This window comes from Klebsiella sp. ME-303 (genome assembly GCF_007910085.1).
Classification (GTDB): Bacteria; Pseudomonadota; Gammaproteobacteria; order Enterobacterales; family Enterobacteriaceae; genus Klebsiella; species Klebsiella michiganensis.
In genome coordinates this window covers 77,441-135,111 of the sequence record NZ_VOJB01000088.1, presented here as the reverse complement: position 1 = coordinate 135,111, position 57,671 = coordinate 77,441, and the positions used below count along the sequence as shown (strand labels likewise).

The 57,671-nt window shown below is 54.6% G+C and carries 52 protein-coding genes (1 of these 52 cut by a window edge); 35 read left to right on the top strand and 17 right to left on the bottom strand.

What is annotated here, in order from left to right; genetic code table 11:
- Both malF and malE read right to left on the bottom strand, forming a co-directional pair.
- A protein-coding gene (gene malF / locus FQK12_RS19645) for a maltose ABC transporter permease MalF (protein ID WP_014227533.1) crosses the window boundary here: on the bottom strand, positions 1–243 show its beginning. The gene continues 1,302 nt to the left of window position 1, outside the view; 243 of the gene's 1,545 nt are visible here — the first part of the coding sequence; it begins with the start codon at positions 241–243; the stop codon falls past the left edge of the window.
- Positions 244–429: 186 nt separating this feature from the next.
- On the bottom strand, positions 430–1,620 hold the full coding sequence (gene malE, locus FQK12_RS19640; protein WP_014227534.1) for a maltose/maltodextrin ABC transporter substrate-binding protein MalE: 1,191 nt from the start codon (positions 1,618–1,620) through the stop codon (positions 430–432).
- Between the two features lie 370 nt (positions 1,621–1,990).
- Here malE and malK point away from each other — a divergent pair, with 370 nt between their 5' ends.
- From malK to ubiA, 5 genes are all read left to right on the top strand, one after another.
- On the top strand, positions 1,991–3,100 hold the full coding sequence (gene malK, locus FQK12_RS19635; RefSeq protein ID WP_004097762.1) for a maltose/maltodextrin ABC transporter ATP-binding protein MalK: 1,110 nt from the start codon (positions 1,991–1,993) through the stop codon (positions 3,098–3,100).
- 171 nt (positions 3,101–3,271) lie between these two features.
- Positions 3,272–4,561 carry a maltoporin gene (locus FQK12_RS19630; protein WP_014227535.1) on the top strand — a complete coding sequence of 430 codons (1,290 nt, stop codon included), beginning with the start codon at positions 3,272–3,274 and terminating at the stop codon, positions 4,559–4,561.
- A gap of 111 nt (positions 4,562–4,672) precedes the next feature.
- Positions 4,673–5,590 (top strand): maltose operon protein MalM, encoded by a 918-nt coding sequence (malM, locus tag FQK12_RS19625; RefSeq protein ID WP_014227536.1) that lies wholly within the window; start codon positions 4,673–4,675, stop codon positions 5,588–5,590.
- Between the two features lie 188 nt (positions 5,591–5,778).
- Positions 5,779–6,276: a chorismate lyase gene (ubiC, locus tag FQK12_RS19620; RefSeq protein ID WP_014227537.1), complete on the top strand. Its 498-nt coding sequence runs from the start codon at positions 5,779–5,781 to the stop codon at positions 6,274–6,276.
- Positions 6,277–6,288: 12 nt separating this feature from the next.
- Positions 6,289–7,158, top strand: a complete 870-nt coding sequence (gene ubiA / locus FQK12_RS19615; RefSeq protein WP_014227538.1) for a 4-hydroxybenzoate octaprenyltransferase — start codon at positions 6,289–6,291, stop codon at positions 7,156–7,158.
- Positions 7,159–7,256: 98 nt separating this feature from the next.
- Here ubiA and plsB read toward each other — a convergent pair whose 3' ends face one another.
- A complete protein-coding gene (gene plsB / locus FQK12_RS19610) occupies positions 7,257–9,680 on the bottom strand; it encodes a glycerol-3-phosphate 1-O-acyltransferase PlsB (RefSeq protein ID WP_004097770.1) in 2,424 nt (807 codons plus the stop codon).
- Positions 9,681–9,809: 129 nt separating this feature from the next.
- On the opposite strand from plsB, the gene FQK12_RS19605 reads away from it, so the two are divergent.
- The 4 genes from FQK12_RS19605 to FQK12_RS19590 all read left to right on the top strand — a co-directional run bounded on the left by FQK12_RS19605 (position 9,810) and on the right by FQK12_RS19590 (position 12,644).
- The gene (locus FQK12_RS19605) at positions 9,810–10,178 is read left to right on the top strand and encodes a diacylglycerol kinase (RefSeq protein ID WP_014227539.1); all 369 of its coding nucleotides are present in this window, start codon (positions 9,810–9,812) and stop codon (positions 10,176–10,178) included.
- A gap of 122 nt (positions 10,179–10,300) precedes the next feature.
- Positions 10,301–10,909, top strand: coding sequence for a transcriptional repressor LexA (gene lexA / locus FQK12_RS19600; RefSeq protein WP_004097774.1), 609 nt, complete (start codon positions 10,301–10,303; stop codon positions 10,907–10,909).
- Positions 10,910–10,981: 72 nt separating this feature from the next.
- A complete protein-coding gene (dinF, locus tag FQK12_RS19595) occupies positions 10,982–12,298 on the top strand; it encodes an MATE family efflux transporter DinF (protein ID WP_038422903.1) in 1,317 nt (438 codons plus the stop codon).
- A gap of 136 nt (positions 12,299–12,434) precedes the next feature.
- Positions 12,435–12,644, top strand: coding sequence for a CsbD family protein (locus FQK12_RS19590; protein ID WP_004137568.1), 210 nt, complete (start codon positions 12,435–12,437; stop codon positions 12,642–12,644).
- A 65-nt stretch (positions 12,645–12,709) separates the two neighbouring features.
- Here the strand turns inward: FQK12_RS19590 and zur are convergent, their stop codons facing one another.
- Positions 12,710–13,225: a zinc uptake transcriptional repressor Zur gene (zur, locus tag FQK12_RS19585; RefSeq protein ID WP_004097781.1), complete on the bottom strand. Its 516-nt coding sequence runs from the start codon at positions 13,223–13,225 to the stop codon at positions 12,710–12,712.
- Between the two features lie 201 nt (positions 13,226–13,426).
- On the opposite strand from zur, the gene FQK12_RS19580 reads away from it, so the two are divergent.
- From FQK12_RS19580 to pspG, 3 genes are all read left to right on the top strand, one after another.
- The gene (locus FQK12_RS19580; RefSeq protein ID WP_014227541.1) at positions 13,427–13,915 is read left to right on the top strand and encodes a cupin domain-containing protein; all 489 of its coding nucleotides are present in this window, start codon (positions 13,427–13,429) and stop codon (positions 13,913–13,915) included.
- A gap of 107 nt (positions 13,916–14,022) precedes the next feature.
- On the top strand, positions 14,023–15,018 hold the full coding sequence (gene dusA / locus FQK12_RS19575; protein ID WP_032695095.1) for a tRNA dihydrouridine(20/20a) synthase DusA: 996 nt from the start codon (positions 14,023–14,025) through the stop codon (positions 15,016–15,018).
- A 140-nt stretch (positions 15,019–15,158) separates the two neighbouring features.
- Entirely contained in the window at positions 15,159–15,401 is a 243-nt protein-coding gene (gene pspG / locus FQK12_RS19570) for an envelope stress response protein PspG (protein ID WP_014227543.1), read from the top strand.
- A 303-nt stretch (positions 15,402–15,704) separates the two neighbouring features.
- On the opposite strand, the gene FQK12_RS19565 is transcribed toward pspG, so the two are convergent.
- Positions 15,705–16,688 (bottom strand): quinone oxidoreductase, encoded by a 984-nt coding sequence (locus tag FQK12_RS19565; RefSeq protein WP_014227544.1) that lies wholly within the window; start codon positions 16,686–16,688, stop codon positions 15,705–15,707.
- Positions 16,689–16,749: 61 nt separating this feature from the next.
- Between FQK12_RS19565 and dnaB the strand changes: the two genes are divergently transcribed.
- The 4 genes from dnaB (at position 16,750) to aphA (ending at position 21,712) form a co-directional block, all read left to right on the top strand.
- On the top strand, positions 16,750–18,165 hold the full coding sequence (gene dnaB, locus FQK12_RS19560) for a replicative DNA helicase (protein WP_004097788.1): 1,416 nt from the start codon (positions 16,750–16,752) through the stop codon (positions 18,163–18,165).
- Between the two features lie 145 nt (positions 18,166–18,310).
- Positions 18,311–19,390: an alanine racemase gene (alr, locus tag FQK12_RS19555; RefSeq protein ID WP_014227545.1), complete on the top strand. Its 1,080-nt coding sequence runs from the start codon at positions 18,311–18,313 to the stop codon at positions 19,388–19,390.
- Positions 19,391–19,610: 220 nt separating this feature from the next.
- Entirely contained in the window at positions 19,611–20,804 is a 1,194-nt protein-coding gene (gene tyrB, locus FQK12_RS19550) for an aromatic amino acid transaminase (protein ID WP_014227546.1), read from the top strand.
- A gap of 194 nt (positions 20,805–20,998) precedes the next feature.
- A complete protein-coding gene (gene aphA / locus FQK12_RS19545) occupies positions 20,999–21,712 on the top strand; it encodes an acid phosphatase AphA (RefSeq protein ID WP_004097791.1) in 714 nt (237 codons plus the stop codon).
- A 13-nt stretch (positions 21,713–21,725) separates the two neighbouring features.
- Here the strand turns inward: aphA and FQK12_RS27330 are convergent, their stop codons facing one another.
- Positions 21,726–21,863, bottom strand: a complete 138-nt coding sequence (locus tag FQK12_RS27330; RefSeq protein ID WP_157214916.1) for a hypothetical protein — start codon at positions 21,861–21,863, stop codon at positions 21,726–21,728.
- Here FQK12_RS27330 and FQK12_RS19540 point away from each other — a divergent pair.
- The gene (locus FQK12_RS19540; RefSeq protein ID WP_014227547.1) at positions 21,855–22,271 is read left to right on the top strand and encodes a secondary thiamine-phosphate synthase enzyme YjbQ; all 417 of its coding nucleotides are present in this window, start codon (positions 21,855–21,857) and stop codon (positions 22,269–22,271) included. The genes FQK12_RS27330 and FQK12_RS19540 overlap by 9 nt on opposite strands.
- Positions 22,272–22,274: 3 nt before the next feature.
- On the top strand, positions 22,275–22,628 hold the full coding sequence (locus tag FQK12_RS19535) for an MmcQ/YjbR family DNA-binding protein (RefSeq protein WP_004097793.1): 354 nt from the start codon (positions 22,275–22,277) through the stop codon (positions 22,626–22,628).
- Between the two features lie 2 nt (positions 22,629–22,630).
- Here FQK12_RS19535 and FQK12_RS19530 read toward each other — a convergent pair whose 3' ends face one another.
- The 3 genes from FQK12_RS19530 to uvrA all read right to left on the bottom strand — a co-directional run bounded on the left by FQK12_RS19530 (position 22,631) and on the right by uvrA (position 26,319).
- The gene (locus tag FQK12_RS19530) at positions 22,631–22,948 is read right to left on the bottom strand and encodes a hypothetical protein (protein ID WP_004097794.1); all 318 of its coding nucleotides are present in this window, start codon (positions 22,946–22,948) and stop codon (positions 22,631–22,633) included.
- Between the two features lie 2 nt (positions 22,949–22,950).
- Positions 22,951–23,361, bottom strand: coding sequence for a hypothetical protein (locus tag FQK12_RS19525; RefSeq protein ID WP_014227548.1), 411 nt, complete (start codon positions 23,359–23,361; stop codon positions 22,951–22,953).
- Between the two features lie 132 nt (positions 23,362–23,493).
- Positions 23,494–26,319, bottom strand: coding sequence for an excinuclease ABC subunit UvrA (gene uvrA, locus FQK12_RS19520; protein ID WP_004097797.1), 2,826 nt, complete (start codon positions 26,317–26,319; stop codon positions 23,494–23,496).
- A 246-nt stretch (positions 26,320–26,565) separates the two neighbouring features.
- Between uvrA and ssb1 the strand changes: the two genes are divergently transcribed.
- Positions 26,566–27,093 carry a single-stranded DNA-binding protein SSB1 gene (gene ssb1 / locus FQK12_RS19515; RefSeq protein ID WP_004097799.1) on the top strand — a complete coding sequence of 176 codons (528 nt, stop codon included), beginning with the start codon at positions 26,566–26,568 and terminating at the stop codon, positions 27,091–27,093.
- An 86-nt stretch (positions 27,094–27,179) separates the two neighbouring features.
- Here the strand turns inward: ssb1 and FQK12_RS19510 are convergent, their stop codons facing one another.
- Positions 27,180–28,829, bottom strand: a complete 1,650-nt coding sequence (locus tag FQK12_RS19510; protein ID WP_014227549.1) for a lytic transglycosylase F — start codon at positions 28,827–28,829, stop codon at positions 27,180–27,182.
- Between the two features lie 595 nt (positions 28,830–29,424).
- Here FQK12_RS19510 and FQK12_RS19505 point away from each other — a divergent pair.
- On the top strand, positions 29,425–31,686 hold the full coding sequence (locus FQK12_RS19505) for a TonB-dependent siderophore receptor (RefSeq protein ID WP_014227550.1): 2,262 nt from the start codon (positions 29,425–29,427) through the stop codon (positions 31,684–31,686).
- Positions 31,687–31,955: 269 nt separating this feature from the next.
- Here FQK12_RS19505 and FQK12_RS19500 read toward each other — a convergent pair whose 3' ends face one another.
- A complete protein-coding gene (locus FQK12_RS19500) occupies positions 31,956–32,306 on the bottom strand; it encodes a helix-turn-helix transcriptional regulator (protein WP_014227551.1) in 351 nt (116 codons plus the stop codon).
- Positions 32,307–32,751: 445 nt separating this feature from the next.
- Between FQK12_RS19500 and bamA the strand changes: the two genes are divergently transcribed.
- Positions 32,752–35,175, top strand: coding sequence for an outer membrane protein assembly factor BamA (gene bamA / locus FQK12_RS19495; protein WP_014227552.1), 2,424 nt, complete (start codon positions 32,752–32,754; stop codon positions 35,173–35,175).
- Positions 35,176–35,494: 319 nt separating this feature from the next.
- Positions 35,495–35,884 (top strand): anti-adapter protein IraM, encoded by a 390-nt coding sequence (iraM, locus tag FQK12_RS19490; protein ID WP_004097807.1) that lies wholly within the window; start codon positions 35,495–35,497, stop codon positions 35,882–35,884.
- Between the two features lie 156 nt (positions 35,885–36,040).
- Here the strand turns inward: iraM and FQK12_RS19485 are convergent, their stop codons facing one another.
- Entirely contained in the window at positions 36,041–36,322 is a 282-nt protein-coding gene (locus FQK12_RS19485) for a YjcB family protein (protein WP_004097808.1), read from the bottom strand.
- Between the two features lie 543 nt (positions 36,323–36,865).
- Between FQK12_RS19485 and FQK12_RS19480 the strand changes: the two genes are divergently transcribed.
- Positions 36,866–38,470, top strand: coding sequence for an EAL domain-containing protein (locus FQK12_RS19480; protein ID WP_014227553.1), 1,605 nt, complete (start codon positions 36,866–36,868; stop codon positions 38,468–38,470).
- Here the strand turns inward: FQK12_RS19480 and soxS are convergent.
- Positions 38,455–38,784 carry a superoxide response transcriptional regulator SoxS gene (soxS, locus tag FQK12_RS19475; protein WP_004097813.1) on the bottom strand — a complete coding sequence of 110 codons (330 nt, stop codon included), beginning with the start codon at positions 38,782–38,784 and terminating at the stop codon, positions 38,455–38,457. The genes FQK12_RS19480 and soxS overlap by 16 nt on opposite strands.
- 84 nt (positions 38,785–38,868) lie before the next feature.
- Between soxS and soxR the strand changes: the two genes are divergently transcribed.
- The 4 genes from soxR to FQK12_RS19450 all read left to right on the top strand — a co-directional run bounded on the left by soxR (position 38,869) and on the right by FQK12_RS19450 (position 43,785).
- Positions 38,869–39,327 (top strand): redox-sensitive transcriptional activator SoxR, encoded by a 459-nt coding sequence (gene soxR / locus FQK12_RS19470; RefSeq protein WP_004097815.1) that lies wholly within the window; start codon positions 38,869–38,871, stop codon positions 39,325–39,327.
- A 257-nt stretch (positions 39,328–39,584) separates the two neighbouring features.
- Entirely contained in the window at positions 39,585–40,253 is a 669-nt protein-coding gene (locus FQK12_RS19465) for a glutathione S-transferase family protein (protein WP_014227554.1), read from the top strand.
- 388 nt (positions 40,254–40,641) lie between these two features.
- Positions 40,642–41,991 carry an NCS2 family permease gene (locus FQK12_RS19455; protein WP_014227555.1) on the top strand — a complete coding sequence of 450 codons (1,350 nt, stop codon included), beginning with the start codon at positions 40,642–40,644 and terminating at the stop codon, positions 41,989–41,991.
- A gap of 147 nt (positions 41,992–42,138) precedes the next feature.
- On the top strand, positions 42,139–43,785 hold the full coding sequence (locus FQK12_RS19450; protein WP_032695080.1) for a Na+/H+ antiporter: 1,647 nt from the start codon (positions 42,139–42,141) through the stop codon (positions 43,783–43,785).
- A 48-nt stretch (positions 43,786–43,833) separates the two neighbouring features.
- On the opposite strand, the gene FQK12_RS19445 is transcribed toward FQK12_RS19450, so the two are convergent.
- Positions 43,834–44,715: a LysR family transcriptional regulator gene (locus FQK12_RS19445; RefSeq protein ID WP_014227557.1), complete on the bottom strand. Its 882-nt coding sequence runs from the start codon at positions 44,713–44,715 to the stop codon at positions 43,834–43,836.
- Positions 44,716–44,818: 103 nt separating this feature from the next.
- On the opposite strand from FQK12_RS19445, the gene FQK12_RS19440 reads away from it, so the two are divergent.
- The 8 genes from FQK12_RS19440 (at position 44,819) to FQK12_RS19405 (ending at position 53,431) form a co-directional block, all read left to right on the top strand.
- Positions 44,819–45,229 (top strand): CidA/LrgA family protein, encoded by a 411-nt coding sequence (locus FQK12_RS19440; RefSeq protein ID WP_004097823.1) that lies wholly within the window; start codon positions 44,819–44,821, stop codon positions 45,227–45,229.
- Positions 45,222–45,911 carry an LrgB family protein gene (locus FQK12_RS19435; RefSeq protein ID WP_014227558.1) on the top strand — a complete coding sequence of 230 codons (690 nt, stop codon included), beginning with the start codon at positions 45,222–45,224 and terminating at the stop codon, positions 45,909–45,911. The genes FQK12_RS19440 and FQK12_RS19435 overlap by 8 nt, the downstream gene beginning before the upstream one ends.
- A 598-nt stretch (positions 45,912–46,509) precedes the next feature.
- A complete protein-coding gene (locus FQK12_RS19430) occupies positions 46,510–47,049 on the top strand; it encodes a fimbrial protein (RefSeq protein WP_014227559.1) in 540 nt (179 codons plus the stop codon).
- A 52-nt stretch (positions 47,050–47,101) separates the two neighbouring features.
- Positions 47,102–47,788, top strand: coding sequence for a fimbrial assembly chaperone (locus FQK12_RS19425; protein ID WP_014227560.1), 687 nt, complete (start codon positions 47,102–47,104; stop codon positions 47,786–47,788).
- Positions 47,742–50,330 (top strand): fimbria/pilus outer membrane usher protein, encoded by a 2,589-nt coding sequence (locus tag FQK12_RS19420; protein ID WP_041165257.1) that lies wholly within the window; start codon positions 47,742–47,744, stop codon positions 50,328–50,330. The genes FQK12_RS19425 and FQK12_RS19420 overlap by 47 nt, the downstream gene beginning before the upstream one ends.
- A 47-nt stretch (positions 50,331–50,377) precedes the next feature.
- On the top strand, positions 50,378–50,941 hold the full coding sequence (locus FQK12_RS19415) for a fimbrial protein (RefSeq protein WP_014227562.1): 564 nt from the start codon (positions 50,378–50,380) through the stop codon (positions 50,939–50,941).
- Positions 50,942–50,963: 22 nt separating this feature from the next.
- Positions 50,964–52,067, top strand: a complete 1,104-nt coding sequence (locus FQK12_RS19410; RefSeq protein WP_038422899.1) for a type 1 fimbrial protein — start codon at positions 50,964–50,966, stop codon at positions 52,065–52,067.
- A gap of 263 nt (positions 52,068–52,330) precedes the next feature.
- Positions 52,331–53,431 carry a type 1 fimbrial protein gene (locus tag FQK12_RS19405; protein WP_041165258.1) on the top strand — a complete coding sequence of 367 codons (1,101 nt, stop codon included), beginning with the start codon at positions 52,331–52,333 and terminating at the stop codon, positions 53,429–53,431.
- Positions 53,432–53,476: 45 nt separating this feature from the next.
- On the opposite strand, the gene actP is transcribed toward FQK12_RS19405, so the two are convergent.
- From actP to acs, 3 genes are all read right to left on the bottom strand, one after another.
- Positions 53,477–55,126: a cation/acetate symporter ActP gene (gene actP / locus FQK12_RS19400; protein WP_014227565.1), complete on the bottom strand. Its 1,650-nt coding sequence runs from the start codon at positions 55,124–55,126 to the stop codon at positions 53,477–53,479.
- Positions 55,123–55,437, bottom strand: a complete 315-nt coding sequence (locus FQK12_RS19395; RefSeq protein WP_014227566.1) for a DUF485 domain-containing protein — start codon at positions 55,435–55,437, stop codon at positions 55,123–55,125. The genes actP and FQK12_RS19395 overlap by 4 nt, the downstream gene beginning before the upstream one ends.
- Before the next feature lie 180 nt (positions 55,438–55,617).
- A complete protein-coding gene (gene acs, locus FQK12_RS19390; protein WP_014227567.1) occupies positions 55,618–57,576 on the bottom strand; it encodes an acetate--CoA ligase in 1,959 nt (652 codons plus the stop codon).
- Positions 57,577–57,671 lie beyond the last annotated feature (95 nt).

Here is a 57,671-nt window from a genome sequence, read left to right as displayed (position 1 = left end):
GAACAGGACGAACAGCCCCATCCCGGCGAGACCCGGATAAACATAGCGCCAGGCGTAGGCCTTGCGATTGGAAAAAATATACAGGCCAACCGAGCTCAAAATCAGCGTCATGATGGCAAACAGGTACTCCCCCTGGGCGTACATCAAAACAACAAGGTAACCCACCAGCAGGCACAGCAAGCCGATCACAGACCATGTGAGCTGCGGGCTTTGCCACCAGTGCTTCTTTTTCACGACATCCATGGGGATCATCCTCTTTACACTTTATCCTTCGCGCTACCTCTTTGTTGGCTGCAGATGCGTACCCCAGTCACTTACTGATGTAAGCGCCTGGGGATTTGCATCCTTGCCGCCTCGATGTAGCGCGAATGATTTCGCGTAACAACGTATTCAACAAACCTTATTCCCTAAGAAATAAGGGAAACCGTATTACTTGGTGATACGAGCCTGTGCGTCTTTCAGCGCCGCATCGACGGTCTGGCGACCGCTAGCTGCGTTGATCACTGCGGTACGAACGGCATACCAGAAGGCGGACATCTGCGGAATATTCGGCATGATTTCACCTTTCTGGGCGTTAGCCATGGTGGCGGCGATACGCGGATCTTTTTCCAGTTTTTCCTGGAAGGATTTCAGCGCGACCGCGCCCAGCGGTTTGTCCTTGTTCACTTCATCCAGACCCTGATCGGTCATCAGGTAGTTTTCGAGGAACTCTTTCGCCAGTTCTTTGTTCGGGCTGGCGGCGTTAATACCGGCGCTCAGTACGCCAACGAACGGTTTAGACGGGTTGCCTTTGAAGGTCGGCAGCAGGGTAACGCCGTAGTTAACCTTGCTCTTATCGATGTTAGACCACGCCCACGGACCGTTGATGGTCATCGCGGTTTCGCCTTTGTTGAATGCCGCTTCCGCGATGGAGTAGTCGGTGTCGGCGTTCATATGTTTGTTCTTGATAAGGTCGACCAGGAAGGTCAGGCCCGCTTTCGCGCCAGCGCTATCCACGCCTACGTCTTTCACGTCGTACTTGCCGTTTTCAAACTTGAACGCATAACCGCCGTCGGCGGCGATCAGCGGCCAGGTGAAGTACGGTTCTTGCAGGTTGAACATCAGCGCGCTCTTACCTTTCGCTTTCAGTTCTTTATCCAGCGCCGGGATCTCTTCCCAGGTTTTCGGCGGGTTTGGCACCAGGTCTTTGTTATAGATCAGCGACAGCGCTTCAACGGCAACCGGGTAGGCAATCAGCTTGCCGTTATAGCGAACCGCATCCCAGGTGAACGGATAGAGTTTGTCCTGGAACGCTTTATCCGGGGTGATTTCCGCCAGCAGGCCGGACTGCGCGTAGCCGCCAAAACGGTCGTGAGCCCAGAAGATGATGTCAGGGCCGTCGCCGGTCGCGGCAACCTGCGGGAATTTCTCTTCCAGCTTATCCGGATGCTCTACGGAGACTTTAATGCCGGTGTCTTTTTCAAACTTTTTACCCACTTCAGCGAGGCCGTTGTAGCCTTTGTCGCCGTTAATCCAGATAACCAGCTTACCTTCTTCGATTTTTGCGAGGGCAGAGGCGGAAAACATCATCGTGGTCAATGCAGACAGCGCGAGGATGCGAGCGCCAGTTTTGATTTTCATATACCCGTCCTATTTGGTGATGTGCTCGTGGATACACTTGAGTGGCTTAACGGTGATGAGTTTCCTTTTTTAACAACCTCTTTCCATCCTCCCCATGTCTACGCCCCATCCCCCGATAGTGTGATCTCCATTACAGAAATGCCGGTTATGAGTCCTGGAGCACATAAAAAGGCGGCCAATTTTGCAGGCTACATCACGAAATCGACGTCCGTCCGTCCCCCCCGGCGGCGAGACGCAATCTCTCATCCTCCCGCCTCCTCCCCCATAAAAAAGCCGGGGGGTGGAGGATTTACCCTATTTATGAATGCCGCATAGTCAGCCCATCTTGAATGTGTCGTTAAGTGACAGGTTGTAACGAAGGGAGAAGGGCATGGCGAGCGTACAGCTGCGAAATGTAACGAAAGCCTGGGGTGACGTAGTGGTATCGAAAGATATCAATCTCGAGATCCAGGATGGGGAGTTCGTCGTGTTTGTTGGGCCATCAGGCTGCGGCAAATCCACCCTGCTGCGTATGATTGCCGGGCTGGAAACGGTGACCAGCGGCGATCTGCTGATTGGCGATACCCGAATGAATGATGTCCCGCCCGCCGAGCGCGGTATCGGGATGGTGTTTCAGTCTTATGCGCTTTACCCCCACCTTTCCGTCGCGGAAAACATGTCTTTTGGCCTGAAGCTGGCCGGCGCCAAAAAAGAGCTGATTAACCAGCGCGTGACTCAGGTGGCGGAAGTTCTTCAGCTGGCCCATCTGCTGGAGCGCAAACCGAAAGCGCTTTCCGGCGGTCAGCGTCAGCGCGTGGCGATTGGCCGTACTCTGGTGGCTGAACCGCGCGTGTTCCTGCTGGATGAACCGCTCTCTAACCTCGATGCCGCGCTGCGCGTGCAGATGCGCATTGAGATTTCCCGTCTGCATAAGCGTCTTGGCCGCACGATGATTTACGTGACCCACGACCAGGTCGAAGCGATGACCCTGGCCGACAAGATTGTGGTGCTGGACGCCGGTCGCGTCGCGCAGGTCGGGAAGCCTCTCGAACTCTATCACTACCCGGCGGATCGTTTCGTCGCGGGCTTTATTGGCTCGCCGAAGATGAATTTCCTGCCGGTGAAAGTCACCGCTACCGCCATTGAGCAGGTGCAGGTGGAGCTGCCAAACCGTCAGCAGGTCTGGCTGCCGGTGGACAGCGCCCGCGTTCAGGTCGGCGCCAACATGTCCTTAGGGATTCGCCCGGAACATTTGCTGCCCAGCGATATCGCCGACGTCACCCTCGAAGGTGAAGTTCAGGTGGTCGAACAGCTCGGCCACGAAACGCAAATTCATATTCAGATCCCATCCATCCGTCAGAACCTGGTTTACCGCCAGAACGACGTGGTGCTGGTAGAAGAGGGAGCCACATTCGCCATCGGTTTGCCGCCGGAGCGCTGCCATTTATTCCGTGAGGATGGCACCGCTTGTCGTCGGCTGCATAAAGAGCCGGGCGTGTAAGGCTTCTAACTAAAAAAAAACACAAAACCATTCGCGCTGCATCGAGGCGGCAAGGGAATGAATCCCTGGGAGCGTACAAAAGTACGTGACCAGGGTGAGTGAGCGCAGCCAACAAAGAGGCAGCCCGAAGGGTGAAGTGTTCAAAGAAAAGCAATGATCTCAGGAGATAGAATGATGATTACTCTGCGCAAACTTCCACTGGCGGTCGCCGTTGCGGCAGGCGTTATGTCTGCTCAGGCGCTGGCCGTTGATTTCCACGGCTACGCTCGTTCTGGTATCGGTTGGACCGGCAGCGGCGGTGAGCAACAGTGCTTCAAAGCCACGGGCGCTCAAAGCAAATACCGTCTTGGCAACGAATGTGAAACCTATGCGGAACTGAAGCTGGGCCAGGAGTTGTGGAAAGAAGGTGATAAGAGTTTTTATTTCGATACTAACGTCGCTTATTCCGTAAATCAGGAAGATGACTGGGAAAGTACCTCTCCGGCGTTTCGTGAAGCTAACATCCAGGGTAAAAACCTGATTGACTGGTTGCCGGGTTCTACCCTGTGGGCCGGTAAGCGCTTCTACCAGCGTCATGACGTTCACATGATCGACTTCTACTACTGGGATATCTCCGGCCCGGGTGCGGGTCTGGAAAACGTTGACCTTGGCTTCGGTAAACTCTCTCTGGCAGCCACGCGTAACTCAGAAAGCGGCGGTTCTTACACTTTCTCCAGCGATGACACCAAGAAATTTGCTGCTAAAACCGCAAACGACGTCTTTGACGTGCGTCTGGCCGGTATGGAAATCAACCCGGGCGGCGTACTGGAGTTAGGCGTGGATTATGGCCGCGCTAACCCGCAGGACGATTACCGTCTGGTTGATGGCGCATCAAAAGACGGCTGGATGTTCACCGGTGAACATACTCAGTCTATCTGGGGTGGCTTCAACAAGTTTGTTGTTCAGTATGCGACCGACTCGATGACCTCCTGGAACAGCGGTCACTCCCAGGGAACCAGCATCGATAACAACGGCAGCATGATCCGCGTTCTGGATCACGGCGCGATGGACTTCAACGATGACTGGGGCCTGATGTACGTTGCGATGTACCAGGACGTGGATCTGGACAGCAACAACGGTTCTACCTGGTACACCGTCGGTGTTCGTCCGATGTACAAATGGACGCCGATCATGAGCACCCAGCTGGAAGTCGGTTACGACAACGTGAAATCCCAGCGCACCAGCGAAAACAACAACCAGTACAAAATTACCCTGGCCCAGCAATGGCAGGCGGGTAACAGCGTCTGGTCTCGCCCGGCAATCCGTATTTTCGCGACCTACGCAAAATGGGATGAGAACTGGGGCTACAGCAACACCTCCGGTCTGCAGACTAAAGACGGCAGCGGTAACGGGGTTTACACCTCCAGCCGCGGTAACGATAGCGAAGTGACCTTCGGTGCGCAGATGGAAGTTTGGTGGTAACACCGCCGTAATCATGTAGTGACACGGAGGGGCTCTGCCCCTCCTGATTCTTCAGGATTAGCGCGCTATTGCCTGGCCACCGCTAAACCTACGCTATCCGAGGTGAGAACAATGAAAATGAAGAAAACTCTCGTCGCCCTGTGTTTATCCGCAGGAATGTTGGCATGCGCGCCGGGAACGAGCCTTGCTGACGTCAACTTTGTCCCGCAAAACACCAGCGCAGCGCCCGCCATCCCCGGCGCTGCCCTGCAGCAGCTCGTCTGGACGCCAGTCGATCAATCTAAAACGCAGACCGTTGATTTACTCACGGGCGGCCAGCGCTTGGATGTTGCCGGCATCTCCGGCCCGGTTGCGGCCTGGAGCGTTCCGGCGAATATTGGCGAACTGACCCTGACGCTCACGAGCGAAGTGAATAAGCAAAAACAGATTTTTGCGCCGAACGTGCTGATTCTCGATCAGAATATGACGCCATCCGCGTTCTTCCCCAGCAGCTATTTTACCTATCAGCAGCCCGGCGTAATGACCGCGGATCGGCTTGAAGGCGTCATGCGCCTGACCCCGGCGCTGGGGCAGCAGAAGCTTTACGTGCTGGTCTTTACGACGGAAAAAGATTTACAACAAACCACAACTCTGCTGGATCCGGCGAAAGCTTACGCTAAAGGCGCGGGCAATGCCGTGCCGGATATTCCAGACCCGATTGCCCGCCACACCACCGATGGCGTGCTGAAGCTAAAAGTCAAAACCAATAGCGGCTCCAGCGTGCTGGTTGGTCCGCTGTTTGGCTCTTCCGGCAATGGCCCGGTGACCGTCGGCAATACCGCCGCGCCGGTTGTCGCGCCGGCCCCGGCTCCGGCGGCGAAAAGCGAACCGATGCTTGATGACACCGAAACCTATTTCAACAACGGCATTAAGCAGGCGGTTGCGAAAGGCGATATCGATAAAGCCCTGAAATTGATGAACGAAGCTGAACGTCTTGGCTCGAAATCTGCTCGTTCCACCTTTATCAGCAGTGTAAAAGGCAAGGGGTGACCGTCTCCCCGCAATGCTGATGTTTAGGCACAGCCTTTAGGTGCGTCCGTCAGGGCGCACTTTTTTTTAGCGCGCCGCAGCCTCTGTTGCACGGCTGTTGCGCGGATGATCGTATATTGACGTTTGCCCGCCCCCGATGCCCCATTCTGCGATACAATACCTTTACGTTATGTACCGGAGATTCAGGCATGCCACATCCTGCGCTTACGCAACTGCGTGCGCTGCATTATTTTGCCGCTATGCCCCCGCTGGATGCGCATTTGCGCGACTGGCTATTGCTGGAAGACTCAATGACCAAACGCTTTGAGCAGCAGGGGAAGAAAGTCAGCGTCATCATGGTTAACGAAGGTTTTGTTGGACGCGACGCGCTGGCCGGTGAGGCGCCCCTGTTACCGAGCGAACCCCGCTACTGGCTGCGGGAAATCATTCTTTGCGCCAACGGTGAACCCTGGCTGGCCGGGCGCACGATAGTGCCCGAATCAACGCTGAGCGGCCCCGAACTGGCGCTGCAACAGCTGGGGCAAACGCCGTTGGGCCGCTATCTCTTCACGTCATCGACGCTAACCCGTGATTTTATTGAAATTGGTCGTCATGCAGAGCTGTGGGGGCGTCGTTCCCGCCTCCGGTTGAGCGGCAAACCGCTGCTGCTGACGGAACTGTTTTTGCCTGCATCGCCGTTGTATTAAGAGGAAAATGAAATGGAGTGGAGTCTGACGCAGAACAAGCTGCTGGCGTTTCACCGCCTGATGCGTACTGACAAACCGATTGGCGCGCTGCTGCTGCTGTGGCCGACGCTATGGGCGCTGTGGGTGGCGACGCCGGGGATACCGCCGCTATGGATCCTCGCCGTTTTTGTCGCCGGCGTCTGGCTGATGCGCGCCGCAGGCTGCGTGGTCAACGACTATGCCGATCGCAAGTTTGACGGCCACGTCAAACGAACGGCCCACCGCCCGTTGCCGAGCGGCGACGTTAGCGAAAAGGAGGCGCGGACGCTGTTTGTCGTGCTGGTGCTGCTTTCGTTTCTGCTGGTGTTGACCCTGAACACCATGACCATTCTGCTGTCGGTAGCGGCGCTGGCGCTGGCATGGGTATATCCGTTTATGAAGCGCTATACCCACCTGCCTCAGGTCGTGCTGGGCGCGGCGTTCGGCTGGTCGATCCCGATGGCCTTTTCGGCGGTCAGCGAATCGCTGCCGCTGAGCTGCTGGCTGATGTTCCTCGCCAATATCCTGTGGGCGGTGGCCTACGATACCCAGTATGCGATGGTCGATCGTGATGATGACGTCAAAATCGGTATCAAATCGACGGCGATTCTCTTTGGCGACAACGATCGCTTAATCATCGGTATTTTACAGGTGGCGGTACTGGGTCTGATGGCCGCGGTAGGCTGGCTGAGCGGGCTGGGCTGGGAGTATTACTGGTCGTTGTTTATCGCCGCGGCGCTGTTTGCCTGGCAGCAGAAGCTGATATTTAAACGCGAACGCGATGCCTGCTTTAAGGCGTTTATGAACAATAACTACGTGGGGCTGGTGCTATTTCTCGGCCTGGCGATGGGATATATGCAGTAGCGCTGTGGGTTTCCCGGCTTGCGGCGTAAACGCCTTAGCCGGGCTACAAAACCGCAGGGTCCGGTAGCCCGGCGCAGGCCGGGACATCTCTTTAAGCGTTACGCTTCATCCTGGGTAACGCTTTCAATCGTTAATCGCACATCCGAAGTAATCAGATCCGCCAGCATGCGGTAGATCTTCAACGTCTCTTCCGGCTCGGCGTCCCCGGTATCGCTGATATAGCCTTCGTCACGCAGGGTCAACACCAGCGTGCTGAACACCGCCTTATCGAAGAACTCCGGCGCGTTGATGCCGTGCAGAACGGACAGGCGCTGCGCCACGGTGCGGCTCTCTTTCTCCAGCGAACTGCGGTTGATTGACGGGTTAGCGCTCAGCAGCCAGAAGGTAATGGCGTAGCGCTGCAGCGTTTCGCGCGCGCCTGCGGCCAGCAGCTGCAGAGAACGGGCATGAGACGGATTGACGCTCACCTCATCGTCGTTCAGGGCGATGAGTCCCTGACGCTGCATTTCAGCGATCAGCGCATCGACGACGCCCGCCAGCTCCGCTTTTTCCCAGCGCAGGAACAGCTCGGCCTTCAGGAACGGATAGAACATCTCGACGTGACGCAGGATTTCGGCGCGGGTAATACGACGATGCTGAGTGACGATGGCGGCTAACAGCGACGGCATCACCAGCATATGGGCGATGTTGTTGCGGTAGTAGGTCATCAGCACGGCCTGCTCGCGCGGCAGAATGATGATATCGCCAATGGTATCTTTCTCGACTTCGAACTTGTTCATCTGCAGCGCGTGGTCAATCAGCTCGCTGGCCGAAGCCGCAGGCGTGGTCGCATCCGCTGAATATGGCACGTTGCGCAGCAGGGCGAGATAGCACTCCAGCTGCTCGGTGAGCTGCTCGCGGGTCAGTGAACGCTGACGCGATGCCAGCAGCGCGGTACAGCACAGGTTCATGGCGTTAGCCGCGCCGGCATTATTGATGCGCACCATCAGATCCGAGGCGATATTATTCACCGTCGGGGTCAGCCAGGAAGGGCGAACCGCTTCGATAGGGTCGATAGACTCGCGCCAGTCCGGCACATGCTGGTTCAGATAGGCCATCAGCGGCAGGGGTTCGCCGAAGTTAACGTAGCCCTGGCCGAGATTTCGCAGCTTGCTCAAGCCGCGCAGCATCTGCGGCAGGCTCTCTTTCTCTTTCGTCGCACCGCGTAGCTCTTTGGCGTAGGTACCAACCTCCATCACGTGCTCGTAGCCGATGTAAATCGGCACCAGGGTGATGGGGCGATTACCGCCGCGCAGCATCGCCTGAATGGTCATCGACAGGGTGCCGGTTTTCGGATCCAGCAGGCGTCCGGTACGCGAACGCCCGCCTTCAACGAAATACTCCACCGAATAGCCGCGGCTGAACAGCTCGCCGAGATATTCGCGGAATACGGTTGAGTAAAGCTTATTGCCCTTGAACGTGCGGCGAATAAAGAACGCGCCGCCGCGACGGAAGATCGGACCGGCGGGCCAGAAGTTCAGGTTGATACCGGCGGCGATATGCGGCGGCACCAGGCCCTGATGATAAATGACGTAAGAGAGCAGCAGATAGTCCATATGGCTGCGGTGGCACGGGACATAAACGATCTCGTGGCCTTCATGCGCCAGCTGGCGCACGCGCTCGGCGTTATGCACGTTAATGCCCTGATACAGCCGGTTCCAGGTAAAGCCCAGCACGCGGTCGGTCAGGCGAATCATCTCATAGGAGAAGTTTGCGGCGATCTCTTCCATCAGGGCGATAGCGTTTTGCTGCGCCTTTTCATGAGAAATTTTCTTGCTGCGCGCTTCGTCTTCTACCGCACGGGCAATGGCTTTCGAGGCCAGCAGTTTATTAAACAGATCCTGGCGCGCGGGCAGGCGCGGGCCGACCGCCGCCAGACGCTGACGGGCGAAGTGCATGCGCGCCACGCGGGCCAGCTTCTGGGCGATGGTTTTATCGGTACCGTGTTCGTCCGCCATCTTACGCAGCGAGACCGAAGGCGAGAAACGGACAAAGCTGTCGCGGCCCAGCCACAGAACGGCGAAGAATTTCTGAATGCCGTTGAGCATGCGCAGCGGCGGGTTCACCTCGCCTTTTTCACGCCCCGGCGCGCGACCGAACATCACCGAAACCGGCACCATCTGCACGTCAAGATCGGGATGGTTGCGGTGCAAATCCAGATAGTCGTGAAAGAGCTTGATAGACTCTTCTTTCGGCGTGTAATAGGTAAACACGCGCGGTCCGCCGTGGATAAATACGTAGCGCGGAAGCAGGCCGCCGTCGATCTCGAGCGGCTCCAGCGGGTCCGGTAACTCATGTTCCAGACATTGCGCGCGCAGCGTCAGCAGGTCCGCCTTCGAATTGTAGGGCAGAACATACATAATGGGACGCGAGGTATCCAGGCCTAATTCCTGAGCAGGTTGTGCCGGAATCGACTTGCTTTTTACCAGCGCCCTTAATGGTAAATTCAGTAATTTATAGTAAATTCGTTGCCAGCCAGACATAGACGATGTGAAGCCTCTGGTTAATCATGCAAATGCGCCGCAAGAATAACAGAAAGTGCGCAAAATTTCCGTTGTAACGCGGCAAACGCGTACACTCATTGACGTCATTTACATAAAAAGGTTTGTTTGATGGCCAATAATACCACTGGGTTAACCCGAATTATTAAAGCGGCAGGGTATTCCTGGAAAGGATTCCGGGCGGCGTGGGTCAACGAGGCCGCCTTTCGTCAGGAAGGCATCGCGGCCGTTGTTGCCGTGGCGATCGCCTGCTGGTTAGACGTCGATGCCATCACCCGGGTGCTGTTGATTAGCTCGGTCCTGCTAGTGATGATAGTTGAAATTATCAATAGCGCGATTGAGGCGGTTGTTGACCGTATTGGCCCTGAACATCACGAGCTGTCGGGGCGAGCGAAAGACATGGGATCGGCGGCGGTATTGCTGGCGATTATCATCGCGCTGATCGCGTGGGGAACGCTTTTATGGGCAAACTACCGCTAACGCCTGGCGTAGCGGCTCGCAAAACGGAAAGAAACTCCTGATTTTTGTGTGAAATATGGTTCCAAAATCACCGTTAGCTGTATATACTCACAGCATAACTGTATATACACCCAGGGGGCGGAATGAAAGCGTTAACGACCAGGCAGCAAGAGGTGTTTGATCTCATTCGGGATCATATCAGCCAGACGGGCATGCCGCCGACGCGTGCGGAGATTGCTCAGCGCTTGGGGTTCCGTTCCCCAAACGCGGCGGAAGAACACCTGAAAGCGCTGGCGCGTAAAGGCGCAATCGAGATCGTTTCCGGCGCCTCCCGCGGTATTCGTCTGCTGACGGAAGAAGAAACGGGTCTGCCGCTTATTGGCCGCGTCGCGGCGGGTGAGCCGCTGCTGGCCCAGCAGCATATCGAAGGTCACTATCAGGTCGATCCGGCTATGTTTAAGCCGAATGCCGATTTTCTGCTGCGCGTTAGCGGGATGTCGATGAAAGACATCGGTATTCTTGATGGCGACCTGCTGGCCGTCCATAAAACGCAGGATGTGCGCAATGGCCAGGTGGTTGTGGCGCGCATCGACGAAGAAGTTACCGTGAAGCGACTGAAAAAGCAGGGTAACGTCGTTGAACTGCTGCCGGAAAACAGCGAATTCTCGCCGATCGTGGTGGATCTTCGCGAGCAAAGCTTCACTATTGAAGGCCTGGCCGTTGGCGTTATCCGCAACGGCAACTGGCAGTAATCTCTTCACCTCGCGGCATCATCACCTGATGCATGATGCTGCGCCGTTTTTCCTCATTTGGGCTCTTTCTCCATGCTTTTTAACGCCGCCGACAAAGCCCTGTGGCGCTTAGCGCTGCCCATGATCTTCTCCAATATCACCGTTCCGCTGCTGGGGCTGGTGGATACCGCCGTTATTGGCCATCTCGACAGCCCGGTTTATCTGGGGGGCGTGGCGGTTGGCGCAACGGCGACCAGCTTCCTCTTTATGCTGCTGTTGTTCCTGCGAATGAGTACCACCGGACTGACGGCGCAGGCGTTTGGCGCAAAAGATCCGCAGCGGCTGGCGCGTGCGCTGGTGCAGCCGCTGGGTCTGGCGCTGGCCGCCGGGGCGGCGATTGTGCTCTTACGGATGCCGTTAATCGACCTGGCGCTGCATATCGTCGGCGGTAGCGAAGCCGTGCTCGAACAGGCCAGACGCTTCCTGGAGCTCCGCTGGCTAAGCGCGCCGGCATCGCTGGCGAATCTGGTCCTGCTGGGCTGGCTGCTGGGCGTGCAGTACGCCAGAGCGCCGGTGATCCTGCTGGTAGTCGGCAACGTCCTCAATATTGTGCTCGATTTATGGCTGGTGATGGGCCTGCATATGAACGTGCAGGGGGCGGCGCTGGCGACGGTCACCGCAGAATACGTCACTTTCTTTATTGGCCTGCTGATGGCGAGACGCGTGCTGGCGCTGCGCGGCGTTTCCCTGTCGATGCTGAAAAACGCCTGGCGCGGCGATATACGCCGCCTGCTGGCGCTGAATCGCGACATCATGCTGCGCTCGCTGCTTCTACAGCTCTGCTTCGGGGCGGTGACGGTATGTGGCGCCCGCCTCGGTGCCGATATCGTCGCGGTCAATGCGGTCCTCATGACGATGCTGACCTTTACCGCCTATGCGCTGGACGGTTTTGCCTACGCCGTTGAGGCGCACTCCGGGCAGGCCTACGGCGCGTGCGACGACAGCCAGCTGCTTGCCGTCTGGCACGCGGCCTGCCGCCAGTCAGGGATGGTGGCGCTGGCGTTTGCGCTGATTTACGGGCTTGCCGGTGAGCAGATTATCGCTTTGCTGACCTCGCTGCCTTCGCTGCAGCAGCTGGCCGACCGCTATCTGGTCTGGCAGATGATCCTGCCGGTCATTGGCGTCTGGTGCTACCTGCTGGACGGCATGTTTATCGGCGCGACGCGGGGGGCGGAGATGCGCAACAGCATGGCGGTAGCGGCGGCGGGGTTTGCCCTGACGCTGCTGACGGTACCGACGCTCGGCAACCACGGACTGTGGCTGGCGCTGACGGCCTTTCTCGCTCTGCGCGGCGTTTCTCTGGCGGTTATCTGGCGGCGCCACTGGCAGCGCGGAACCTGGTTTTCGTAATGCATTTGGTGCATATGATGGTTAAAGATTCCGAATAATAAATCTTACTCAGAATACTCATCTATAGTTAAGTCATGTCCGGCACACAGCGGGCTGTTCATTCACCGAACGATAACCGAACGATGAGGAATGCATGATGAATAAAGACGAAATCGGCGGTAACTGGAAACAGTTCAAAGGTAAAGCGAAAGAAAAATGGGGCAAGCTGACCGACGATGACATGACCGTCATTGAAGGCAAACGCGACCAGCTGGTGGGCAGAATTCAGGAACGTTACGGTTACGCCAAAGACCAGGCAGAGAAAGAAGTGACCGACTGGGAAACCAAAAACGACTATCGCTGGTAGCGAAAACGCCGTGTTTTAACCCACCGTTATTGCCTACACCCTTGATTCCCGCTGCGGCTAACGCCTCAGCGGGCTTTCTTTTTGATCTGGATGGTATGGTCGTGGTGGCAGTGGCCCGGCGTACTGCAGGATTCAACCTCGACGCAGGCGGCGCACAGGCCGTGAGCCTCAATGACGTTGTGGCGCAGGGCGAATCCCATTCTTGCCGCCAGCGTATGCATAATATCTTCGACGCCTTCCGCACACTCTTCTTTGACGCCGCCGCAGCGGTCGCAGATAAACATCGCCGAGCTGTGGGTCGGCTGATCGAAAAGGTGACACAGCACGTAGCTATTGGTGGATTCCACCTTATGCACGAACCCTTGCTCGAGTAAAAACTCCAGCGCCCGGTACACCGTCGGCGGTTTCGCCTGAGGCTCTTTTTCACGAAGGAGATCGAGCAGGTCGTAGGCGCTGATTGCCCCTTGCTGCAGGCTCATCAAACGCAATACTTCAAGGCGCTGCGGGGTCAGGCGCACGCCACGCTGCGCGCACAGCTTTTCAGCATGCGCTAACATTTGTTGCGAAGTGGTCTTATCCATGAGCGTCCTCTGGTTGCGTGAATCTGAAACTGTTACTTTATCACGATACCGGTAAAACGCCGAGACCCGGCGGACTATACCCGTCACACTTCACGTTACCTGCGCGCTGGCTGCGCCAGTTCGTCCCAGCCGCGCTCCTGGGGTCGCTCAACCTTGCCACCTTATGCTATACCTGATGCATCTCATTTTCGGGAGAAAACGATGAAACGACCTGACTGCATTCGACACTGGCGTGAACTGGAAGGCGTGGATGATTCCACCTACCCCGACAGTACTGAGCTTTTCTCCATCGGCGCGCCGCTGGCGCGGGGCCTGCGGCTGAATCGCCTGGGGATCCACCATGAGCGTCTACCGCCCGGACGCCGAACCTCTTATCCGCATGCGGAGAGCGACGAAGAAGAGTTTATCTACGTGCTGGAAGGCTATCCGGAAGTGTGGATTAACGGCTACCTCTGGAAGCTGGAGCCGGGGGATAGCGTCGGCTTTCCTGCCGGAACCGGCATTTGCCACACCTTCCTCAATAACACCGAGCAGGAGGTTCGCCTGTTAGTCGTTGGCGAGGCAAACAAGAAATTTAATCGCATCTACTACCCGCTTAACCCCGGCTATGCCGCCACGCGTCAGGATCGCTGGGTTGACCATCCGCCGCAGTTTTTTGGCCCTCACGACGGCAAGCCGCGGAAAATATAGCGTTTATTGCGGGATAAAAAAGGTGAGCGCTGACGCTATGCCTCAGTGGTTTATCTTTGTGCTATAGTAGCGCCCCTTTTTACCCGGATGCTTATTTATTCGCCATGATGTCAGACTCAACGCCTACTGCTTTCGCCGCTCACCGTTTTTCCATCGCGCCGATGCTCGACTGGACCGACAGACACTGCCGTTATTTTCTGCGTCAGCTGTCGCGCCACACGCTGCTGTATACCGAAATGGTGACCACCGGTGCGATTATTCACGGCAAGGGCGACTATCTGGCCTACAGCGAAGAAGAGCATCCGGTCGCCCTGCAGCTCGGCGGCAGCGATCCGGCTGCGCTGGCGCACTGCGCGAAGCTGGCGCAGGCGCGCGGCTACGATGAAATTAACCTGAACGTTGGCTGCCCGTCCGATCGCGTGCAGAACGGTATGTTTGGTGCCTGCCTGATGGGGAACGCGCAGCTGGTGGCAGACTGTATTAAAGCCATGCGCGACGTCGTGTCGATCCCGGTCACGGTGAAAACCCGTATCGGCATTGATGACCAGGACAGCTACGGGTTTCTGTGTGATTTTATCGAAACGGTATCCGTGAAAGGCGAGTGCGAGATGTTTATCATCCACGCGCGCAAAGCGTGGCTTTCGGGGCTAAGCCCCAAAGAGAACCGCGAGATCCCGCCGCTTGACTATCCGCGCGTTTACCAGCTGAAGCGTGATTTTCCGCATCTGACCATGGCGATTAACGGCGGCATTAAGTCGCTGGAAGAAGCAAAACAACATCTTGCGCATATGGACGGCGTGATGGTGGGCCGTGAAGCCTATCAGAATCCAGGCATACTGGCGTCGGTGGATCGGGAAATTTTCGGCGTGGAAGGCATCGATGCTGACCCGGTTTCCGTGGTCCGGGCGATGTATCCCTATATCGAACGCGAGCTTAGCAACGGTACTTATCTGGGGCACGTAACGCGCCATATGCTCGGGCTGTTTCAGGGGATCCCCGGGGCGCGCCAGTGGCGTCGCTATCTGAGCGAAAATGCGCATAAAGCCGGGGCGGACATCAACGTGCTGGAACAGGCGCTGAAACTGGTTGCCGACAAGCGTTAGTTTTTCACTAAAACCTGGTCAAATTCACCACGCCCTGTACGTATCGTGCCGGGCGTTTTTGTTATTATTCAATATGTTATATTTGGCACGATTTTTGTAATATCCGCTAAGGTAGATAAAATTTCTTTAGGGGAAAGACGATGCTGGAACTCTTATTCGTTATTGGCTTTTTTGTCATGTTATTGGTCACCGGCATTTCACTGCTGGGTATTATTGCCGCGATTGTTGTCGCGACCGCGCTGATGTTTGTCGGCGGTCTGTTTGCGTTAATGATTAAACTGCTGCCGTGGCTGCTGCTGGCCGTTGTTGTGGTTTGGGTGATTCGGGCGATAAAATCACCAACCGACAACCGTTATCGCGCTAATAACCGCTGGCGCTACTAAGGTATTGAGCGGTATGTCACAACCTGAAGATTTTTGCATAAAACAGCGTAGGCTTTGCTTATTAAATCTGTCACTATTAGCGGGTTAACGAATTCATCGTGCTGTACCCTACATACAGCCGAACAAAAAAAGTAAGGGCTTCCCATGTGGAAGCCCTAAACTTTTCTTCTTTTCCCGTCATACTTCAGGCTACAGGGGCGTTGGTTGCTTGCATTCACCCCGGTCACTTACTGTTGTAAGCTCCTGGGGATTCATTCACTTACCATCTTCCTGTAGCCCGAATTATTTAGGGAAAAGCCATTACTATGGCAAGAGCAAACTTGAACCCTGCGTCGCCCGGCTTTCCAGCACCTCATGCGCGCGTCTGGCGTCGGTTAACGCATATTTTTGGCTCTCCGCGACATCCACTTTTATCACGCCGCTGGCGATCAGCGAAAACAGTTCGTTGCTGGCTTCCGTCAGCTCTTCACGCGTGGTGATATAGCCCTGCAGAGAAGGGCGGGTGACGTACAGCGAACCTTTTTGGTTGAGGATCCCGAGATTGACACCGGTCACCGGGCCGGAGGAGTTGCCGAAGCTCACCATCAGCCCCCGACGCTGCAGGCAGTCAAGGGAGGCTTCCCAGGTATCTTTCCCGACGGAATCGTAAACCACGTGGACTTTCTTACCGTCGGTGATCTCTTTCAGGCGCTCGACGATATTCTCTTCGCGATAGTTAATGATCTGCCAGGCGCCGGCCTGTTTGGCGCGTTCAGCTTTTTGCGCGCTGCCGACGGTACCGATCAGCTTCGCGCCCAGCGCTTTGGCCCACTGACAGGCGATGAGCCCGACGCCGCCGGCCGCCGCATGAAACAAGAACGGCTCGCCCGCTTTGATCTCGTAGGTTTTCCGCAGCAGGTAATAGACCGTGAGCCCTTTCAGGAATGAGGCCGCCGCCTGCTCGAAAGAGATCGCGTCCGGCAAGATGGCGGCCTTATCCGCGGGCACGTTGTGGACGGTGCTATAGGCTCCCAGCGCCGATTGCGCGTAGACCACCCGATCGCCGGCTTTGATATGTTTCACCCCGCTGCCGACTTTGCTTACTACGCCAGCGGCTTCGGTACCCAGACCGCTCGGCAATGACGGGGGCGGGTAGAGGCCGCTGCGGATATAGGTATCAATGTAGTTAATGCCGATGGCCTTATTCTCTACCTGAATTTCGTGCTCTGCGGGATCTTTCGGCGTGAACTCCAGCGCTTGCAGAACATCAGGCCCTCCGTGCTGGTGAAATTCAATTCGTGTTGCCATGCTTCCTCCAGAAATGTGGTAATCTTTCGACCCATTCACTATCTCGGTAACTCCATTCACTATGGCAGGAAATAAACCCTTCAACAAACCACAGACTGAACCCCGCGAGCGTGATTATCAGCTCGATGGGTTGAAGGTCCCGCCGCACTCGATTGAAGCGGAACAGTCGGTGTTGGGCGGTTTAATGCTGGATAACGAACGCTGGGACGACGTTGCCGAGCGGGTTGTTTCGGAAGATTTTTATACCCGTCCGCATCGCCATATTTTCACCGAAATGGCGCGCCTGCAGGAATCGGGCAGCCCGATTGACCTGATTACGCTCGCCGAATCGCTGGAGCGTCAGGGGCAGCTGGACAGCGTCGGCGGCTTCGCCTACCTGGCGGAATTATCGAAAAATACGCCAAGTGCGGCGAACATCAGCGCTTATGCCGATATCGTCCGCGAACGTGCGGTAGTACGCGAAATGATCTCCGTGGCGAATGAAATCGCCGAGGCCGGTTTCGATCCCCAGGGCCGCACCAGCGAAGATCTGCTCGACCTCGCCGAATCCCGGGTGTTTAAAATTGCCGAAAGCCGCGCGAATAAAGACGAGGGGCCGAAGAATATCGCCGACGTGCTCGACGCTACCGTGGCGCGTATTGAACAGCTCTTCCAGCAGCCGCATGACGGCGTGACCGGGGTTAACACCGGCTATGACGATCTCAATAAAAAAACCGCCGGTCTTCAGCCGTCGGACCTGATTATCGTCGCCGCGCGTCCGTCAATGGGTAAGACGACTTTTGCGATGAACCTCGTGGAAAACGCGGCGATGCTGCAGGATAAGCCGGTACTCATCTTCAGTCTCGAGATGCCTTCGGAGCAGATTATGATGCGTTCTCTGGCCTCGCTGTCGCGCGTTGACCAGACCCGCATTCGTACCGGCCAGCTGGATGATGAAGACTGGGCGCGCATTTCCGGCACCATGGGAATTCTGCTGGAAAAACGTAATATCTATATTGATGACTCCTCCGGCCTGACGCCAACCGAAGTGCGCTCCCGCGCGCGGCGTATCGCCCGCGAGCACGGCGGCATCGGTCTTATTATGATCGACTACCTGCAGCTGATGCGCGTGCCGTCGCTCTCCGATAACCGTACGCTGGAAATCGCCGAAATTTCCCGCTCGCTCAAGGCGCTGGCGAAGGAGCTGCAGGTGCCGGTGGTGGCGCTGTCGCAGCTTAACCGCTCGCTGGAACAGCGCGCGGATAAGCGCCCGGTCAACTCCGACCTGCGTGAGTCCGGCTCCATCGAGCAGGACGCCGACTTAATCATGTTTATCTACCGTGATGAGGTTTATCACGAAAACAGTGATTTAAAAGGCATCGCTGAAATTATTATTGGTAAACAGCGTAACGGCCCTATCGGGACGGTGCGCCTGACGTTTAACGGTCAGTGGTCGCGTTTTGATAATTATGCTGGGCCACAATACGACGACGAATAAATCTCCGTCATCCTTCATGCCGCAGATGCGTTGACTACGCCTGTTCACCCCGGTCACTTAGTTTACTAAGCTCCCGGGGATTCTCAGGCTTGTCGCCTTCCTGCAACACGAAGGATTTAGGAGATTCTTTTATTAAGGAATTCAAATGCAAGCGGCAACTGTAATCATTAACCGCCGCGCTCTGCGACACAACCTGCAACGTCTGCGTGAACTGGCGCCCGCCAGCAAACTGGTTGCGGTGGTGAAAGCGAACGCCTACGGACACGGTCTTCTTGAGACCGCGCGAACGCTCCCGGACGCCGATGCTTTTGGCGTCGCCCGTCTTGAAGAAGCCCTGCGCCTGCGCGCGGGCGGTATCCCCCAGCCGATCCTGCTGCTGGAGGGATTCTTTGAGGCCGCCGACCTGCCGGTGATCTCCGCCCAGCGCCTGCATACGGCGGTACACAGCCCGGAGCAGCTGGCTGCGCTGGAGGAAGCGGATTTACCCGAGCCGGTAACCGTATGGATGAAGCTGGACACCGGGATGCATCGATTAGGCGTTCTGCCCGAACAGGCCGAAGCCTTTTATCAGCGCCTGAGCCAGTGTAAAAACGTCCGCCAGCCGGTCAATATCGTGAGCCATTTTGCCCGTGCGGATGAGCCTGAGTGCGGCGCGACCGAACGTCAGCTGGATATCTTTACCACCTTCACGGAAGGGAAGCCGGGGCTGCGCTCAATCGCTGCATCCGGCGGTATATTGCTATGGCCGCAGTCGCACTTCGACTGGGCGCGTCCGGGGATTATTCTCTACGGCGTATCGCCGCTCGACGGTGGATCCACCGGCGCGGATTTTGGCTGCCAGCCGGTGATGTCTCTGACCTCCAGCCTGATCGCGGTCCGCGAGCATAAAGCCGGCGAGCCGGTGGGCTACGGCGGAACCTGGATCAGCGAGCGTGATACGCGTTTAGGCGTTGTGGCGATGGGCTACGGTGACGGCTATCCGCGCGCCGCGCCGTCCGGCACGCCGGTACTGGTTAACGGCCGGGAAGTGCCGATTGTCGGACGCGTAGCGATGGATATGATTTGCGTCGATCTCGGGCCTGAAGCACAGGACCACGCTGGCGACGCGGTCGTGCTGTGGGGCGAAGGCCTCCCCGTCGAGCGGATTGCCGAAATTACAAAAGTAAGTGCTTACGAACTTATTACGCGCCTGACTTCACGGGTATCCATGAAGTACGTGGATTAATGTCAGCCAGCGCGCTTTCCCCCGGTGGCGGCTGACGCCTCATCGGGGCTACGGGCCGGTAGCCCGGATAAGGCGGTTTAAGCCGCCATCCGGGATGGGCGTTCACGTTGTTGCGTCAAATCCAGCCCGTTCTGTTTTATCCGCCAACATCCCCTCGACCTTCTTTCACATCCAGTTTATTGTGTTATAACGAGCCCATGTAAACCTGGAGAAACATCGCGTGTTTCAGAAAGTTGACGCCTACGCTGGCGACCCCATTCTCTCCCTGATGGAGCGTTTTAAAGACGATCCGCGTAGTGACAAAGTAAATCTCAGCATCGGTCTTTATTACAACGAAGACGGCATCATTCCGCAGCTGAAGGCGGTTGCCGAAGCGGAAGCACGTCTTAGCGCCCAGCCGCACGGCGCCTCAATCTATTTACCGATGGAAGGGCTGAACACCTATCGCCACGCGATTGCGTCGCTGCTGTTCGGGGCCGATCATCCGGTACTGGCGCAGCATCGCGTAGCCTCTATTCAGACGCTGGGCGGCTCCGGAGCGCTGAAAGTCGGCGCAGACTTCCTGAAACGCTACTTCCCAGGCTCGCGCGTATGGGTCAGCGACCCGACGTGGGAAAACCACATCGCTATATTTGAAGGGGCTGGATTCGAAGTAAGTACTTACCCTTGGTTTGATGATAAAACCAATGGCGTGCGTTTCGCGGCTTTCCTTGAAAAACTCAATACGCTACCGGAACGCGATATCGTGCTGCTGCATCCCTGCTGCCATAACCCAACGGGAGCCGATCTTACCAACGCTCAGTGGGATCAAGTGGTTGAGGTGCTGAAAGCGCGTAATTTGATTCCTTTCCTCGACATCGCCTATCAGGGCTTCGGCGCTGGCATGGAAGAGGATGCCTACGCTATCCGCGCCATAGCGAACGCCGGGATGCCCATGCTGGTCAGCAACTCGTTCTCGAAAATCTTCTCCCTGTACGGTGAGCGCGTTGGCGGGCTGTCGATCGTCTGTGAAGATACTGAAACCGCGGGGCGCGTACTGGGGCAATTAAAAGCGACCGTGCGTCGCAACTACTCCAGCCCGCCGAACTTTGGCGCGCAGGTGGTTGCAGCGGTGTTGGGCGACAGCGCGCTGAAAGCCTCATGGCTGGCGGAAGTGGAAGGGATGCGCACCCGTATTCTGGCCATGCGTCAGGAGCTGGTTGATGTGCTGAAAGAGACGGTTCCGGGCGGTGATTTTGACTATCTGCTCAAGCAGCGCGGCATGTTTAGCTATACCGGTTTCAGCGCGGCCCAGGTTGACCGCCTGCGCGATGAGTTTGGCGTCTACCTGATTGCCAGCGGCCGCATGTGCGTCGCGGGGCTGAATGCAGGAAACGTGCGCCGCGTAGCTCAGGCGTTTGCTGCGGTAATATAAGTTCTTCCTGACCTTTTGCCCGCGCCAAATCATGACGCGGGCAATTCGCTTCCCGAAGTGTGATCATTCTCTTTTTATATGACATCAGAGCAGAAAAACCTTCCTATCCGCCTTCGCGGGGGGTAAGGTCTGGGTGCATTAATAAGCGTACACATTATTGAAAATTATAACGATTCGATTATTTAGGGAAAAATATGCGCAAGATCACCCTGGCCTTTGGGGCCGTCTGCTTACTGTTCACGCTAAATAGCTCCGTCGTTGCTCGCGCCTCCACACCGCAGCCGCTGTGGACGGGCACCAATATGGCGAAACTCGCCGAACAGGCGCCGATCCATTGGGTTTCCGTCGCCCAGATTGAAAATAGCCTGCTGGGACGCCAGCCGATGGCCGTCGGTTTTGATATTGATGATACCGTCCTGTTCTCCAGCCCGGGCTTCTGGCGCGGGCAGAAAACCTATTCCCCCGGCAGCGATGATTACCTGAAAAATCCGGAGTTCTGGGAAAAAATGAACAACGGCTGGGATGAATTCAGCATGCCGAAAGAGGTGGCGCGCCAGCTGATTGCGATGCACGTAAAGCGCGGCGATAGCATCTATTTCGTTACCGGCCGTAGCCAGACCAAAACCGAAACGGTATCAAAAACCCTGCAGGATGATTTTCTCATCCCGGCGGCGAATATGAACCCGGTTATTTTTGCCGGCGATAAACCTGGCCAGAACACCAAAACGCAGTGGCTGCAGGAGAAAGGGATCAAAGTTTTCTACGGCGATTCAGATAACGATATCTCCGCTGCCCGCGAGGTGGGCGCGCGCGGGATCCGTATCTTGCGGGCCTCAAACTCTTCCTATAAGCCGCTGCCGATGGCGGGCGCTCAGGGTGAAGAGGTCATTGTGAATTCAGAATATTAAGCTGCCCGCCGGCTTAATCATCAATCGCTAAAACGGCAGCCGGCACGCTGCCGTTTTTTTGTGCAAAATAGCGTGCCAAAGGTTTTACCTTTTCGCTTATTGCTGCACACTTAGGAAGGTTCATTAGTAAAAGGAGTGGTTTATGTGGCATCAGCAAACCCTGACGTTAGGCCCGAAAGCACGGGGCTTCCATCTGGTCACTGATGAAATTCTCGGGCAAATCCGCGAAATATCGCGGGTGAAAACTGGCCTGCTGCATTTGCTGCTCCAGCATACATCTGCTTCCCTGACGCTAAACGAAAACTGCGATCCGACCGTTCGCTTCGATATGGAGCAGCATTTTCTGCGCGCCGTACCGGATAACGCGCCGTATGAACACGATTATGAAGGTCCTGATGACATGCCCTCGCACATTAAGTCGTCGATGCTGGGCGTATCGCTGATGCTGCCCGTACGGGATGGCAGCGTCAGGCTGGGGACCTGGCAGGGGATCTGGCTCGGGGAGCATCGTATTCATGGCGGATCGCGCCATATCATCGCGACGCTGATGGGGGAATAAAAAATGACAATTTCGGATTTATTGCAGTACTGCATGGCAAAGCCGGGCGCCGAACAAAGCGTACATAGCGACTGGAAAGCGACGCAGATCAAAGCGGCGGACGTCCTGTTTGCGATGGTAAAAGAGGTTGAGGACAACCGGCCTGCGGTATCGTTAAAGACCAGCCCTGAGCTTGCGGAACTGTTGAGGCAGCAGCATCGCGATGTTCGCCCCAGCAAACATCTCAATAAAGCCCACTGGAGTACGGTGTTTCTTGACGGCTCCCTGCCTGATTCACAAATTTATTATCTGGTGGATGCTTCCTACCAGCAGGCGCTTGATTCGCTTTCCGAGGCTAAGCGTAAGCTGTTGCCATAGCGCTAAATTCTGCCCAGCAGCGCCAGCAGGGTCACATCAAACAGACGAAGCAGCGTGGACTGCAGATGCGCCTGCATGGCGATCTGTTCGTTGTTAGCGCGAATGCTGGCAATATCGCGCTGCCCTTGCAGGAGCAGAATGAGGTCGTCCTGACTTAACCAGCCGCGCGCTTTCTCCTGTAACGCCTGAAGCGTGAGCATTCCGGCGTCGCGAATGTCGCTGTCTTCATCATTTACAATCGCATGCATAAGCTGCAACCACTCTGCCGTATTCACGCCGGCGCCGGCCAGCTGGGCGCTTAACTCTTCTATGGTGGACATGCTTATCTCCCTGAACGCTGTTGTTCGCCGTTGATGGCCTGCTGGTAAAGTTTTTCCGTCTGTTGCGCCAGAATTCCGGCCTCGAAAGGCATCAGCGCTCTCTCCTGGGGGACGACGCGCCGGTACAGCCGCTGATAATTTTTCTCCAGCACGTGAAGATTACTCTGCCGTAGCGCATCGCTATCGCTTAACGCCAGGCTGAATAGCGGGCGAATCTGGCGATCCTCGTAACTGAGCAAGCGTTGGTCGAGTGGCGCTGCCGCCGCGTCGCTGATGAACTGCAGATGAAGCTGTTCAAGCATCAGCAACTGCTGATGAGCCGTGCTGCTGTAGCCGTCTATCCAGCTGCAGGCGGTCAGCGCGAATAACGCCGCGACGAGCGTAAATCGATAAAGTCCGTGCTTTAAGTACATGATGCATCCTGCAATTTATGGCGGTGGTGCTATCTGATGACAGATGCCGTCCGGCCGCAAATCACAAAATATCAGCGGGAGAAAATGAGAGGAAATGAGGCCTCTTCCCGGGACGGGAAGAGGCAGATGAGATTATTTCAGCATGGGCTTGAGGAAGCGAGCCGTATAGGAGGCCTCGCACTCGGCGACCGTTTCCGGCGTACCGGAAACGAGGATCTCTCCGCCGCCGCTTCCGCCTTCCGGCCCAAGGTCAACGATCCAGTCAGCCGTCTTGATGACATCCAGGTTGTGCTCAATCACCACGATGGTATTCCCCTGGTCGCGCAGCTGGTGCAGAACCTCCAGCAGCTGCTGAATATCGGCAAAGTGCAGACCGGTGGTCGGTTCATCAAGGATATACAGCGTTTGCCCGGTACCGCGTTTGGACAGCTCCCGCGCCAGCTTGACGCGCTGGGCCTCGCCGCCGGAGAGCGTGGTAGCCGACTGACCAAGGCGAATATAGGTCAGACCGACGTCCATCAGCGTTTGCAGCTTACGCGCCAGCGCCGGAACCGCATCGAAGAACTCACGCGCTTCTTCAATGGTCATATCCAGCACTTCATGGATCGTTTTGCCTTTGTACTTAATCTCCAGCGTTTCGCGGTTATAGCGTTTGCCTTTGCACTGGTCGCACGGTACGTAGATATCCGGCAGGAAGTGCATCTCGACTTTGATCACGCCATCGCCCTGGCAGGCTTCACAGCGACCGCCGCGCACGTTAAAACTGAAGCGCCCGGGCGTGTAGCCACGCGAACGTGATTCAGGTACGCCGGCAAACAGTTCACGGACCGGCGTAAAGACGCCGGTGTAGGTTGCTGGGTTAGAACGCGGCGTACGGCCGATGGGGCTCTGGTCGATATCGATCACTTTGTCGAAATGTTCCAGCCCCTGCACGTCGCGGTAAGGTGCCGGTTCCGCGATGGTGGCGCCGTTGAGCTGACGTTGGGCAATCGGGAACAGCGTGTCGTTGATCAGCGTGGATTTACCCGACCCGGAAACGCCGGTGATACAGGTGAAGAGGCCCACCGGCAGCGTCAGCGTCACGTCTTTCAGGTTGTTGCCGCGCGCGCCGGACAGCTTCAGCACTTTCTCCGGATTGGCGGGTACGCGCTGTTTCGGCACTTCGATTTTACGCTTGCCGCTCATGAACTGGCCGGTCAGCGATTCCGGCACCGCCATAATATCTTCCAGCTTGCCTTCAGCCACGACCTGACCGCCGTGTACCCCAGCCCCCGGACCGATATCGATAACGTGGTCGGCGGCGCGAATGGCGTCTTCATCGTGCTCAACGACAATCACGGTGTTGCCGAGGTTTCGCAGGTGGATCAGCGTGCCCAGCAGGCGTTCGTTATCGCGCTGGTGCAGGCCGATAGAGGGCTCATCCAGTACGTACATGACGCCGACCAGGCCTGCGCCGATCTGGCTGGCGAGGCGGATACGCTGCGCTTCGCCGCCGGAGAGGGTTTCCGCCGAACGGGAGAGCGTCAGGTAGTTCAGACCGACGTTGACGAGGAATTTCAGGCGATCGCCAATCTCTTTCAGTACTTTTTCAGCAATTTGCGCACGCTGGCCGGAGAGCTTCAGGTTGTTGAAGAAGTCCATCGCGTGGCCGATGCTCATATCCGAGATGGTCGGCAGCGGGGTATTCTCCACAAACACGTGCCGCGCTTCGCGCTTCAGGCGGGTCCCTTCACAGCTGGTGCAGGGACGGTTGCTGATGAATTTCGCTAACTCTTCACGTACTGCACTGGATTCCGTCTCTTTATAACGGCGCTCCATATTGTGCAGCACGCCTTCGAACGGATGGCGGCGCACCGAGGTATCGCCGCGATCGTTCATATATTTGAATTCAATATTCTCTTTGCCTGAGCCGTACAGAACCACTTTTTGTACGCTGCTATTCAGCGTGCCCCAGGGCGCTTCCACATCGAATTCATAATGTTCCGCCAGCGACTTCAGCATCTGGAAGTAGTAAAAATTGCGCCGATCCCAGCCGCGAATCGCCCCGCCAGCCAGCGACAGCTCTGGGTTCTGAATGACGCGTTCCGGATCGAAATACTGCTGGACGCCGAGACCATCGCAGGTCGGGCAAGCGCCAGCCGGGTTGTTGAAGGAGAACAGGCGCGGTTCCAGTTCGCGCATGCTGTAGCCGCAAATCGGGCAGGCGAAGTTGGCGGAAAACAGCAGCTCTTCGGCTTTCGGATCGTCCATATTGGCGACGATGGCGGTGCCGCCCGACAGCTCCAGCGCGGTTTCAAAAGACTCGGCCAGGCGCGTGCTGAGATCGTCGCGCACCTTAAAGCGGTCAATCACCACTTCAATGGTATGTTTCTTCTGCAGCTCCAGCTTCGGCGGATCGGAGAGATCGCAGACCTCGCCGTCGATCCTCGCGCGGATGTAGCCCTGCCCGGCGAGATTTTCCAGCGTTTTGTTATGCTCGCCTTTGCGCTCTTTAATGATCGGCGCCAGCAGCATCAGGCGCTGGCCTTCTGGCTGGGAGAGCACGTTATCGACCATCTGGCTCACGGTTTGCGCCGCCAGCGGAACGTCGTGATCCGGGCAGCGCGGCTCGCCGACGCGCGCGTACAGCAGACGCAGGTAGTCGTGAATTTCGGTAATGGTGCCTACCGTTGAACGGGGGTTGTGGGACGTTGATTTCTGTTCAATGGAAATCGCCGGCGACAGCCCTTCAATATGGTCGACGTCGGGCTTCTCCATCAGCGACAGGAACTGCCGCGCGTAGGCGGAGAGCGACTCAACGTAGCGACGCTGCCCTTCGGCATACAACGTGTCGAAAGCCAGTGAGGATTTGCCTGAACCCGAAAGCCCGGTGACGACAATGAGTTTGTCGCGCGGGATGACGAGGTTGATATTTTTGAGATTGTGGGTGCGGGCGCCCCGAACTTCGATCTTATCCATTCACCTTTCCCGGTAGATACGCGGATTGCCTGGTTTGTTAGAAGGACAAACGGCAGAAACGGCTAATTATGACACAATTTAACCTGTTTGAATATACAGTATTGGAATGCATTTTCCGGTGGGATGTGTAAAAATGTCGCACCGCGAGAGTTATCTGGAACCTACTTCCCAGCTATCAACATAGCACCTGGAAATGGTACACTCGCGCGTTTACACTATTAAGAAACGCATTCAGGAGACACAAACATGGCCAGCAGAGGCGTAAACAAGGTGATTCTCGTCGGTAATCTGGGCCAGGACCCGGAAGTACGCTACATGCCGAGTGGTGGCGCAGTTGCCAACATTACGCTGGCTACTTCCGAATCCTGGCGTGATAAAGCGACCGGTGAGATGAAAGAGCAGACCGAATGGCACCGCGTTGTGCTGTTCGGCAAACTGGCGGAAGTGGCCGGCGAGTATCTGCGTAAAGGTTCTCAGGTCTATATTGAAGGCCAGCTGCGTACCCGTAAATGGACTGACCAATCCGGTCAGGAAAAATACACTACCGAGGTTGTCGTTAACGTTGGCGGCACGATGCAAATGCTCGGCGGTCGTCAGCAGGGCGCGGGCGCCCCGGCAGGCGGTGGTCAGCAGCAGGGCGGTTGGGGCCAGCCTCAGCAGCCGCAGGGCGGAAACCAGTTCAGCGGCGGCGCGCAGTCTCGTCCGCAGCAGCAGGCGCCGGCAGCCCCTTCCAATGAGCCGCCGATGGACTTTGATGACGATATTCCGTTCTAACGAAGCGTTAGCGTCGTAAAGTCATCTCTGAAAAAGCCCCTGTTCGGGGCTTTTTCTATTTTGTCACCCAGGCCATCTGCGCTATTTCACTGCGCGGCAGGTGTGGCAGGTGTGGCAGGTGTGGCAGGTGTGGCAGGTGTGGCAGGTGTGGCAGGTGTGGCAGGTGTGGCAGGTGTGGCAGGCGTGGCAGGCGTGGCAGGTGTGGCTGGCATCCCCACTGTCGGCACGACCTGATTTTTGGAGGCCGTTGTCGCCTGCTGTTTACGCGCCATTTCATCCACGATCAGCCGGTAAGCGATGTAATACTTATAGATATTGCTGACATAGCTTACGGTCTCGGAGCCGATCTTCTCGGCGGCCAGGTACTCCACGTTGCCAAACCAGACGTTCGGATCAAAACCGCGCTTTTTGGTATCCGCCCGCAGCCGGGCGATGCGCGCGGGACCCGCGTTATAAGAAGCGAATGAGAACAGCGCCTTATCAAGCTGGGTCATCGGTTCATCGCCATAGTAGCGGTCTATCATCCAGCGCATATATTTCACCCCGGCATGAATATTGGGGTCGAGCTGCTTAATATCACCGACCTTCAGCTCCTTGCCGGTGCTCGGCATTACCTGCATAACGCCAATTGCGCCGACGTGGCTACGCACCGACTGATTTAGCCGCGATTCCTGATAGCCCTGCGCGGCCATCAGCAGCCAGTCAACATCGTAGCGATCGCCATATTTGCGGAAGATCTCCACCATGGTCAGAAATTTACGCCGCTCTTTTTGCGCCGCCGCGTTTTTAACGTATCTGGCATCCTTCAGGTAGCGCAGCAGAATCGTATTACCCAGCTTGCTGCCCTGACGATTCTTGTTGATGAATTCATTAAGCAAGGCCAGCAGCTGCGGGCTATTGTTGCGTACCGCCCAGCCGATATTGCCTTCGTTGCGCAGAATGATGTTCTGATGAACCTGAATGTTGGGGAAGACCTGTTTCCAGAACAGAGCCTTGTGGCGGTCGACGACGGTCAATGGAATCAGGCCCGCGTTAAGCATCTCTATTAGATCTTCATCCTCCAGCGCTTCGGGCGCCGGTTCGATAGTGATGGGGGGCAGTGATTGCTGGGCAAAGCGCGCGTTGAGCGCGACCAGGCTCTCGTAATAGCTCGATGAGGTACGCACAAAGACCGTTTTGCCGGAAAGCTGCTGCAGATTTTCCACTTTGGGCGAGCCGGGGCCGGAAAGAAGCAGCTCCTGAACGTGAGAGTAGATTGGCGCGGTAAAGGTCATCTCCTGCTGGCGAGCGGGGGTAATCGTCAGGTTAGCGGCGATAATATCCCCCTTACCGGCGTTAAGCGCGCTGATGAGCTGGTCGCGGGCAATCGGAACAAAGATGATACGGACCTTAAGATGACGATGTTTGAGCTTTTTCTCCTTCATCAGGCTTTGATTGAGGCTTCGCTCAAACTCCATAAAAATATCGTGCGTAGCGCCGCGCTGCGTCCCTTTGTTAATAAAGAAAAAGGTTTTGCTGAAGGTGGTTAATACGCGAATGGTTCGCCGGTCGAGCATACCCGGTAAATCTCCCTTCCATGGCTGCAGCATATCGTCAACGTTGACTTCCAGGGCCTCGCGCTCCTCGGGTTCTGACAGTTTATTCTCTGTGGCGGCGTAAACGGATGTGAAGCATAGCAGGGCGGCAAGGCATGCAAGTCCGCCGACAAGGTATCGATAGAACGACGACGTATTCATGGCGCGGTGCTCCGCAGGAGGATTTCCTTATTTTAGTCAATTTCTGGCCGTTAGCATGCCCGGCGATCGAGAATGTCGGCCGGTTAATCAGCTATTTTATTAATTAACAGGCTCAGTATTTATAGTGGAATAATAAACAAATAGATATCGGTAATTATGGAGAGAATATGCTCAGATTGTGTTTTTTTAGTGTGGATATATTTTGGTTATTTAAAGTACAAATAAGGGGTAAACGTAAATAATTATTTCATCTTTTTGTTTTTATTGAGTTATTTAAAATTATTGCTGTGATGTATAATTATCCACTTGATAATAAATCTCATTTCTAATAACGTTGTGTGGCACAATACTCCTATTACTGCTGTTCGGCGAATGCTATCAAAGAATAGCGCGGTGCGTTTATTTCTTCATTTTTGCCAGAGTAATAAATCTATTTTGGTCGCTCATTATTTATTGCTATCCCTATTTAAACGGGAGGGCCTGACTACGCCAAAAAAAGAGATGTTACGCCAGGCATGGAAGACATGACCGGTGTTTATCTGGCGGATGAAGAAGGCGTGCCCCGACGGCTAAAAAGAAAAACAGGGCATATTCCATGAAATACGATTCACACTACTCGCTGGCCGTGCTGATCCCGATGGCCATCTGGGGAGGGATGCTGCCGGCGCAGGCCGCTGACAGCAACACGCCAGACGATACGAAGAAATCAGAAACGGCTACGGCAAATGATGACGAAACCATGGTGGTCACCGCGGCGGCGCAGACGCTGCAAGCGCCCGGCGTATCGACCATCACCGCTGAGGAGATCCGTAAACATCCGCCCGCGCGCGATGTCTCCGAGCTGATTCGTACCCAGCCCGGCGTCAACCTCACCGGCAACTCCACCAGCGGCCAGCGCGGTAATAACCGCCAGGTCGATATTCGCGGCATGGGGCCGGAGAACACGCTGATTCTGGTGGATGGTAAACCGGTGACCAGCCGTAATTCCGTGCGCTATGGCTGGCGCGGCGACCGCGATACGCGCGGGGATACCAGCTGGGTACCGGCGGAAATGATCGACCATATCGACGTGATTCGCGGTCCTGCGGCGGCCCGCTACGGTAATGGCGCGATGGGCGGGGTGGTAAATATCGTCACCAAACCGGCCACCAGCGAATGGCATGGATCATGGAATACCTATATGAACGCCCCCCAGCACCGTAAAGAGGGCGCGACGAAGCGGACAAACTTCAGCCTCAACGGCCCGCTATCGGATGAGGTCAGCTTTAATTTATGGGGAAATCTGAGCAAAACGCAGGCCGATGCCCAGGATATTAATTCCGGTCACGAAGCGGCGCGAACCGGTAGCTATGCGGGATCGTATCCGGCTGGACGCGAAGGCGTAGTGAATAAAGATATCCACGGTAAGCTGCGCTGGGAATTTGCGCCGATGCAGGCGCTGGAGTTTGAAACCGGCTACAGCCGCCAGGGCAACCTGTATGCAGGCGATACCCAGAATACCAATACCAGCACGCTGGTGAAAAGTATGTACGGTAAAGAGACCAACCGCCTCTATCGTCAGACTTATGGCGTCACGTGGACCGGCGGCTGGGATAACGGCGTGACCAGCAATACTTACGCGCAGTATGAGCACACCCGTAACTCGCGTATGAACGAGGGTCTGGCGGGGGGAACGGAGGGGATCTTCTCCAGCAGCGAATTCTCCGATATCGACCTGTCGGATGTGCTGCTGCACAGCGAGGTGAATATTCCGTTTACCCTGGGATTCGAGCAGAATCTGACGCTGGGTACCGAGTGGAACCAGCAGCGGATGAAAGATGGCGTATCGACCACCCAGTCGCTCTCTTATGGCTCCATTGACGGTATGTCGGCAACCGGGCGTAGCCCCTATTCCAGCGCCGAGATTTTCTCGCTGTTTACCGAAGATAATATCGCGCTGACCGAGAGCACCATGCTGACGCCGGCTCTGCGCTTCGACCATCACAGCATCGTTGGCAATAACTGGAGCCCATCGCTGAACCTCTCGCAGGGGCTGTCGGATGACTGGACGCTGAAGTTGGGCATCGCCCGCGCCTATAAAGCGCCAAACCTTTATCAGCTCAACCCGAACTATATTCTCTACAGCAACGGCCAGGGCTGCTATGCCAGCAGCTCAGCCTGTTACCTGATGGGGAACAGCGATCTGAAGGCGGAAACCAGCGTTAATAAAGAGATTGGCCTTGAGTATAAGCACAACGGCTATCAGGCGGGGCTGACCTGGTTCCGTAACGACTATCATAACAAGATTGAATCGGGCTACTCGGCGGTGGGAACGGCCAGCAACGGCACGACCAATATTTATCAATGGGAAAACGTACCGAAGGCGCTGGTTGAAGGGCTGGAAGGCTCATTAAACCTGCCGGTAAGCGAAACGGTCAACTGGAGCAACAACCTGACGTGGATGCTGCAGAGTAAGAACAAGACCACCGGCGATCGCCTGTCGGTGATCCCGCAGTTCACCCTTAATTCGATCGTCAGCTGGCAGGTACGCGACGATCTTTCGCTGCAGAGTACTTTCACCTGGTATGGTCGGCAAAAACCTAAGCGCTTCAACTATAAGGGCGAGGCGGTATCCGGCAGCGAGCTGAATGAAGTGAGTCCGTACAGCATCGTCGGGCTCAGCGCTACCTGGGATGTGAATAAAAACCTGAGCCTGACCAGCGGCGTGGATAACCTGTTCGATATTCGCCACTACCGCGCCGGTAACGCGCAGACGACGGGGAATTCGACGACCGGCGCCTATCTGTATGGCGCGGGCGCGGAGACCTATAATGAATCGGGTCGGACGTTTTATGTCAGCGTGAATACGCACTTCTGATTATCTACTCAAACACCCGCCGGGATAGTGAACTATTCCGGCTTTTTATTTTTTATGTCGGGGAAAAAGGCCGGAGATATAAATGATGACAAAATCTCCACGGCTTCTACACAATTAACTCAACTTAGCAGTTTACACTGTTTCCTGTTGATCGGGTCTGCTTGATCCCGGAAACGATTAACGGTGGCATCCTGCCATTTCCATTCTAACGTTGTGTTCCTCTTCCCCCTTCCATTCCCAACCGCAGCAATGCGGAGGAGGGGGATCCCCTATCCGGAGATACACAGGATTTTGCGAAACTGGCCAGGCGTAATCGCATAGTATCTTTTAAAGGTACGGTTAAAGGCGCTGATATCTTCATAGCCCGCCATAATACAAATATCAACGATGCGAAAAGCCGGTTTAACCTTTAATAAATCAAGGGCTAATTGCATCCGCTGTTGGCGAATATAGGCCATTGGCGACATATTAAAATAGTGACGAAACAGGCGAAAAAGATGCCATTCAGAATAGCCGGAAAAGAGGCTCAGCGCCCGCATGGTGAGCCTCTTTTCAAGATTGTTTTTTATCCATTGCACCAGCTCGCTAAGCACTGAACGCTGAATTTCATTTCGTGGCATGATATCTACTCATTTCATTATAATGGCAATCTGGCTGCATAATTTATTCACTATCTCTTCATTTTATCTACGGGGTTATAGGTTAGTTTGTGGCTGTTCCTGGTTTATCCCAGAGAGCATCATTCCTAACAAGATCTTTTTCCCCCTTTCAACCAATGAGAAAGGGGGCTTTTTGTTTTTTTAATTAAAAAACAAAAGATGTTGAATTTTAATGTTGTCAGGAAATGCTTATCTGACTGGGTGGAAGAAGGAAAGTTCCATTAAAAAATAATTTTTTCACCATTCTCATATATCCATTTTTTCTCCATTTTCTCGTCATAATTGCGTGCAATTCTGCGCCTCGTTCAGGTTATTTAAAACGGCGTCAGAATCTGTCTGGCGCAATGAACTGCATTATTCCCAGCAGGTATCTGCTATTGCCAAATATCTTTTAGACGACACCTCCATGCTAAAAAAAACGAGTCTCATCGCCGGTCTATTGATTTCCCCTTTAACGCTTTACGCATCAACCGCCTATACGGTAGATGACATTCGTTTCGAAGGGCTACAGCGCGTTACCGTTGGCGCTGCGCTACTGAGCATGCCTGTTCATACGGGAGAAGAGGTTTCTAACGAGGATATCAGTGATTCGGTCCGCGCCCTGTACGCCAGCGGCAACTTTGAGAACGTGCAGATCCTGCGCGATGGCAGCACGCTGGTGGTACAGGTCACAGAGCGGCCAACCATCGCTAAAATCAGCTTTTCCGGGAATAAATCCGTTAAGGATGATGCCCTCAAGGAGAATCTGGCCGCCAGCGGTATTGAAGAAGGCAGCGCGCTGGATCGCAATGCGCTCACGGAAATAGAAAAGGGGCTCCAGGATTTCTATTACAGCGTCGGGAAATATAGCGCTCAGGTCCATGCAGTCGTCACGCCGCTACCGCGTAATCGCGTTGATTTAACCTTTGTCTTTCAGGAGGGGGTATCGGCAAAAATTGCGCAAATTAATATTATTGGTAACCAGGCCTTTAGCGCAGAAACATTGCTGGACCAGCTGCAGCTTCGCGACAGCGTTCCGTGGTGGAACGTGATTGGCGATAAGAAATACCAAAAGCAAAAGATGGCGGCGGATCTTGAGACCATTCGTAGCTATTATCTCGATCGCGGCTACGCGCGTTTTACCATTAACTCCAGTCAGGTCAGCATTACCCCGGATAAAAAATCGCTATATATCACGATCAATCTTACCGAAGGCGATCGTTATAACGTGGCCAGTACCGTCGTGACCGGCGACATGGCGCAGCATAACCAGGAAATTGAAGCGCTGGTGAAGCCTTTAGCGGGGAAATGGTACAGCGGCGCGGAAATCACGGCGGCTGAGAACAGCATTAAGACGCTGCTGGGAAAATACGGCTATGCCTGGCCGCAGGTTAATACCGCGCCGGATATTGATGAGACGAAAAAAAGCGTCGTTTTGCATATTAACGTCAATGCCGGACGCCGTTATTCGGTTCGTCAGATTCGCTTTGAGGGTAACGATACTTCCCGCGATGCGGTGCTGCGTCGCGAAATGCGCCAGATGGAAGGCGCGTGGCTGAATGATGAGAAGGTCGAGCAGGGAAAAACGCGGCTGGATCGTACCGGATTTTTTGAAACCGTCGACAAGCAGATCGTTCCGGTAAGCGGTAGCCAGGATCAGGTGGACGTGGTCTATAAGGTGAAGGAGCGCAATACCGGCTCCTTTAACGTTGGTCTGGGCTTTGGTACCGACAGCGGCGTGAGCTACCAGCTCGGCGTCACTCAGGATAACTGGCTGGGGACCGGCAATAGCGTCAGCTTCAACGGCACGCGCAACAGCTACCAGTCCTATATTGAGCTGGGAGCGACGAACCCTTACTTCACCGTGGATGGCGTCAGCCTCGGCGGCAAAATTTTCTACAACAGCTACGACGCCTCGGATGCCGATTCCGGAAGCTACAACCAGCAAAGCTACGGCGTTGGCAGTACGCTGGGATTCCCGATTAGCGAGAATAACGCCCTCAACCTTGGCCTGGACTATGTCCATAACCGCCTGACCAATATGGAGCCGGAGCTCACCACCTGGAGCTATCTTAACTCACGGGGCATCTATCCTGACGTCGTCACCAAAGACGGCGACAGCGGTGCGACCTATAGCGCCAATGACTATTTTGCCAGCGTTGGCTGGAGCTATAACAACCTCGATCGCGGTTTCTTCCCGCGCGCGGGAAATAAAAGCAGCCTGACCGCCAAGGTTACCATACCCGGTTCGGATAACAGCTATTATAAAGTGACTTTCGATACCACCCAATATATGCCGCTGGCCGAGAGCAAAAGCTGGGTATGGATGGAGCACCTGCGCGCGGGCTATGCCGATGGGCTGAACGGCAAATCGGTGCCGTTTTACGATAACTTTTATGCTGGCGGATCGTCGTCGGTTCGCGGTTTTTCGTCGAATACGATTGGCCCAAAAGCGGCTTATTATCGTTGTAATGGTTCTGAAAGCAGCTACAGCACCTGTCCGCTGGACTCATCATCCGATGCGGTTGGCGGTAACGCGATGGCGGTGCTGAACAGCGAGTTTATTGTGCCGACGCCGTTTGTGAATGACAAATATGCCGACAGCCTGCGAACGTCGCTATTCCTCGACGCCGGTACGGTATGGAGCACCTCCTGGCAAAATACCGGCCAGACGCTGGCGGCCGGGATCCCGGACTATGGCGATCCGTCACATATCCGGATGTCTGCCGGGATTGCGGTGCAGTGGATGTCGCCACTGGGCCCGCTGGTGTTCTCCTGGGCCGAACCCTTTAAAAAATACGATGGTGATAAAGCCGAGCAGTTCCAGTTTAATATTGGTAAAACCTGGTAATCCTGCTGCTTATTATTTGAAGGAGAGCTCGGTTATTTGTGGTAAATGCTAAAAATAGTACCGCAGGCTACCGCTATGGGTAGCCTGTAATTAATTGTCAGTATATTCTTATTTATGTATATTCCTGCGGGGAACGCTTCTGGCTATTATGGTTAACCATTCATTATTAGAACACTATATTTAAGGTAAGCCTTATTGAGTACGGGTGGTATTGAGTATTGTCTGATATCACATTATTAATCGATAACCTTGCGGTTAGCTATCATGGATGCTATCACTATATAGAGTCATTTATCAGCAATGCCCGCAAGGATAAAAAATGAAATGGACTATTCATAATACGCTTGTCTGCCCGTATTCCGGCGTGGCTTTTTCTTCGATTTCCAGCCTGCGGTTTTTAAAGTTTATTCTTTGGTATGAAGCCGACATTTTATTACTGCCGGGAGAGTCGATGAAGCTCTACTCGTCCAGCGTGTTAATTAACGAGCAATATCATGCGGTAAAGGTTTATAACATCACGCGATACGATGAAGCCCAGTGGGAGAAACTGCGGGAGCGGCCTTCTTGTCCGTATCAATCTACTGCCACGACGGCAAACGCCTGTTCTTACCAGGCGCACTGCGCAATAAAACGCTGCCCGAACAACTTTCCACGCGGGCTATTGGGCAGTCGTCCGTCGGCCAGCGGAAGCGTTATAACCAGACCATAATGGTGTCATCGCTGCGGTGTATATCGGTGATGGGTTTAGGCTGTCGCAGAGGGGGAAATCGCGGGTGGCGGTGCTGTGCACCTGTCCGGGCAACCGGTTCACCGCCGTCTGGTGGTCCGGTCAGCGACATCGGCGCCCGGATAAGGTGGGCCGACATCAGGTCATCATCATCGGCCATTCGGGCGGAGTCTGGCTCATGACTTCAATCATCACGTCCTTGATATTGCCCCAGATTTTCGCCACGTCCAGCAGCGTAATGCCTAACAGACCGGTGGCGAACCAGCAGGCTGCGGCCAGGCCCATACAGCTACAAATCACCGCTAAACCGGCATAATCGCTTTTACGTAGCTGAATGTTCAACGAGCTGGCCAGAAACATCAGCACTGCGCTCACGAGTGGCCAGCGCAAAAGCACGACACTGGTAGTAATGGAAGCCATCAACCTATCCTCAACGAAATTTGGGAGCCTTTGACAACCGGATGAGACTGACGATGGAACGGCGCTCTGGCTATCTTCAGGCAAACAAGATCGTAATGAAACAACGTTTTTGTTTCATCAGCTAATGTGAACTATATCACACTTGTTCTTTTATTCACCAGCCAAAAATGGTGTTTTCTTGCGCTTATTAGCCATGTAAATAGCAGGGTTAATAGGGAGGGCGCGGGGCTTTCTTGCAATGTGAAGGCTGATTATAAGGGATTATCGGCGGTTTGGGTTTTTTAATAAGGTTTATGTTCTGCGGATTTTATTACTTATTCTGGCTAATTATACGGATAAACCGAATGACATAGTGGAGCTAATCTCATTATGTTGAGAATGTTTCTCCAGTGGTCCTATAAGCCAGTATTATTCATAATTCATCGTCATGAGGTTTTTACGTCAAAGCGTGGGTTGCTGAGATGCTCCGTTCATATCACAGTAAGCAGAGTCATCGGGGCTGTTCACCTTGATTAAGGCGTATCGCATGGATAAAAAGCGGAAATGAATCATAGCGCGCCGCATAAGGCGTTGAGAATATTTGGCATCGTGCTGGTCATTCTGCTGCCGGTGCTGCTGGCGTTGTGGTTTGCGCAAATTCGCGCCAAAGCGGAAACCGCCGATCAGCTGAGGCTTTTTTCTCGACTGGCGCTGCAAAAAACGGAGATGGTGATTCGTGAAGCCGACGAAGCGCGCGATAAAGCCCGCTTGTATCAGGGAGCGATATGTTCACCACAGCATCAGCAATATTTGCTCGGTATTGTTCGCGGCCTGCTCTATATCGACGATTTAATCTACGCCAACGGCACCCATTTCTTCTGCTCCACTTCGGTTCGCCGCCAGACGGGGTGGCAAATTCCGGCCGCAACCTATACCAAAAAGCCGGATGTCGCGATTTACTACTACCGCGAGACCCCTTTCTACCCTGGCTATGCGATGAACTATATGCAGCGCGGCAACTATGTGGTGGTGGTTAATCCGCTCTCATACAGCGCGTTGATCACCAGCGACCGCGACCTCGCCTGGGGCGTTTTTGATACCAAAACCCACCAGTTTTTTTCCGTCAGCAAGAATGCCGACCCCGATGAGCTGCATCGCCTGATTCGCGCTGAAGCGTCTTTATTTCACCAGGATGGCCGCGTTTATACCATCGCCCATTCCACCGTTCGCCCGATAGCCGTCATTATGTCCACTTCGCGCGTCAGCTATTATCAGAATTTTTATAATCAGGTGACCCTGACGCTACCGCTGGGGCTGATTTGCAGCGTATTGCTCCTGCTGGTGTGGTCGCGCACCCGTCAGCAGTACCACTCTCCGCGGAAGATGCTGCAGCGGGCGTTAAACCGTCGTCAGCTGTGCCTTCACTATCAACCGGTTATCGATATTAAAAATAACCGCTGCGTCGGTACCGAAGCATTATTGCGCTGGCCAGGCTTTGATGGGCCGGTGATGAGTCCGGCGGAGTTCATTCCGATGGCGGAAAATGAAGGGATGATCGCCCAGGTCACCGACTATGTCATCGATGAGGTATTTTCCGACCTGGGCGAGTTTCTGGCGCGGCAGCCGCATCTGTACGTGGCGATTAACCTCTCCGCTTCCGATTTCCATTCCGCACGCTTGATTGAGCACATCAACAAGAAGATCCAGCGCTACGCGGTCAAGGCGGAACAAATCAAAATCGAAGTGACCGAACGCGGGTTTATCGACGTGGCGAAAACGACGCCGGTGATCCAGGCGTTCCGCGATGCGGGATATGAAATCGCCATCGATGATTTCGGCACCGGCTACTCCAACCTGCACAATCTTCATGCGCTCAACGTCGACGTTCTGAAGATTGATAAATCTTTTGTCGACATGCTGACGAGCAATACCACCAGCCACCTGATTGCCGAGCATATTATCCAGATGGCAAACAGCCTGCATTTAAAAATCGTGGCTGAAGGCGTCGAAACGGCAGAGCAGGTAGCCTGGCTCCAGCAACACGGCGTACAGTACTGCCAGGGGTGGCACTTTGCGAAAGCGATGCCGCCGCAGGAGTTCATGCTGTGGCTGGCGAATGATCGCACCTGCCTCAGCCCCTATCAGCCGCGCTATCAGGCAGAAATTTGATGGCGATAGGCGGTCGGCGTTCGGTCAAATTCGCGACGGAACACCCGCGAAAAGGTTTGCTGCGACACGTAGCCGAGATCCATCGCGATATCAAAAATAGGGCGCTGGGTGGTTCTTAGCGCTTCCGCAGCGAGCAGCAGGCGGCGCTGGCGAATGTAATCGCCCAGCGTTTGATGCATCACGGCGCGGAACATCCGCTGCAGATACCATTTCGAGTATCCCGATTTTCTGGCGACTATATCAATGTTAAGTGGTTGATCGATATGTTCATCAATCCATTCAATAAGCGTTTGGATAATATCCTGATGGGACATAAAGCGGCCTCTCTCAATTCTCGATTCGTCGTTTTGTCTGCGGGCGAGTATAATTCCTCAAGTTAACTTGAGGTAAAGCGCTTTATGGAAAAGAAATCACCCCGCATCAAAATGCTGCTGACGCCCGGCGAAGTGGCAAAACGAACCGGCGTGGCTGTCTCCGCGCTGCACTTTTATGAAAGTAAAGGGCTGATCCACAGCCAGCGCAACGCGGGCAATCAGCGGCGCTACCGGCGCGATGTCCTGCGCGCGGTGGCGATCATTAAGATTGCGCAACGCATTGGTATTCCGCTGGCGACCATCGGCGACGCGTTCGGCGTACTGCCGGAAGGGCATAACCTCAGCGCCAAAGAGTGGAAGATGCTGTCGTCCCAGTGGCGGGAGGAGCTGGACCGGCGCATTCATACCCTGACCGCGCTGCGCGATCAGCTCGATGGCTGTATCGGCTGCGGCTGTCTGTCGCGCCGCGACTGCCCGTTACGCAACCCGGGCGATAAGCTGGGTGAAGAGGGGACCGGCGCGCGATTGCTGGAGGATGACTAAAAAACTAAAGCGCCACAACAGGGCGCTTTAGTTGTTTTCCGGTCTTGGTCTTTCGCACTATCCCGCTGGTACGCAGGAGGGTTTCCCCCGACGTCGGCTCACCTCAGTATTGCGCAATCTTTGATGGAGGTTCCGGTTTGCGCCGACAATTTAAGTGTGGCTCTTTTCTCTGAATTTGCCTCTTCAGTTTGCCGAAAAATTCCCGGCATCCGCCGCCTGTTCCTATAGTTAATTTGAACAAACAGCGGGAGAGGCCCATGTTAACGGTACATCATCTCAATCAGTCACGATCGCAGCGCGTGTTATGGGCGCTGGAAGAGCTGCAGCTGCCTTATCAGGTTGTCTCTTATCAGCGTGGCAAGGATATGCTCGCACCGGCGGAATTAAAAAGCGTTCATCCGCTGGGTAAATCGCCGGTGGTTGAGGATAACGGCCACATTCTGGCGGAGTCCGGCGCCATTCTGGAATATTTACAGGAAACCTATGATAGCGCCCGGCGCTTAAAACCTGAGTCGGTGGAAGATAAGCTGCAATATCGCTTTTGGCTGCACTACGCCGAGGGGTCGCTGATGCCCCTGCTGCTGATGAAGCTGGTGTTTGCCAGCCTGGGCAAACCGCCGGTGCCGTTTGGTATGCGCACGCTGGGTAATGCGTTGGGCAAGGGGGTACAGAAGGCCTGGCTTAACCGCCAGGTGGACACCCATGCCCGCTTTATTGAAGCGCACCTTTCCCGCCAGCGCTGGTTTGCCGGCGCTGAGCTGAGTATGGCCGATATTCAGATGAGCTTTCCCGCGATGGCGCTGCTGGCGCGCGGCGGCGTGGAGAATTTACCCCATCTGACGCAGTGGGTTCAGCGCGTGGAGCAGCGCCCGGCCTGGCAAAAAGCGGTTGAGCGCGGGGGGCCGTTCACCTTACCCGGCGAATAAACTATTACTAAAGCCGATGACCGGGGAAAATTGCTATCAGCGCAATACAAAAATGTTACCGGATTGCGCATGGACGATAACGTTTGCGCATCGGCTGGTTATTTCCTGAACGTCATAAGCGAAATTTAGCGAAATACGACAAACTTCAGTTGAAAAGGCCCGTCTAAAGGCTGGATAATCGTTTGCCTTTTTATTTTGCTCATCATTTCCTCTGCTGGCAGAGGGGAGCAAAGTCATTCTTCACACCGTACTGTATGCGCGGAGTTAAACGTTTGCTTTTTCGCGGCCCCTGGCGCTGCGATTAGCACAAGGAGATCGCGTTTAGCTGGCAGTGGATGGTCCACCACGCATTCGGACGAACGATAAAAATTCTCAGGGGAAGTTTTCTATGTCTACGCCTTCAGCGCGTACCGGCGGTTCATTGGACGCCTGGTTTAAAATTTCTGCTCGCGGCAGCACCGTGCGTCAGGAAATCGTTGCCGGTCTTACCACCTTCCTGGCGATGGTTTACTCCGTCATCGTGGTGCCGGGTATGCTCGGCAAAGCGGGTTTTCCACCGGCTGCGGTATTTGTTTCCACCTGTCTGGTTGCCGGCGTCGGCTCGCTGGTGATGGGGCTGTGGGCGAACCTGCCGCTGGCGATTGGCTGCGCCATCTCGCTGACCGCGTTTACCGCCTTTAGCCTGGTACTGGGTCAACAGATCAGCATTCCGGTCGCGCTGGGCGCGGTGTTCCTGATGGGTGTCCTGTTCACCGTGATCTCCGCGACCGGCATTCGTAGCTGGATCCTGCGTAACCTGCCGCAGGGCGTGGCGCACGGTACGGGGATTGGTATCGGTCTGTTCCTGCTGCTGATTGCCGCCAACGGCGTGGGCCTGGTTATCAAAAATCCGCTGGATGGTCTGCCGGTGGCGCTGGGTAATTTTGATAGCTTCCCGGTGATTATGTCGCTGGTCGGGCTGGCGGTGATTATCGGCCTCGAAAAACTGAAAGTGCCGGGCGGTATCCTGCTGACGATTATCGGCATCTCAATTATCGGCCTGATCTTCGATCCTAACGTTCACTTCTCCGGTATCTTCGCCATGCCGTCGCTGAGCGACGATAAAGGCAACTCGCTGATCGGTAGCCTGGATATCGTGGGCGCGCTGAACCCGGTGGTGCTGCCAAGCGTGCTTGCGCTGGTGATGACCGCGGTGTTTGACGCCACCGGAACCATCCGCGCGGTGGCCGGCCAGGCGAACCTGCTGGATAAAGACGGGCAGATTATTAACGGCGGCAAAGCGCTGACCACCGACTCCCTGAGCAGCGTCTTCTCCGGCCTGGTCGGGGCGGCACCGGCGGCGGTGTATATCGAATCCGCTGCCGGTACTGCGGCGGGCGGCAAAACGGGCCTGACGGCAGTGACCGTCGGCGTGCTGTTCCTGCTGATCCTGTTCCTCTCTCCGCTCTCGTATCTGGTGCCGGCTTATGCCACCGCGCCGGCGCTGATGTACGTCGGCCTGCTGATGCTGAGCAACGTGGCGAAAATCGATTTCAACGATTTCGTCGACGCGATGGCGGGCCTGATTACCGCGGTCTTTATCGTGCTGACCTGCAACATCGTGACCGGCATCATGATCGGCTTTGCGTCGCTGGTGATCGGTCGTCTGGTGTCCGGCGAATGGCGTAAGCTAAACCTGGGTACGGTGATCATCGCCGCGGCGCTGGTTATCTTCTACGCCGGCGGTTGGGCGATTTAACTTTTCCTGCTAACAATGGGCGGCTTTGGCCGCCCGTTTAATTTTTAAGCCACATCCTGTTTCCTTTTGCGTTAATCTGAGTAGCGTATTATGCCGAGACATGACGCCTCAGATGTAAAAAAAAGACACGCAGCAAACAGGGAACACATGGAAATATTCTTTACCATACTCATCATGACCCTCGTGGTCTCTCTCTCCGGGGTGGTTACACGCGTACTGCCCTTTCAGGTCCCACTCCCCTTGATCCAAATTGCCATCGGCGCGCTGTTGGCCTGGCCTACCTTCGGATTGCACGTTGAATTCGACCCCGAACTCTTTCTGGTTCTGTTCATTCCGCCGCTGCTTTTTGCCGATGGCTGGAAGACGCCAACCCGTGAGTTCATTGAGCATGGACGAGAAATTTTCGGCCTGGCGCTGGCGCTGGTGGTGGTAACGGTGGTCGGTATTGGCTACCTCATCTACTGGATTGTACCGGGTATTCCGCTGATTCCGGCTTTTGCTCTGGCGGCGGTTCTGTCGCCAACGGATGCCGTGGCGCTGTCGGGAATTGTCGGCGAAGGGCGCATTCCGAAAAAAATAATGGGGATTTTGCAGGGCGAAGCGCTGATGAACGATGCCTCCGGCCTGGTCTCCCTGAAGTTTGCCGTTGCGGTGGCGATGGGCACCATGGTCTTTACCGTCGGCGGCGCGACGGTGGAGTTCTTCAAGGTGGCGGTCGGCGGTATTCTCGCGGGCTTTGTGGTCAGCTGGCTGTACGGGCGCTCGATGCGCTTCCTCAGCCGCTGGGGCGGCGATGAACCGGCAACGCAAATTGTGCTGCTGTTCCTGCTGCCGTTCGCCTCTTATCTGATCGCGGAGCATATCGGCTTTTCCGGAATCCTGGCGGCGGTCGCCGCGGGGATGACCATTACGCGTTCCGGGGTGATGCGCAGCGCGCCGCTGGCGATGCGCCTGCGCGCCAACAGCACCTGGGCGATGCTGGAGTTCGTGTTTAACGGCATGGTCTTCCTGCTGTTGGGCCTGCAGCTGCCGGACATCCTTTCCAGCTCGCTGGTGGCTGCAGAAGCGGATCCCAACGTCGAAACCTGGATGCTGTTTACCGATATCGTCCTGATTTATGCCGCCCTGATGCTGGTGCGTTTTGGCTGGCTGTGGACGATGCGCAAACTGAGCCAGCGTTTCCTGAAAAAGAAACCGATGGAGTTCGGCTCCTGGACCACGCGCGAGCTGCTGATCTCCTCCGTCGCCGGCGTTCGCGGGGCGATTACCCTTGCCGGTGTACTGTCGATTCCTCTGCTGTTACCGGACGGCAACGTCTTCCCGGCGCGCTATGAGCTGGTGTTCCTCGCCGCCGGGGTGATTCTGTTCTCACTGTTCGTCGGCGTGATTGTGCTGCCGATTCTGCTGCGCCATATCGAGTCGACCGACCATGTCCAGCAGCGCAAAGAGGAGCGTCTGGCGCGGGCCGCCACGGCGGATGTGGCGATTGTCGCGATTCAGAAAATGGAAGAGCGTCTGGCTGCGGATACCAAAGAGAATATTGATAATCAGCTGCTGACCGAGGTCAGTTCGCGGGTGATTGGTAACCTGCGTCGTCGCGTCGATGGCCGCAACGATGTTGAAACGTCGATGCTGGAGGAGAGCCTCGAACGCCGGTTCCGCCTGGCGGCGCTGCGTTCCGAACGCGGTGAGCTGTACCACCTGCGCGCCACCCGGCAGATCAGCAACGAGACGCTGCAGAAGCTGCTGCACGACCTCGATCTGCTGGAAGCGCTGCTTATCGAAGATCAGTAACGCCGTACCTGTTCCCCGGGTCAGGCGTTGACGCCGCGACCCGGGGACTTACTTCAGCCAGAACGCCTTGCTGCACTCCAGCCACGCTCGCGCGCTGTGCGACAGATAAACGCCTTCCCGCCAAATCATCCCCAGCTCCCAGCGCAGATCGCTCTGCAACGGCATCCAGCAAAAGCTCTGCGGGTCGAGGCGCTGGCAAATCGGCTCCGGCAAAATCGCGATGCCAATCCCCGCCTGGACCATGGCGGCCAGAAAATCCCACTGTCCGCTGCGTACGGCGATGCGCGGCTTAACTTCATGCTGAGCAAACAGCCGCATCAGCTGCTGGCTGAGGGCGAAATCCTCGTTGTAAATCACCAGCGGATGCGCGGCGAGCGCCTGCGGCGACAATGAGCTGAGGCCCTCCCATTGTGCCGTTCTCGGCGTCAGTACGCAGAGCGGATGGCTGAACAGAGATAGCGTCGTCAGACCGCTGGCCTCATCAACCGGAAGCGCCGTCATGGCTAAATCCAGTTCGCCGTTGCTGACCGCCTGCTGCACGGTCAATCCGCCAAACTCGGAGATTTTCAACTCGATACCCGCATAGCGCTGGCGAAAGCGGCTAATCGGCTCGGCCATCAGCATGCCGACCATCGGCGGGATCCCGAGACGCAGTACGCCTTTGTGCAGATGATTAATATCGCTCAGCTCCGACTCCAGCTGGTGAAATTCGCCAAGGATGGCCTGCCCGCGCTCGAAAACCACGCGTCCGGTATCGGTCAGCAGCAGCCGGCGACCGTCGCGGATCAGCAGCGTGCAGTTCAGCTCATCTTCAAGGTTTTTAAGCATCTTGCTGATGGTGGGCTGCGTGACGAAAAGTTTCTCCGCCGCGCGGGTAAAGCTTTGCTGGCGAACCACTTCGACAAAATAACGCAGCGTTCGGATATCCATAATTATTCCCTGAGACTATACCTGTGATGATTTTAATTCATTTCTGCCGCGCCGGGCGGCTCTCTATACTGCACGCCTGTCTTCTTTTTCAGGAATACCGCTCATGGCCTTTGCGCCAGCTCGCGTGACGCCCTTTGTTATGCAACGTCTTCAGGTACCGGTTCAGGTCCTGATCTACGCCGGACTGTTCGTCTGCGCTGAATATTTAGTTAACTGGCTGCACCTGCCGCTTCCGGCGAATCTGGTCGGCATGCTGATGATGCTGGCGCTGATCGTCTGCCGGGTCATTCCTTTAAACTGGGTACGCGCCGGAGCCCGCTGGCTGCTGGCTGAGATGCTGCTGTTTTTCGTACCGGCGGTGGTGGCGGTCGTCAACTACGCGCAGCTGCTGATGGTCGATGGCTGGCGTATCTTTCTGGTGATTGGCTTGAGCACTACGATGGTGTTGGGCGCCACGGCATGGGTGGTTGATAAAGTGTATCGCTATGAAGTCAGCAGGATGAAACATGAGTGATTTTCAGCTGAGCCTCCTGTGCCTTCTTGTCACGCTGGGACTCTATTTTGCCAACAAGCGGCTTTATCGCCGCTTCCATAAACTGCCGCTGATGCCGCTGGTTTTCACCCCGATCCTGTTGGTCATGATGCTGGTATTCGGCCATATCTCTTATCAACGCTATATGGGGGAGACCCACTGGCTGCTGTGGCTGCTGGGCCCGGCGACGATCGCCTTTGCCGTGCCGGTATACGACAACATGGCGATTATTAAGCGCCACTGGATGTCGCTGACGGCTGGCGTCACTACCGCCTCGGTTGTCGCGGTGACCAGTTCGGTGTGGCTGGCGCGATTATTTACCTTGCCTGATGAGATCCAGCGCAGCCTGGCGGTACGCTCCGTTACCACCCCCTTTGCGCTGGCGGCAGCCAAACCGCTGGGCGGCCAGCCAGATTTAGTCGCTCTGTTTGTCGTGGTCACCGGGGTATTCGGGATGGCGGTAGGGGATGTACTGTTTCTGCGTCTTTCTATTCGCGAGGGAATGGCAAAAGGGGCCGGATTGGGGGCGGCATCGCACGGCGCCGGCACCGCACGATCCTACGAGCTTGGCCCTCAGGAGGGCGTGGTCGCCAGCCTGGTGATGATGCTATCCGGAGTGGTGATGGTGCTGACCGCGCCGCTGGTGAGATGGGTCATGTTCTGAACCCCTTTGTTATTAGTGAACGCATACTCGCTAAGGTACTTTTTCCATATCTCACGACTATTTATATTCCTATGAATAGTCTTTTCATCTTATCGATATGAACGGTTAATTAAATATTCGTATTTGTAGGATAATCCGATGATGCCTTAGGTGATATCCTTATTTGCCTTCCTGCTTAAATTGTAATTAAATGTTTCTGATTGAGGAGGGTTTAATATTTAAGAGAAATATAAATATAAGGAATAATGTTTTTTGTGAATGTTTTTTATGTTTAACGTTATGAATTTATGTGGTTATTTATGATGTATATCTTGTATTGATTGGTTCAGGGCTATTATTCATTTGAGATAATTCATATGCGCTTGTTGAGTATTTTCTCTATTTTAGATATCTTACTTACGTGAGCTTCTATTATTGAATGGATTCATGTGGAAATTAAGCTCTTGTATTTATAGGTTAGTCATCTTAAATGCAGGTTATTCACTCCCCATGCACCTTATCAGCTTATACCTTCGCTGATGTCTGGCTTCATTCTCTAATAAAAGCCATAAAACAATTGATGGATTGATTGTTAATCTTAATAAACAGGGGAATACCAATGAACTTCAGTACCAAAACGCTTGCCAAAATATTAGCCTTATCTGCCGGCTGCTCTCTGGTTACTCTGGCTCAGGCCGCGAATACCATTACTTTTACCGGTAAGGTCTCAGATACCACTTGTACAGCGACTATCGATAATGGCGTTTCGTCTATTGAGATGGGGACCTCCTCAGTCGCCGATCTGGATACGAATACCTACGGGGCGGCGAAGAGCTTTTCTTTCACTTTAACCGGATGCCCTAAGACCACAGAAGGCGGTAACGCCTTGGCCAGAGTGACGTTTGGTGGCGAAGCGGACACGACGAATAGCGATTACTTCAAAAACCAGGCGGCGGAAACACCCGCTACCGGCGTTGCGGTGGCGATTTTTGATAATAAGGGTGCCCTGCTTAAGAACAATACTGAAGGTGCGGATGTGGATATTTCCTCCGGTGCCGCGACGATTCCTTTTACCGTTAAACTGGCTAAATCTGGTACGGCTACTCCCACCAAGGGAGCGGTGCAGACAACCGTAACTTACAACGTTACCTATTATTAATTCAGCATTAGATAAAAGGGAAAGCTTCTGCTTTCCCTCACTGGACACTACCATGAAAAAATTAGCTTACTTTATCTGTTTTTGTTCCTGCCTGTCTGTCGCGCAGGCCAGCGTGGTGGTGGGCGGTACGCGAGTGATATTCGATGGTACGCAAAAGGCAGCGACGGTATCTGTGCAAAATAAAGATAACGTTACAAATATTGTCCAGTCCTGGATCGCAGTTGTGGATGAGGCATCACCAGCAAAAGATTCCTTTATTACCACCCCTCCGCTGTTTCGCCTGAAGGCCGGCGAACAAGGATTTGTCCGAATCCTCCGCTCAGGTAAACCGCTGCCCGAAGAGCGAGAGTCTATGTTTTGGCTGAATATTAAAGGCATCCCCGCTATGGATAGCGCGCCGGACAAAAATATGGTGCAGTTCGCCATTAATTCGCGGATTAAACTGATTTTTCGGCCAGCTGCATTAAAAAATGCTATTCCGGAAAAGTTTGCCGAAAAGCTGGAGTGGTCTGCCGAAGGTAGAGATATTAAAGTTAAAAATACCTCACCGTTGTATATGAACTTTTCTGAAATTACGGTTAATGGTAAGTCAGTTCCTGAAGCATGGTTTGTTGCACCTTTTTCAACCATAAAAATACCGGTAGCAAATACATCCTTGCCAGGGAAAAAGAAAATCACATGGAGCGTGATCAATGACTATGGAATGCCGGGACCAAAATATACCGCCATCATTCAATAACGTTGGACAGAATTTTACATTTCTGTTGAAGAGTGGCTACGTCGCCATTATTTCCTGCTTTGCCACCCTTCCGTTACCCACTATCGCTGGTGAGTATTTCAATCCTCACCTATTGGAGGTCAATGAAACCGGTACAACTTCTGTCGACCTGAGCTATATTTCCCAGGAAACCGTTCCTCCGGGTGAATACAATCTTGATATTTATATTAACCAAGAATTTATTGCTTCCGAGTCAGTCAGATTCACCCAACAGAGTGAGGGTAATGACGTTTCTTCACCCTGTATCAGCGTCGCGCAGCTGAAAGCGTGGTCAATCAAAACGGAAAATTATCCCGAGCTCACGGTCGCGGGTTCCCGCTGTGCCCGACTATCCGCAATCCCTGGATGGGGAACCACGGTATTACTTTCACAACAGCGCGTTGATTTTAACGTGCCTCAGGTCGCGGTGATGCATCATCCGCGGGGATATGTCCCTGAAAGCCGGTGGCAACAGGGTATTACCGCGGGGCTACTTAACTATAATCTCTCCGGGCAAAAGACCGATCCGCGGCACGGCGGCGAAGCGACGTCCAGCCAGTTTGTGAGCCTGCAGCCGGGTTTAAACGTCGGGCCGTGGCGTTTACGGAACTACAGTACCCTCAACCATAATGATGACGGCAACCAGTGGGACTCGGTCTACAGCTATATTTCACGTGATATCCAGGCCCTGAAAGGCCAGCTGATCCTGGGCCAGACCTATACGTCATCAAGCGTGTTCGACAGTGTTAGCTTCACCGGGCTACAGCTGAACTCAGATAAAGAGATGCTGCCGGATAGCTTGAACGGCTTTGCGCCGGTCATTAAAGGCATCGCCCGCACCACCGCCGACGTGACGGTTTATCAGAACGGTTACAGCATTTATAAAACAACGGTCCCCCCTGGCGCGTTTGAGATAAACGATCTTTACCCAACCGGGAGCGCGGGCGATCTGAATGTGACGGTAAAAGAGTCCGATGGCAGTGAACAGAGCTTTGTGGTGCCTTTTGCTTCGCTGGCGATTTTGCAGCGCGAGGGCCAGATAGATTACGCCCTGAGCAGCGGCAAAACGCGTTCGGGAAGTTCCGGCGGAAAAGAATATCACTTCCTGCAATCTAACATCGCCTGGGGGGCATCGAGCAACATCACGCTGTATAGTGGTTTTCAGCAACTGGAGAACAAATACAGTAATGTTCTTCTGGGGGCCGGACTTAACCTTGGCACGATCGGCGCGCTCTCCTTTGATGCATCCCAGTCCTGGGCAGATATAAAAGAGACGCCAACGTCGAATCACACGTCATCCAGCGAAGGACAATCTTATCGCGTGCGCTTTAGCAAAGATATTCCGCAGACGGGAACCAACTTCTCCGTTGCCGGGTACCGTTATTCAACCCATGGCTATTACTCTCTGCAAAATTTTATTGATAGGTCGAATGCGCATAGCGGGTGCTGTTCATCAACGGGCCGGACTAAAGATCGTTTTGACGCTTCAGCTTCTCAGATTCTCGCAGGGTATGGTTCACTCTCCCTCTCACTGGTCAGCGAATCTTATTGGGATAATTCACGTATGGAGTCGTTGGGCGTGAGCTATAGCAACTCCCTTGGCCGCATTTCCTATTTTGTTAACTACTCCTGTAGCCGAAATGTACGAAGCACAAGCCAGAATAGTGAGCGTGCTCAGACCAGCGATAATCTTGTTTCACTCACGGTGAGCGTGCCTTTTGGTGCGGATATCTCGGCCAGCTACAATATGAACAGCAGTCGGATGGGCGACACGACCCATAGCCTGGGTTTGAGCGGATCTGCTTTTGCGGATCGTTCTCTGAACTGGAATATGCAGGAGGGTTACAATGCCAGCGATAAAAAGACTTCAGGAAACGTCAATCTAAACTATCAGGGTTCAAAAGGTGAAGTCACCGCGGGATACGGATATGACAGCTATAGCGCCCACTATAATTACTCGCTACGGGGCGGGATGGTTGCTCATTCCGGTGGTGTGACCCTTTCTCGTTATCTTGGCGAGAGCGTGGCGCTGGTTGAGGCGCCTGGCGTCAGCGATGTGGTAGTGCGCGGACAGACGAATATTACGACCGATGCCTTCGGATACGCCGTTGTACCCTTTGTTCGACCGTACCATGAAAATAATCTCTCTCTTGATGAACAGCAGGTCTCGGGAGCGGAAATCGATAATATTGTCAAAACGGTGGTTCCGACGCGCAATGCGATTGTAAAAGTCAAATATGATACCTGGATTGGCTATAAGGCGATGATGACCCTGCATTTTAATAATAAAGAAGTCCCTTTTGGCGCTATTATGACATTAGATAATGAAAGCCAGGAATATAAAGAAAAACGCAGCGCTATCGTCGGTGATTCCGGACAGGCCTATCTGACCGGGCTGCCTGAAAAAGGTCGGTTGTTTGTGAAGTGGGGTGATAGCCAAAATAGCCAATGCTATGTGGACTATGATTTATCAGTCAATAAATCGGTTGATGATATCATTTTTTATGCAGCGGATTGCCGCTGATGAATAGCTGGATAATTGCCTTAATAGATAAACTCAGGATGGAAGCGATGAGGATAAGCAATGGCGGGATATTAACGAAGTCGTACGGGTTATTTATCATCAGTATTGGCTTTGCATCGATATCCATTAATCCCGCCTGGGCCTATGATACGTCGAGTAGCGTCAATTTTAATATCACCGGTAAAATTGAAGAGCCCGTATGCGAGGTCTCGGTTAAACCCTCCAGCGCGATCGATCTGGGTACCGTATCTTATCAAAAGCTTACCAACAAACCGGGCGCGAGCAGTGATGCCACGACCGTGTCCATTGCCTTTGATAATTGTTCAACGGGTACGGCGTCAGTGACGATAACGTTTAGCGGTAATTCATTTGACAGTACTTACTCCAGTATTTATGAGAATGAGCTAATTGACGGCGCAAAAGGCGTTGGGCTACAGCTGCTAAGCGCGGTAGATCAGAAATCCCTGGGACCAAACGACAGCTATACCTATCTTTTTAATGAGGGTGCAGAACCTATTTTTAATATGAGTGCCAGAATGTATACGCCGAATGGACGAGTCACGGCGGGAAATGTCGCCTATACGGTCACTTTTAATGTGTCATATAAGTGAGCCGTTCTCGCGAGGGAGAGGTATGAAAAAGTCTATTTTATTGTTGTTAGCCTGCTTACTACCGGCTTACAGTTGGGCATGTAAAACGGGGGCAAACTCGGGCGATATCGCTTTAACTAATTTGCCCGCGCAGATACTGGTTAATGCGGGTAGCTACTCGGCGGGGACCATCCTTTATGATTCAGGACAGATAACGCATCCAACCACATCTCTTACGGATTGTCGGGGTTGGTTATATGCACTGTTCGGGTGGAGCTCGGGGAATGCGGGCACCTTAGTGGGGGATAACATCTACTCGACCTCCGTGCAGGGTATCGGTATTCGCGTCAAATTCTGGCTCAATATCACGGGTGAATATGGCGGTGATACCGATGATTTTAATGCTGACTACAGCGTTCACCATATCGGTGATGAAGACTTATATCTGGGAAAACCAAATGGCTTTCTTGATGACAAGGCAAGCACATATTATGCCCCAACGTACCAGGTCCAGCTTGTGGCAACGGGGGGGGCAATTGCCAGTAATAGCACGCTGACGCTGGCCGATCCGATTTCCACGGTCTCCATTCTGGATCTTGACGGAACGATGGCTATTTCCCAGCTGCACGTGACGGGTTCGACAAAAATTAAACTGACCCCTATGGGATGCTCGGTTGATTCGACCGCGCTGAATTTCCAAATGGGCTCAGTGAAAACAAGTGAGTTTAATGTTTCTAACAAGGTCGGATCGGTTCAGCAAACGCTTACCCTAACCTGTGAGCCGGGAACTGCCGTGACGATGCGCGTTACGGCGACAGAAGCAGAAGGTGATAATCCCGATCATTCCGTGATTGCGTTAACACCCGGCGAAAACGTAGCGACCGGCGTTGGGGTACAGTTGAATCTTAATAATGCACCCCTCATCGTGAATTATTTTAACTACAAAGTATTTGGAACCACAAAAAGAACGGAGGTAACGAATTCTGGCGCGGAGGCCAGCTATTTGATCTTCACCGATCCTGATAATCCCGGCGGTGCGGCGGCATCGAACGTCCTGACGTTTACCGCGAACTATTACAAAACCGGAGCTAAAGTGACGCCAGGTATCGCGAATGCGAGCGGAACGATAACCTTTACTTATCAATAAAATATTCCCCAATCGGTAAGCCGGGAAAAGAGAGATGAATGCGCCGTATTAGCTTCAGCGGGCTACAGCAGCTATGACAGTGTAGCAGAAAGGCCATGAGCCAAACGACAGCTATACCTGTTTTTTCATTGAAGGTTCTGAGCCTATTTTAAATATGGCAGGCGGGAATATTTTCGCCGAATGGACGAGTAACGGCGAGGAATATCTCCTGGACGGTCACTTTTAATGTGTCATATAAATGATACGACTTTTGCGGGTTTTATATGAAAAAAATTTTTTTACTTGTTCTTTTTTTAATTTTCCCGGGTTATGTGTGGGCCTGTGGCTATGGATTAAATTATGGTGATGTATCAATCACTAATTTACCATCCAAGCTATTGCTTAGCGCAGGTAATTATTCTCCTGGGACCGTTATTTATGATTCAGGGAAAATATACCATCCCAAAACCAGTGTTCTCGACTGTACCGGTAGTTTATATGCCCGCTTTACATGGTCACCTGGCATAGCGACTACGCTTGTCGGTAATAACATCTATGAAACGTCGGTGCCGGGAATAGGTATCAGAGTTAACGTATGGTTAAATACTACGGGGGAATATGATGGTGTTTCATCTGTATTTAATGTCGATAACAGTGAACACCATATTGGTGATGCTGATTTTCCTCTTGTCAAACCGGGCTTTTTTGCTTTCAGTGCCAGTACGAATTATTCCCCTGTCTATCAGTTACAGCTCGTTGCTACAGGCGGAAGCATTGCCAGTAATAGTTCTCTAAGCTTTACCGACCCGGTATCAACCGTAGCAATGAAAGACAGCAACGGCGAATTGGTTATTTCTCAGCTGCATATCAGCGGGACAACCCATATTCAGCTCGTTCCTATGGGATGTACCGCCAGTACGGCCGCACTGAATTTCCAAATGGGCTCAGTGAAAACAAGCGAGTTTAATGTTTCTAACAAAGTCGGTTCAGTTCATCAAACGCTCACCCTAACCTGTGAGCCAGGTACCTTCGTGACGATGCGCGTTACGGCAACAGAAGCGGAAGGGGATAATCCCGGTCATTCCGTGATTGCATTAACACCGGGTGAAAATGTAGCGACCGGCGTTGGGGTGCAGTTGAACATCTTTGACACGGCGCTTGCCGTGAATAACTCAATCTACAGAGTGTTTGCAGAGTCGAAAAGAACTACGGTAACGAATTCAGAAGCGGAGGCCAGCTATTCGATATTCACCGATCCTGATAATCCCGGCGGGGCGGAGGCATCGAACACCTTGACCTTTACCGCGAACTATTACAAATACGGAACCGAAGTGACGCCGGGTGAAGCCAATGCGAGCGGAACGCTGACTTTTAGCTACAACTAATGCATCAACACTACCCCGGCCAGCAGGCCGGGGTACGGGCAATCATTAATGCGCCTGACCTTTCTCGATGCCGATACCGGTCTGCGAACGGATAAACTGGGCGCGGAACAGCTCGCGTTCGCGCGCGCCTTCCGCGGAGCTATCGGTGGCGGAGAAGAACCAGATACCGATAAAGGCCACGGCGATAGAGAACAGCGCCGGATATTCATACGGGAATATCGCCTTTTCGTGACCGAGGATCTGCACCCAGATGGTCGGGCCGAGGATCATCAGAATCACCGCGGTCAGCAGACCCAGCCAGCCGCCAATCATCGCCCCGCGGGTGGTCAGCTTCGACCAGTACATCGACAGCAGGATAATCGGGAAGTTACAGCTGGCGGCGATGGAGAACGCGAGGCCGACCATAAAGGCGATGTTCTGATTCTCGAACAGGATGCCCAGCAGAATCGCCACCACGCCGAGGATCAGCACGGTAATCTTCGACACCTTCAGCTCCTGACGCTCGGTCGCTCCTTTACGGAACACGTTCGCATACAGGTCGTGAGAGACCGCCGACGCGCCCGCCAGCGTTAATCCTGCGACCACCGCCAGAATAGTGGCGAAGGCCACGGCGGAGATAAAGCCGAGGAACAGATTACCGCCGACCGCGTCCGCCAGATGCACCGCCGCCATATTGTTACCGCCGATAAGCTGACCGGCCGCGTCTTTGAACGCCGGATTCGCCCCCACCAGCATGATGGCGCCGAAGCCGATGATAAAGGTCAGAATATAGAAGTAGCCCATAAAGCCGGTGGCGTAGAACACGCTCTTACGCGCTTCTTTGGCGTCGCTCACGGTGAAGAAACGCATCAGAATATGCGGCAGACCCGCGGTGCCGAACATCAGCCCGAGGCCGAGCGACAGCGCCGATATCGGGTCTTTCACCAGTCCGCCGGGGCTCATTATCGCCGAGCCTTTCGGGTGGACCGCCATCGCTTCGGTGAACAGATTATTGAAGCTGAAGCCGACGTGCTTCATCACCATAAAGGCCATAAAGCTGGCGCCGAACAGCAGCAGGACCGCTTTGATAATCTGCACCCAGGTGGTGGCGAGCATGCCGCCAAAGAGGACGTAAAGCACCATCAGCACGCCGACCAGCACCACCGCAACGTGGTAGTTGAGGCCGAACAGCAGCTGGATAAGCTTACCCGCACCGACCATCTGGGCTATCAAATAGAGCGCCACCACCACCAGCGAACCACAGGCGGAGAGGGTGCGGATCGGCCCCTGTTTAAGACGATAGGACGCTACGTCGGCAAACGTGTAGCGCCCGAGGTTACGCAGGCGTTCGGCGATAAGAAACAGAATAATCGGCCAGCCGACGAGGAAACCGAGCGAGTAGATCAGCCCATCGTAGCCGGAGGTGTAAACCAGCGCGGAAATGCCGAGGAACGAGGCCGCCGACATAAAATCGCCGGCAATCGCCAACCCGTTCTGGAAACCGGTGATATTGCCGCCCGCGGTGTAGTAATCGCTGCGCGAACGTACGCGTTTTGAGGCCCACCAGGTGATATAGAGCGTCAGGGCGACGAAAATCAGGAACATGATAATCGCCTGCCAGTTGGTCGGCTGGCGCTGTACCGCGCCGGTGAGAGCATCTGCGGCATTGACGGTCAACGGGAGCGTGGCGGCGAGCGCCGTCAGGACTTTCTTCATGATGCTTTAACCTCGCTGAGAATGCTTTTCGTCATCCGATCAAATTCACCATTTGCCCGCCAGACGTATATTCCGGTTAAGACGAAAGAGATAACGATCACGCCGATACCAATCGGAATACCCCGGGTGACGCTGGTTCCCGCATGCAGCGGCGTGCCCAGCCAGCCGGGGGCGAAGGCGATAAGCAGAATAAAGCCCACATAAATCACCAGCATAATCAGTGACAGGATGGCGGCAAACCTTTGCCGGGCTGCAACAAGCTCCTTAAAATGCGCACTATTTTCTATCCGCTGACAAATCTGTTCGTTCATCGTAGCGTCTCCAGAGGTTCCCTTTCGTCATTCACGCGCCGGTCGTCGGCAACACTCATCCGCCCGGCAGTTAACTGTCGGGAATCAGCCTGTTTACCGCTTTCCTGCTACCTGAAATCCTTGGGGAGTCGTAATTATATCCTCTCCCCTGGTGGGGAGAGGGTGTAGGGGATCGTTGGTTTACGATGGCATAGCGATGGCCTGCTTCTCTTCGAGCAGTTTTTCCACCACGCCAGGATCGGCAAGCGTTGAGGTATCGCCGAGGTTACTGGTATCGCCCGCGGCAATTTTGCGCAGAATGCGGCGCATGATTTTGCCCGAACGGGTTTTCGGTAACGAATCGGTCCAGTGCAGCACGTCCGGCGTCGCCAGCGGGCCAATCTCTTTACGTACCCAGTTGCGCACCTCGGCGTACAGCTCCGGCGTCGGCTCTTCGCCATGGTTGAGGGTCACGTAGGCGTAGATGGCCTGCCCTTTAATGTTATGCGGAATGCCGACCACTGCCGCTTCGGCGATTTTCGGATGCGACACCAGCGCCGATTCAATTTCGGCGGTACCCAGACGGTGGCCGGAAACGTTCAGCACGTCATCGACGCGGCCGGTGATCCAGTAGTAGCCATCTTCGTCACGGCGCGCGCCGTCGCCGCTGAAGTACATATTTTTAAAGGTGGAGAAGTAGGTTTGTTCGAAGCGTTCGTGGTCGCCAAACAGCGTGCGCGCCTGGCCCGGCCAGGAGTCGGCGATCGCCAGGTTCCCCTCGGTCGCGCCTTCCAGCGGCGTGCCTTCGTTATCCACCAGCACCGGCTGGACGCCGAAGAAGGGACGCGTGGCGGAACCGGCCTTCAGCTCGATGGCGCCGGGCAGCGGGGTGATCATAAAGCCGCCGGTTTCGGTCTGCCACCAGGTGTCCATCACCGGGCACTTCTCGTTGCCGATCTTCTTCCAGTACCACTCCCAGGCTTCCGGGTTAATCGGTTCGCCGACGGAGCCGAGAATGCGCAGGGAAGAGCGGTCGGTGCCTTCGATGGCCTTATCGCCCTCCGCCATCAGCGCGCGGATCGCCGTAGGGGCGGTATAAAGAATGTTGACCTGATGCTTATCGACCACCTGGCACATACGCGCCGGGGTCGGCCAGTTCGGTACCCCTTCGAACATCAGCGTCGTCGCGCCGCAGGCCAGCGGGCCGTAGAGCAGGTAGCTATGGCCGGTGACCCAACCGACGTCGGCGGTGCACCAGTAGATGTCGCCCGGATGATAGTCGAACACGTATTTAAAGGTTGACGCCGCATAGACCAGGTAGCCGCCGGTGGTGTGCAGCACGCCTTTTGGCTTACCGGTCGAACCGGAGGTATAAAGGATAAACAGCGGATCTTCGGCGTTCATCTCTTCGGGCTGGTGTTCCGCGCTGGCTTTTTCGATCAGATCGCTCCACCACAGATCGCGGCCTTCCTGCCAGTCGATTTTGCCGCCGGTACGTTTGAACACCACCACGTTTTCGATGCTCTTCACGTGCGGATTTTTTAGCGCGTCGTCGACGTTCTTCTTCAGCGGGATCGCGCGGCCGGCGCGCAGCCCTTCATCCGAGGTGATCACCAGGCGAGAGTTGGAATCGATGATACGGCCGGCGACCGCCTCCGGCGAGAAGCCGCCGAAAATGACCGAATGGATAGCGCCGATACGCGCGCAGGCCAGCATGGCCACCGCCGCTTCCGGCACCATCGGCATATAGATAGCCACGACATCGCCCTTTTTAATGCCCAGATCGAGCAGGACGTTGGCAAAGCGGCAGACATCGCGATGTAGCTCGCGATAAGTGATGTTTTTGCTCTGGCTGGCATCGTCGCCTTCCCAGATGATGGCCGTCTGGTCGCCGCGCTCCGCCAGATGGCGATCGAGGCAGTTAGCGGCGAGGTTCAGCGTACCGTCTTCATACCACTTAATGGAAATATTGCCCGGCGCGAACGAGGTGTTTTTCACGCGCGTATAGGGTTTTATCCAGTCAAGGATTTTGCCCTGCTCGCCCCAGAAGGCGTCAGGTTCGGTGACGGACTGCTGATACTGCGCCTGGTACTGTTCCGGGTTAATCAGGCAACGTTCCGCAATATTAGCGGGAATAGAGTGTTTATGTATTTGGCTCATGGCTTTTTTTCTCCTGTAGGTTGTTAAATATATGTCAAATAAACGTTAATAGTAGGGGCTTTGGCGGCTTTGTTTGCTATTTGGGGGGCAGATCA

Excerpts from the sequence above, each read along its gene's own strand:
- malE (WP_014227534.1), bottom strand. The coding sequence starts at position 1,620 with ATGAAAATCAAAACTGGCGCTCGCATCCTCGCGCTGTCTGCATTGACC.
- malK (WP_004097762.1), top strand. The coding sequence starts at position 1,991 with ATGGCGAGCGTACAGCTGCGAAATGTAACGAAAGCCTGGGGTGACGTA.
- FQK12_RS19630 (WP_014227535.1), top strand. The coding sequence starts at position 3,272 with ATGATGATTACTCTGCGCAAACTTCCACTGGCGGTCGCCGTTGCGGCA.
- malM (WP_014227536.1), top strand. The coding sequence starts at position 4,673 with ATGAAAATGAAGAAAACTCTCGTCGCCCTGTGTTTATCCGCAGGAATG.
- ubiC (WP_014227537.1), top strand. The coding sequence starts at position 5,779 with ATGCCACATCCTGCGCTTACGCAACTGCGTGCGCTGCATTATTTTGCC.
- ubiA (WP_014227538.1), top strand. The coding sequence starts at position 6,289 with ATGGAGTGGAGTCTGACGCAGAACAAGCTGCTGGCGTTTCACCGCCTG.
- plsB (WP_004097770.1), bottom strand. The coding sequence starts at position 9,680 with ATGTCTGGCTGGCAACGAATTTACTATAAATTACTGAATTTACCATTA.
- FQK12_RS19605 (WP_014227539.1), top strand. The coding sequence starts at position 9,810 with ATGGCCAATAATACCACTGGGTTAACCCGAATTATTAAAGCGGCAGGG.
- lexA (WP_004097774.1), top strand. The coding sequence starts at position 10,301 with ATGAAAGCGTTAACGACCAGGCAGCAAGAGGTGTTTGATCTCATTCGG.
- dinF (WP_038422903.1), top strand. The coding sequence starts at position 10,982 with ATGCTTTTTAACGCCGCCGACAAAGCCCTGTGGCGCTTAGCGCTGCCC.
- FQK12_RS19590 (WP_004137568.1), top strand. The coding sequence starts at position 12,435 with ATGAATAAAGACGAAATCGGCGGTAACTGGAAACAGTTCAAAGGTAAA.
- zur (WP_004097781.1), bottom strand. The coding sequence starts at position 13,225 with ATGGATAAGACCACTTCGCAACAAATGTTAGCGCATGCTGAAAAGCTG.
- FQK12_RS19580 (WP_014227541.1), top strand. The coding sequence starts at position 13,427 with ATGAAACGACCTGACTGCATTCGACACTGGCGTGAACTGGAAGGCGTG.
- dusA (WP_032695095.1), top strand. The coding sequence starts at position 14,023 with ATGTCAGACTCAACGCCTACTGCTTTCGCCGCTCACCGTTTTTCCATC.
- pspG (WP_014227543.1), top strand. The coding sequence starts at position 15,159 with ATGCTGGAACTCTTATTCGTTATTGGCTTTTTTGTCATGTTATTGGTC.
- FQK12_RS19565 (WP_014227544.1), bottom strand. The coding sequence starts at position 16,688 with ATGGCAACACGAATTGAATTTCACCAGCACGGAGGGCCTGATGTTCTG.
- dnaB (WP_004097788.1), top strand. The coding sequence starts at position 16,750 with ATGGCAGGAAATAAACCCTTCAACAAACCACAGACTGAACCCCGCGAG.
- alr (WP_014227545.1), top strand. The coding sequence starts at position 18,311 with ATGCAAGCGGCAACTGTAATCATTAACCGCCGCGCTCTGCGACACAAC.
- aphA (WP_004097791.1), top strand. The coding sequence starts at position 20,999 with ATGCGCAAGATCACCCTGGCCTTTGGGGCCGTCTGCTTACTGTTCACG.
- FQK12_RS19540 (WP_014227547.1), top strand. The coding sequence starts at position 21,855 with ATGTGGCATCAGCAAACCCTGACGTTAGGCCCGAAAGCACGGGGCTTC.
- FQK12_RS27330 (WP_157214916.1), bottom strand. The coding sequence starts at position 21,863 with ATGCCACATAAACCACTCCTTTTACTAATGAACCTTCCTAAGTGTGCA.
- FQK12_RS19535 (WP_004097793.1), top strand. The coding sequence starts at position 22,275 with ATGACAATTTCGGATTTATTGCAGTACTGCATGGCAAAGCCGGGCGCC.
- FQK12_RS19530 (WP_004097794.1), bottom strand. The coding sequence starts at position 22,948 with ATGTCCACCATAGAAGAGTTAAGCGCCCAGCTGGCCGGCGCCGGCGTG.
- FQK12_RS19525 (WP_014227548.1), bottom strand. The coding sequence starts at position 23,361 with ATGTACTTAAAGCACGGACTTTATCGATTTACGCTCGTCGCGGCGTTA.
- uvrA (WP_004097797.1), bottom strand. The coding sequence starts at position 26,319 with ATGGATAAGATCGAAGTTCGGGGCGCCCGCACCCACAATCTCAAAAAT.
- ssb1 (WP_004097799.1), top strand. The coding sequence starts at position 26,566 with ATGGCCAGCAGAGGCGTAAACAAGGTGATTCTCGTCGGTAATCTGGGC.
- FQK12_RS19510 (WP_014227549.1), bottom strand. The coding sequence starts at position 28,829 with ATGAATACGTCGTCGTTCTATCGATACCTTGTCGGCGGACTTGCATGC.
- FQK12_RS19505 (WP_014227550.1), top strand. The coding sequence starts at position 29,425 with ATGAAATACGATTCACACTACTCGCTGGCCGTGCTGATCCCGATGGCC.
- FQK12_RS19500 (WP_014227551.1), bottom strand. The coding sequence starts at position 32,306 with ATGCCACGAAATGAAATTCAGCGTTCAGTGCTTAGCGAGCTGGTGCAA.
- bamA (WP_014227552.1), top strand. The coding sequence starts at position 32,752 with ATGCTAAAAAAAACGAGTCTCATCGCCGGTCTATTGATTTCCCCTTTA.
- iraM (WP_004097807.1), top strand. The coding sequence starts at position 35,495 with ATGAAATGGACTATTCATAATACGCTTGTCTGCCCGTATTCCGGCGTG.
- FQK12_RS19485 (WP_004097808.1), bottom strand. The coding sequence starts at position 36,322 with ATGGCTTCCATTACTACCAGTGTCGTGCTTTTGCGCTGGCCACTCGTG.
- FQK12_RS19480 (WP_014227553.1), top strand. The coding sequence starts at position 36,866 with ATGAATCATAGCGCGCCGCATAAGGCGTTGAGAATATTTGGCATCGTG.
- soxS (WP_004097813.1), bottom strand. The coding sequence starts at position 38,784 with ATGTCCCATCAGGATATTATCCAAACGCTTATTGAATGGATTGATGAA.
- soxR (WP_004097815.1), top strand. The coding sequence starts at position 38,869 with ATGGAAAAGAAATCACCCCGCATCAAAATGCTGCTGACGCCCGGCGAA.
- FQK12_RS19465 (WP_014227554.1), top strand. The coding sequence starts at position 39,585 with ATGTTAACGGTACATCATCTCAATCAGTCACGATCGCAGCGCGTGTTA.
- FQK12_RS19455 (WP_014227555.1), top strand. The coding sequence starts at position 40,642 with ATGTCTACGCCTTCAGCGCGTACCGGCGGTTCATTGGACGCCTGGTTT.
- FQK12_RS19450 (WP_032695080.1), top strand. The coding sequence starts at position 42,139 with ATGGAAATATTCTTTACCATACTCATCATGACCCTCGTGGTCTCTCTC.
- FQK12_RS19445 (WP_014227557.1), bottom strand. The coding sequence starts at position 44,715 with ATGGATATCCGAACGCTGCGTTATTTTGTCGAAGTGGTTCGCCAGCAA.
- FQK12_RS19440 (WP_004097823.1), top strand. The coding sequence starts at position 44,819 with ATGGCCTTTGCGCCAGCTCGCGTGACGCCCTTTGTTATGCAACGTCTT.
- FQK12_RS19435 (WP_014227558.1), top strand. The coding sequence starts at position 45,222 with ATGAGTGATTTTCAGCTGAGCCTCCTGTGCCTTCTTGTCACGCTGGGA.
- FQK12_RS19430 (WP_014227559.1), top strand. The coding sequence starts at position 46,510 with ATGAACTTCAGTACCAAAACGCTTGCCAAAATATTAGCCTTATCTGCC.
- FQK12_RS19425 (WP_014227560.1), top strand. The coding sequence starts at position 47,102 with ATGAAAAAATTAGCTTACTTTATCTGTTTTTGTTCCTGCCTGTCTGTC.
- FQK12_RS19420 (WP_041165257.1), top strand. The coding sequence starts at position 47,742 with ATGACTATGGAATGCCGGGACCAAAATATACCGCCATCATTCAATAAC.
- FQK12_RS19415 (WP_014227562.1), top strand. The coding sequence starts at position 50,378 with ATGAGGATAAGCAATGGCGGGATATTAACGAAGTCGTACGGGTTATTT.
- FQK12_RS19410 (WP_038422899.1), top strand. The coding sequence starts at position 50,964 with ATGAAAAAGTCTATTTTATTGTTGTTAGCCTGCTTACTACCGGCTTAC.
- FQK12_RS19405 (WP_041165258.1), top strand. The coding sequence starts at position 52,331 with ATGAAAAAAATTTTTTTACTTGTTCTTTTTTTAATTTTCCCGGGTTAT.
- actP (WP_014227565.1), bottom strand. The coding sequence starts at position 55,126 with ATGAAGAAAGTCCTGACGGCGCTCGCCGCCACGCTCCCGTTGACCGTC.
- FQK12_RS19395 (WP_014227566.1), bottom strand. The coding sequence starts at position 55,437 with ATGAACGAACAGATTTGTCAGCGGATAGAAAATAGTGCGCATTTTAAG.
- acs (WP_014227567.1), bottom strand. The coding sequence starts at position 57,576 with ATGAGCCAAATACATAAACACTCTATTCCCGCTAATATTGCGGAACGT.